The sequence below is a fragment of the Streptomyces sp. NPDC046977 genome, assembly GCF_040644455.1.
In the GTDB taxonomy this organism is placed as follows: Bacteria; Actinomycetota; Actinomycetes; order Streptomycetales; family Streptomycetaceae; genus Actinacidiphila.
Genome location: NZ_JBEYWO010000004.1, coordinates 279,993 through 337,663, shown reverse-complemented (window position 1 = coordinate 337,663; position 57,671 = coordinate 279,993). Strand labels below are relative to the sequence as shown.

Sequence of the window (57,671 nt, the reverse complement as noted above, 5' to 3'; positions counted from 1 at the left end):
CGTCCACGGACGACACCCGGTCCAGCCACAGCACGTACTGGGCCGTCTCGACCAGGACCGAGCACCCCGCCCCGAGGGCCAGGACCCTCGGCACGGACGCCAGCGCCGCGAACCGCGTCGGGGCGAAGAACCCCAGCGCCGCGAAGACCAGCAGATTCCCGGCGATTCCGAGCGGGCCCATCGTGACCAGGTCCCTCAGCGGGACCAGGCTCACCCGGCGCGGGGCGACACCGGGCCCGGCGCCCGGCATCATCGTCAGCCAGACGAGCGGCAGCGTCCCGTGGACCATGCCCACCTCGGCCAGCGACGCACGCCACGCCCACGCCCGGCCGGCGCCCGCGGCCCGCCGGACCCGCGCCAGGACCCACACCAGCAGCACGGCCGGCGGCACGGCGACCAAGGTCATCAGCACCACGCCGTTGAACGTGTCGTAGCAGCCGTGCCACCGCCCGGCCATGCACATCGGGGCGGACATCATGAGCGGCCGCCGCACGGCGAACACGGCGCCCGCGAGGGCGAGGACCGCGAGGCCGGGGAACACGATCCCGCGTGCGCGGCGGGGCGGCGCCGGCAGGGCTGCGTTGTGGTTCATGCCCCCATGGGAAACGACAGGCTGTTGCGAGGGCGTATGCGGTTTTCGATACGCCCGCGATACCCGGGGCCACCCGCGTACGGCTCCGAGCCCGATCTGGACGGAGTGGCGGTCCCGCCCGCGACCGGAGACCCCGGGGGGCTTTCCACTGCGGCGCCGTGTACTGGAAGTCTCGTGCCAGGCACATGAACTTCCGTGCCACGCTCGCCAGGATTCCGGCGAATGCACGGAGGACCGCCGCACGCATTCCCCACGTGCCGCATTCCGGTCTCCCGTTGACGGGGATCACTTTTCCGGAATACGTCACCGCCTGATCGCGCAAGGCGATCCGCTAAATCCGGTGGCAGGTTGGGCCGGGATTGCCGGCGACGTCGGGGAGGCGCCGGGTCAAAACGCTTGACGTCGTGCGGAATCGCGTGCCGTGGATGCGGTTCCGCCGGGCCGACTCCCGAGCCCGGCGCGGCACTCGCGATTCGATTCCGTCACGGCTCGAAGCATCTGCGGGCGGCGGCACCGCGTTCCCGGAGTCAACGCAGGTCACGAGCCCCAATGGCCACCAGGGCCCTGATCCACAGGGCCTGTTCACGGAATGCCGAGCCCCGCTTGGTGGATGGTGCCACTGCCCGCTTCCTCGTCTCCCGTACGGGGAATAGCTGTTGTGCCCCCGGTCGGGCGCTCCGCGATTCTCCCCGGCGCAGGAGACGGGCTCGCGTTCCGTGCGCGTGATCACCCGCAGGGAACCGTCCGGCCGATGAGGACGCGCCGCGCCGCTCACCCGCAGAACCGTCATCGACGGCATTCCGGAAAGCAAGGCCGCGCCCGTCCCGGTATTTCTCCTCCACAGCCCCGCGGACCGTCCTTTCAAGCCCCTGGCCGGACCGGAGAGGGTCCTTAAGCTCTCGAGCGCAAGATCAGCAAGGATCGGGAGGTTCTTCTTCATGTCCATACCCCGCATGTCCGCCCGCGCAGGGCGAGGGCGGGTGCGTGCTCGTGTGGCAGGGCTGGTGATGGCCGGACTCACCCTGGCCCTGCCCACCACCGCCGTCACGGCGACGGCCGCACCGTCCGCGAGCGCCGCGGCCCCGGTCGCCCCGACGGCCGCCGCGTCCGACTGGCCGTACGCGGGCGGCGACCTCGCCGACACGCACAACTCGGCGTCCGAGCGCACCATCGGCACCGGCAACGTGGCCGGCCTGAAGGCCAAGTGGACCTTCACCACGGGGGACAGCGTCTCGGCGACGCCGACCGTCGTGGGCGGCTACGTGTACGCGCCGGACTGGGCAGGCAACCTCTACAAGGTGCAGTCGACGACCGGTCAGAAGATCTGGAGCCACCGGATCAGCGACTACACCGGGATCGCGGGAGACATCTCGCGGCTCACCCCGGCGTACTGGAACGGGACGCTCGTCACGGGCTCGGGCGAGCAGCGCAGCAACAGCACCGCCGGCGCGTTCCTCTTCGGGATCGACGCCGTGAGCGGCACCGGGCTCTGGAAGACCCAGATCGACGCGGACCCCGCCGCCATCGTGACGTCGTCGCCGGTTGTCGCCGACGGTGTCGTCTATGTCGGCGTGTCGTCCAAGGCCGAGCGGTTCGCCCCGCCGTACACGTTCCGCGGCAGCGTCGTCGCCCTGGACGCCGCCACCGGCAAGAAGCTGTGGAAGACCTATGTGATCCCCGAGGGCTACACCGGCGGTGCCGTGTGGGGCAGCAACCCGGTGGTCGACGCGAAGACCGGCCTGGTGTACGTCGGAACGGGCAACAACTACACGGTGCCTCCGGGCGTCTGCACCTCCCCCGACGAGACCGACTGCGATCCCGGGGCGGCCGACAACTACCAGGACTCCATCGTCGCGTTCGACCTGCACACCGGCAAGATCGCCTGGGCCACCAAGACCCTGACCGCCGACACCTGGACCGTCGGCCAGCGCTTCGGTGACGACTTCGACTTCGGCTCCTCGCCCAACCTCTTCACCACCACGGTCAACGGCAAGGCCACCGAGCTGCTCGGCATCGGCCAGAAGAGCGGCGTGTACTGGACGCTCGACCCGGTCACGGGGAAGATCGTCTGGGCCACGGCGGTCGGTCCCGGCGGCAACCTCGGCGGTCTCCAGTGGGGTTCGGCGGTGGACGGCAAGCGCATCTACGTCGCCAACACCAACACCAACCACCTGCCCGTCACGCTGACGTCCGCGACCGGGCAGAAGTCGACCACCACGGGCGGTTTCTGGGCGGCTCTCGACCCGGCCACCGGCACCATCCTGTGGGAGACCGCGACGCCCGACGCCGCGTCCCCCATGTCCTTCGTGTCCAGCGCCAACGGCGTCGTCTACGGCGGCTCCACGAATCCGGCCGGCAACAACATGTACGCCATGGACGCCGCGACCGGCGCGATCAAGTGGGGCTTCCCCAGCGGGGGCGCGGTCCTCGGCGGCGCGTCGATCGTGGACGGCTCGGTCTACTGGGGTTCCGGCTACCACACGCAGAACATGGGCCCGTTCTTCCCGGCCAAGGGTGACAACAACAAGCTCTACGCCTTCTCCCTGCCGCAGACCCTCCCGCAGACGGTCTACGTCTCGCCGGCCGCCGTCGCCTCGGCGGCGGACACCAGTTGCAGCACTCCCGCCTTCACCTCGATCAACGCGGCCGTCAAGGCGGTGGCCGGCGGCGGCCGGGTCGTCGTGTGCAACGGCACGTTCCACGAGAACGTCGCGGTCACCAAGCCGCTGGCCCTCGAGGCCCGTTCGAACGTCACCATCGACGCGAGCAACCTGATCAACGGCATCGAGATCAGCGCGCCCGACGTCACGGTCACCGGGTTCACGGTGAAGAACGCCGTCGGCGAGGGCATCCTCGTCAACAGTGTGAAGAACACGACCATCGCGAACGTCATCGTCTCGGGCAACAACACCGGTACGGGCCCGGGCGCGATCGCCAACGCCTACACCTCGTGCGGGACACCCGCCGAGCCCGGTGACTGCGGTGGAGGCATCCACCTGCTCGGCAGCTCCAACGCCACCGTGCTGTCCAGCACCGTCAGCGGCAACGGCTCTGGGATCGTCATCAGCGACGAGACCGGTCCCGCGACGGGCAGCAGCTTCAGCGGGAACGCCGTGCACGGCAACGCCTCGGGGTCCGGCTTCACCCTGGTCTCCCGCAACGGCGCGGCGGCTCCGGGCGGCGTGCGCACCCCCGGCGCCGGTGGCGTCTTCGGCAACACGATCTCCGGCAACAACATCTACGACAACGGACTCACAGCGGGCGGAGGCGGTGTCACCCTCGCGTCGGCCGTGCCCGGCGGCGCGGTCTACGGCAACACCGTGCAGAGCAACGTCGTGACCGGCAACGGCTGGGCGGCCGTGGCCGTGCACGGCACCGCGTCCGGCGTGGACCTGGGCGGCAACGTCATCGCCAACAACCAGATCGGCACCAACAACACCGTCGGGGACACCGCCACCGGCGCCGCCGAAGCTCTGCGGACCACGGGTGTGCTGGTGAGCACCGTGGACCCGCTCTCCCTCCAGATCACCGGAAACACCATCGCCGGCAACGTCTTCGGCATCTGGACGCACGGCCCGGTCTCGGCGGGCAACGCCGCCGGCGCCAACACCTTCAGCAACGTCACGACCCCGGTGTCGGCCCACTAGGACCCACCTGCGCACAGCGCCGCCGCGTCCCGCCGAACACCGGTTCGGCGGGACGGGGCGGCCTTACGCTGCCGGCTGCCGGCCCCCGGGCCTCGATCAGCGGGCGAGCGAGCTCGGGGTCTCGCCGAACTGCCGCTTGAAGGCTCGGCTGAAGTGACTCACATCGGCGAAGTGCCATCGAGCCGCCACGGAGGAGACGGTGTACCTCCCGTCCATGGTGACGAGTTCTTCGCGGGCCCGCTCCAAACGGCGCCGCCGCGCATAGGCCATCAGGGATTCGTCGACGTCGGCAAACGCCCGGTGCAACGTGCGAACGGAGACCGACAGCGTCCTCGCTATCTCGGCGGGGGACAGCTGAGGGTCCAGGAGCCGGGCTTCCACGCAGTCACGGGCGGCGGTACGGAGCGAAGGACGGAGAGCGGAATCGGCGGAAATCCCACGCGCCATCAGTGCGCCCGCCAGCAATTGCAGCACGGACTGCTGGGCGGCCCGGACACCTGCCGGGCTCAAATCCGCCCGCGTCTCACGGATCAGATGGAGCTGCCCCAGCAACAGCCGCGCCTCGGGGGCCTTCTGCGAAATGAGCGTGAGCGACGGCAGCCGGTCGAGTCCCGTCGCGGTCAGGTGCTCGGACGGCAGCAGCAGGACCCGCGCCCGCGAACCGGGCCGGTACGCGAACTCCCGCGGGACCTGCGCGTCCCGTACACACAGCGTCCCCGGTGGGACCTGGACGGTGCGGCCCGCCTCGGTGAGGCTCAGCCCGCCGCTCCGCATGATGTGGACCACCGTGCGCCGCTCCGCGGCCCGCTTCAGGCCGACGACGCCCTCCACCGCGTCGCCGTATTGTTCGCTCACCCCGATATCCCCGATCGAGGACGATTCCAGCCAGCACCGGTAATGGCCCGTCGTGTACTGCCGGGGAACCCGCAACGAATGCACCTGCCAGGGGCGGTTGTCGTTCAGGGTCCGCCAGCGCTGTCCCAGCAACTCGTCGCGCCGCTCATGTGCCAGGGGGACCTCGATGTGCATACGAGGTGAACCGGAATGAGACGGAGGGCCGACGCACGTGATGCCTGACATATTCACATCGAAATTGTATCCGCCCGCGAGTCGACACCGCCGGCATGCACATCAGGAACTCATTCACGCCCAGGGAAGGCTGTTTTCGGTCAGTATTCCAGCGGGGCCGCCGATTGAATCCGGACGGCGCCAATGCGACACCCCGTCACGCGGGGAGGAAACCCGGCCACCAGGGCGGGACGTTGCCCGGGCACACGGGATCGGGGTAGGAGTCCGGCATGCCGAGCCATGTCACGAGGAACCAGGTGAACCCCACGGTCAGCACGAGCCCCGCGGCCAGTGCCGCCCCTTGGTGACGTCTGCCGAGGGTGCCCTGCAACATCACCCACGGAACCGCCGCGGCGACCCAGACGAGGGGGGCGAGCAGCAGCAACACCGTGCTGCCGGAGGCCGCGTTGACGCCGACGTCGCAAGCAGCCCACGCCCGCCCGATCACGGTCACGGACACCCCGGCGGAAAGCGCCCCGAAGAGGGCGCCGTACCGGATCCCCCTCGACCACGGCGCCTTCGTACGCGACGGCCCGTCCCCCATGATCGCCCCGCCTCTCCTCGTCGCCGGCACGGAGCCCAACGCCTGCGCGAGGCTACCGCGTGTGGCTGATGCGGACGACGGCAAGCGATACATCTTCCTGGACCCCGACGGTTCCGGCTCGGGCCAGGGCTGGGTGCACGTCATCGTGGCGGCGCCGACCGGCGTGGTCCACCAGAACCAGGGCGGGGGATTCGGCTGCGTGCAGTACCAGCAGGAGGGCTACCTGATCCCCCTGCTCGGGCGGGACCTGGACGACGACCTGAAGGCGATCTTCGTCGGGGAGTTGAAGGGTCAGGGTTACAGGCGGCTGGACCGGCCGCCGGACCTGCTCGCCCGGCTGAGGGCCGCGGTCGCCTTCTTCGTCCGCGGCTCCGCGAACCGCGACGACCAGTTCCCGACGCCGCTGGTGCTCGACGAGTCCCGTCTGGCCGAGGCCGACGAGGCCTGGGTCCCGGTGCTGACCCCTGACGGTCCCGGGGTTCTGGTCTGGGAGAACTCCGACCAGGAGCCGGTGCGGCCCGTATGCCCTGGTGATGCCGCGGGCGCCCGTCGCACGGCCTCGGGCGACGCGGGTCCCCCGCCCGCGCGGGGCTCTCTCTCAGGATCGCCCGGTACGGGTGTCCCGGCAAACGCGGTGGCCCACCGCAGGTGCCGGCCCGGTCCGCCTGCGGGAGTGATGCGAACCCGTGGCACGGCGCGCAGTCTGGAGGTGGGGCGCGCGGTGCGGGCGCGAGCGGCACGGCCGGCACGGCGGCGTCACGGCCGAGGGCAGGCAGGATGGGAAGAGGCCCCATGGACGAGCATCCGCTGATCGGGGACCACGGGCTGATCGGTGACCTCCAGACCGCCGCGCTGGTCTCCACCGAGGGGACGATCGACTGGTTCTGCAGCCCGCGTTTCGACTCGCCGAGCATCTTCGGAGCCCTGCTCGACAGCGAGAAGGGCGGCCACTGGACGATCACGCCCAAGGCCCCGGCGTACGCGGCGAAACAGCTCTACTACCCGGACACCTGTGTGCTGCTCACCAGGTTCATGACCGAGCAGGGCGTCGGTTCGGTCGTGGACTTCATGCCGCCCGCGTCGCCGAGCCGTCCGACGGACCGTCACCGGCTGGTCCGTATGATGCGCTGCACACGCGGCGAGATCTCCTTCGACATCGACATCGCCCCCCGGTTCGACTACGGCCGGCAACCGCACGAGGTCACCACGTCCATGGGCGGCTGGCATTTCGCCGGCCGGGACAGGGAGATGACCGTTCATGTGGTGGACGCCCCCGGCGACGAGTGCGTGGGCGACCGGAGGATCCGCGCCGGCGACGTGTGCATGACGGTGGACCTGCGCGAGGGCATGACCCGCGGCCTGGTCCTGGAGACCTTCGCCGACGGACCGCCACGCGTCGTCCCGCCCGAGGAGTGCGAGCGGCTCCTGGAGGACACCATCGCCTTCTGGCACAACTGGCTGGCGCGGTCGCGCTACACCGGACGGTGGCGGGAGATGGTCAACCGCTCCGCGCTGACGCTCAAGCTCATGACGTACGCCCCGTCCGGGGCGATGGTCGCGGCCCCGACGACGAGTCTGCCGGAGCAGGTCGGCGGCGAGCGCAACTGGGACTACCGCTATGCATGGGTCCGCGACGCCTCGCTGTCCCTCCATGCGCTGCTGGGGCTCGGATTCGCCGAGGAGGCCGTGGCGTTCACCGAATGGCTGGGCGACCGCGTCCAGGAGTTTCCCGGTCCGGGCGAGCACCCCCTGAAGGTCATGTACCGCGTCGACGGTTCCTCCGACCTCGCCGAACAGACCCTCGGGCACTGGGCGGGCCACCGGGGCTCGGCTCCGGTGCGGGTCGGCAACGGCGCCGCCGACCAGTTGCAACTCGACCTCTACGGATCGGCGCTGGAGTGCCTTCAGTTCGCCGACCAGCAGGGGCTGCCCACGACCTGCCGCATCTGGCAGGCGCTGATCGACACCGTGGACTGGGTGTGCGAGAACTGGGACCGCCGCGAGGCCGGGATCTGGGAGACCCGGGGAGGCGACAAGGAGTTCACCTACGGACGGCTCATGAGCTGGATCGCGCTGGACCGGGCCATCCGCATGGCCGCCCGCAGCGGCCGCCCGGCCGAGGTGCAGCGCTGGACGAGGGAACGCGACGCGCTCTACTGGCAGATCCAGCGGCGGGGGTGGAATCCGCGGCGCGCCGCCTTCACGCAGTACCTGGGCAGCGACGTGCTGGACTCCGCGCTCCTGCGGATGCCGGCGGTGGGGTTCATCCCCCCCGCAGGACCCCCGGTGGCTCTCGACCCTGGACGCGATCACCAAGGACCTCGTGTCCGACGGCCTGGTGTACCGGTACGACCCCTCTGCCTCCCCCGACGGCCTGCTCGGGTCCGAAGGCACCTTCTCGGCCTGCACGTTCTGGTACGTCGAGGCCCTCGCCCGCTCCGGCCGCCTGCACGAGGCCCGGCTCGTCTTCGAGAAGATGCTCACCTATGCCAACCATCTCGGCCTGTACTCGGAGGAGATCGGGCTGACCGGTGAGCAACTGGGCAACTTCCCGCAGGCGCTGACGCATCTGGCGCTCATCAGTGGCGCACTGAGCCTGGATGCCCATCTCGACGCCGCCAGGCCGGGTTTCCCTCCCACCTCGATGGTCCCGGCCCCGTTTCTCCAGACCCGGCCGATGACGCCCCCGGCCGGCGGTCCGCCCGTCTCGCCGACCACCCCCTATCCCCCGGGCCATGTCACCCGCAGGTGACGGCGGACCGGTGCCGCAGACAGGCAACGGGAGGCCAACCCCCGCACACGGGAGGAATCACCCATGAAGATCGGCATCGGACTGCCCAACCAGGTGCGCGACGTGCCGCCCGCCGTGGTGCCCGCCTGGGCCGCGCAGGCCGAGCGGGCGGGCTTCTCCTCGCTCGGATCGGTGGGCCGGCTCAGTTATCCCGGGGTGCTGGACACCGTCGCCCTGGCCGCGGCCGCGGGCGCGACCCGCACCATCGGGCTGATCAGCTCCATCATGATCGGCGCGGTCTGGCCCCCGGTCCTGCTCGCCAAGGAGGTCGCCGGCATCGACGGAGTCTCGGGTGGCCGCTTCACCCTGGGGCTCGGCCTCGGCGGCCGCACGGACGACTTCCTGAGCGAGGACGCGAACCCGCGCGGCCGGGCGGCACGCATGGAGAGCGACATCGAGGAGTACCGCAGGATCTGGCGCGGCGAGACGCCGCCGGGGGCCGCGAGCCCCCTGGTGCCCGCCGGCACGCGCGCGGACATCCCGATCCTGCTCGGCGGCCAGAACCCCAAGGCGTACCGGCGCGCCGCGCGGATCGCCGACGGCTTCATCGGGGCCTCGACGGGACCCGCGGCGGTGGCCGAGGGGTTCGAGGCGGTCCGGACGGCCTGGAGGGAGGTCGGACGCGCGGGCTCGCCCCGGCTCATGGCCCTGGCGTACTACGCCATCGGCGACCCGGACACGGGGCGCGCCAACGTGTACGCCTACTACAGCTCCGGGGGTGAGGAGATGGCATCGGCCGCAGCCGCCGGCGTCAATTGCGGGGCCGACGCGATCGGGTCGACCGTGCGGGCCTTCGCCGGCATCGGCACCGACGAGCTGCTCCTCGTCCCCACCCTCGCCGATCCGGGCGAGGTCGCGCGCCTCGCGGACGCCGTGCTGTGAGCCGGCGGTGTGCTGCGCGCCGGGGTCCGCGCCGGCGCGGACCCCGGCGGGCGGCCGTCAGCCGATCTGGTCGTTGTCCTTCTGGGTGCCCCAGCCGTGCCAGCGGTCGACCTCGATCAGCGCGGTGTACCGCACGCGGTCCCGGACCGGGTACGACTTGCCCAGGTAACGCTCCGCCAGCCGGTCGATGTCGGCGAGGTCCTTGTCCTCCCGCAGCTCCGCGACATGGCCGATGATCGTGACGTGCGTGTACCAGTCGTCCTTGTCCAGCACGGTCAGCGTGACGCGGGGATCCTGGCGGATGTGCTCGAGCCGCTTGCGGCCCTCGTCCAGGTTGATCAGGACCCGGCCGTCCTCCCACAGGTACCAGGTCGCGGTGGACACCGGCTGGCCGTCGGCCCGGAGCGTCGCGAGGACCGCGTGGTTGGGCTTGCTCAGCATGGCGATCGCGGCTTCGGGAAGCGGTGGCTTGGACACGGGGGCTCCTCTTCGGTGATGTGCCGGTCTGCCCGCCCACCGTGCCACACGCGGCCCCGCCACACCGCTCGGGAGCCGCTGTGTCGTGCCGGGGGACGCGGCCCGCGACCTGGCCGTCCTCCGGCGGTCAGCCCGCCGTCCAGCCCGCGTCGAGGCAGGCCTTGGCGAAGGCGTCGGCGCCCATCTGCCACGTCCGCGCGTCGTTCGTGGCACCCCGGACGAGTGCGCCGGCCATCTCGCGGACCGGGGCGACGGAGGACGTCTTCGCGGCCGCGCGTACCCGTGCGGCCAGCTTCGACCGGGCGTCGACGGTCCCGGTCTCCTTGTAGCCGTGCGCGAAGAGGTCGCAGGCGTGCTGCGCCGGGCCGTCCAGGCGGTGCGTCGGCTCGGCGTCGCCGTCGCCGCCGCACGACGAAACGGTCAGGACTGCGGCGGCCAGCGCGGTGGCCGCGGGGCGGGTACGCATGGGGGCATGATGACGCGCGCATCGCGCGTTCCGTCGGATGTACGGAGTCCGCGACGCGTCGGGGCACCGGACCGGGCGCCGCGCCGCCGGGGTGCCGTCGCACCGGGGCGGACATAGGGTCCGAATGTGAGTGACGGCCGGTGCGAGAGCCGCGGTGCGGCAGGACCGGACTCCGCTGCGCGGGGCCGCCGGTGCCGGCGCGCCGCGCGCGGTGCCCCGGGTACCGGAGCGCGCCCTGCCCGGGCGCCGGTGCCCCCGCTCGTCGCGGCCGGGAGCGGGTGACGCCGTGGAGGTCGTACGTGACGGCGAAGGCGCGGACGCGGTCGTACCCGCCCTCATCGAGGCCGTGCGGCAGACCCCGGTCCCGGCGCGAGTTTCACGGACCGGGGCGCGCCCCGCGCGGGCGCCGGTCGCGGCCGGGAGCGGGTGACACCGTGGAGGGCGTGCGTGGCGGCGGCCCGGACGCGGTCGTGCCCGCGCTGATCGAGGTCGTGCGGGAGACCCGGGCGTCCGTGGGGGCGGTGTACCTGCTGGAGCAGGGTGCGTGCGTGCTGGGCCTGGCGGCGCTCACCGGGCTGTCCTGGCGGATCGCCGCGCCGTGGGCGAGGGTCGCGCTGACCGACCGCGCCCCGGTGGCCGACGCCGTGCGCGAGCGGCGCGTGGTGTGGCTGGGCAGCCCGCAGGAACTGGCGCGCCACTACCCGCGGCTGGCGCTGGTGCTGCCGCACCGCTTCCTGCTCGCGGCGGCCCCCGTCACCTCGGGCGGCACCGCGTGGGGCGGGCTGGTGCTCCAGTGGCCCGGCTCCCGTCCGTCGCGGATGAGCGCGCACGAGGCCGAGGCGATCGACCGCGCCTGCCGCCGGCTGGGCGAACTGCTGCGCCAGGCCGCGGCGGACGGCCGCCCGGTGCGGGCCGGGGCGCATCCGCGGGTGCTGCCGCCGCCGCGGCCGCGGACCGTCTGGCCCGCGGAGGCGCAGGCCGCGGCGGACTTCGCGGAGCGGCTGCCCGGCGGTTGCTGCACGCTGGACATGGACGGGCGCATCGCGTTCGTCACCACCGGCGCCGCCGAACTCCTGGGCACCGGGGTCCCCGAGCTGCTGGGCGCCACCCTCTGGCAGGCGCTGCCGTGGCTGGACGGGCCGGCTGTCGAGGACCACTACCGCCGCGCGCTCGTCAGCCGCCAGCCCGTGTCGTTCACGGCGCTGCGGCCCCCGGACCGGCGGCTGGCCTTCCACCTCTACGCGGACGGCTGGGGCGTCAGCATCCGCCTCGTGCCCGCCGACGTCGCCTCCGACCCGTCGGGGGTGCTGCGGCCCGCGCCACCGGCCGAGCCCGGACGGGCCGACGGCCTCTACCCGTTGATGCACCTGGCCGCCACCCTGACCGAGGCCGTCGGGGTGCAGGACGTGGTGGAGCAGGCCGCCGACCAGTTGCTGCCCGCCCTGGGGGCGCAGGCCCTCGCGCTGATGACCGCGGAGGGGGGCCGGCTGCGGGTCATGGGCCACCGCGGCTGTCCCGCCGCTTCGGTGGACCGCATCGACGGGGTGCCGCTGACCTCGCCGACGCCCTCCGCGCAGGTCCTGGCCACCGGCGTCTCCTGCTTCTACAGCGACCGGGCGGAGCTGGAGCGGGACCATCCGCTGACGGATGTGCGGGACGGCATGAGCGCATGGGCGTTCCTGCCGCTCATCACCTCCGGCCGTCCGGTGGGGTCGCTGGTGCTCGGCTACGACCGGCCCCGCCCCTTCTCCGAGGAGGAGCGCACCCTGCTGACCTCCGTGGCCGGGCTCATCGCCCAGGCGCTGGACCGCGCCCGGCTCTACGACGCCAAGGACCGCCTCGCCCACGCGCTGCAGGCCGGGCTGCTGCCGCAGGTGCTGCCCCGTGTCGCGGGCCTCGACGTCGCGGCGCGCTATCTGCCGGCCGGTCGCGGCATGGGGATCGGCGGCGACTTCTACGACGTCATCCGCCTGGACGCGCACTGCGCGGCGGCGGCGATCGGCGACGTCCAGGGCCACAATGTGAACGCCGCCGTGCTGATGGGGCAGGTCCGCACCGCCGTCCACGCGACCGCGGGCGCGCCGCCCGGCGAGGTCCTGGCCCGCACGAACCGGGTTCTCACCGATCTGGACTCCGGCCTGTTCACCAGCTGCCTGTACGTCCACCTGGACCTGACGCGCCATCGGGCCCGGCTGGCGACGGCGGGCCATCCTCCCCCGCTGCTGCGCCACCCCTGCGGCCGGACCGAGGTGCTCGATCTGCCGCCGGGGCTGCTGCTGGGCATCGACCCCGCGGCCGACTACCCGTCCACCGAGATCGCGTTGCCGCCGGGGGCGGTGCTCGCCCTGTACACCGACGGCCTCGTGGAGTCGCCGGGGGTGGACCTCGGGGAGGCCGTCGCCGGGCTCGGGGAGCGGCTGGCGGGCGCGGGGGACGCCGCGGACGGGGGCCTGGAACTCCTCGCGGAGACGCTCGTCCGCCCGGCCGCGCGGTCCACCGCCCGCAGTGACGACATCGCCCTGCTGCTCATCCACCCGCACGGGGACGGCTGACGGCAGCGCCCGCGGTCAGCCGGCGTGCGGTCCGGCCGGGACGGTCTGCCGGCGGCGCGCGACCAGCGAGTCCAGGATCTCCCCGGCCCGTACGGCCGTGGTGGACAGGAGGGTCGAGGCGAGCCCGTGGGTGTGCTCGGTGCCGCCCTGGAGGTAGATGCCCGCGGTGACCTCGGGCGCGACCTGGACACGGTGGTCGCGGCCGACCCGGACGGCGTCGCCGTCGTCGCGCAGGCAGATCTTCGCGGACTCCCCGAGGAGGGTCGAGATGTCCTTGGAGCGGTAGCCGGTGGCGTGGACGAGGAGGTCGGCCGGCAGGGTGCTGTGCTCCCCCGTCGGCAGGAACTCCACGCTGATGTCGAGGCGTTCGTCCAGGACGTCCACCGCCCGGATGCGCGAGACGTTCAGGAAGCGGAGCCGTTCGCGGCCCTGGACCTTCTCGCGGTAGGAGGTCGCGTAGAGGGCCTCGATGAGGTCCATGTCGACCACCGAGTAGTTGGTGCTGCGGTGGTAGTCGAAGAGCGACTGCTTCACCTCGGAGGGGGCGTCGTAGTAGACGTCGACCGCCTCGGGGTCGAAGATCCGGTTGGCGAAGGGGCTGTCGTCGGCGGGCGTGTAGCCGTACTTGGCGAAGACCGCGCAGACCTCCGCGTCGGGGAAGGTGCGGTGCAGGTAGTCGACGGCCTCGGCGGCGCTCTGGCCGGCGCCCAGGACGACGGCCCGGCGCACCGGCTCGCCGCTGGCGGCGAGCTCGGCGACGCGCGGCAGCAACTGGCTGTTGTGCCAGACGCGCTCGGACAGCTCGGTGCCCGGCGGCAGGTGCGGTTCGAGGCCGACGGCCACACTGATGTTGCGCGCCCGGTGGGTGACGGTGCGGCCGGGGTTCTGGGGGTCCCGGCACACCACGTCGAGGTGGTCGATCTCGCCGCCGGCGCCCCGGACGGGTGTGATCGAGACCACCTCGGAGGAGTAGTCGACCAGGTGCGCGAGACGGGCGGCGGCCCACTCGAAGTACTCGTGGAACTCGACGCGGAGCGGGAAGAGTGTCTTCTGGTTCAGGAAGTCGACCAGCCGCCCCTTCTCCCGCAGATGGCACAGGAAGCTGAAGTCACTGGTCGGGTTCCGCATGGTGACCAGGTCCTTGAGGAAGGACACCTGCATCGTCGCGTCGTCGATGAGCATGCCGCGGTGCCATCCGAAGCGGGGCTGCCGCTCCAGGAATCGGGCCTCGATCCGCCGGGACGCCGGTTGTTGGGCGTTGTACTCCTCGATGGCTATGGCCAGAGCCAGATTTGACGGCCCGAAACCGATTCCCAGGACGTCGTGAATGATGTCCGGCTCACTGCGCGGTGCTGTCACCGTTGCATCGCCTCCCTCAGCGCGCCACATAATAGATAAGGTAAGGCTAACCTTGCAATATTGCTTCCGTCGGAGGAGAGACCATGCGGGTCGTCATGTTCGGCTATCAGACCTGGGGACACCGGACGCTGCAGGCCCTGCTGGAGTCGGACCACGAGGTCGCCCTCGTGGTGACCCACCCCAGGAGCGAGCACGCGTACGAGAAGATCTGGGACGACTCGGTGGCCGAGCTGGCCGAGAAGCACGGCGTGCCCGTGCTGCTCCGCAACCGCCCGGACGACGCGGAACTGCTGGAGGCGATCAGGGCCGCCGCACCCGACGTCATCGTCGCCAACAACTGGCGCACCTGGCTCCCGCCGGAGATCTTCGACCTCCCGCCGCACGGCACGCTCAATGTGCACGACTCGCTGCTCCCCGCCTACGCGGGCTTCTCCCCGATCATCTGGGCACTGATCAACGGCGAGGACCGCGTCGGGGTGACCGCGCACCGCATGGACGCCGAACTGGACGCCGGTGACATCCTGTTGCAGCGCTCGACGCCGGTGGGCCCGCAGGACACCGCGACCGACCTCTTCCACCGCACCGTCGACATGATCGCCCCGCTGGTGCGCGAGTCGCTGGACCTGATGGCGTCCGGCCGCGCCCGCTGGCAGCCGCAGGACCGCTCCCGCGCGAGCTTCTTCCACAAGCGGTCGGTCGAGGACAGCCGCATCGACTGGAACTGGCCCGCCGAGGACCTGGAACGCCTGGTGCGGGCCCAGTCGGACCCCTACCCGAACGCCTTCGCCTACCACCGCGGCGAGCGCATCAGGATCGTGTCCGCCGCCGTCTCCCGGGCCCGCTACGGCGGCACGCCCGGCCGGATCTTCATCCGTGAGGGCGACGGGGTCGTGGTCGTCGCCGGCGCCGACGCGCGCGGGGGGCACCGCCCGGGGCTGCTGGTCCGCACGATCCGCACGGACGACGGGACCGAGCACGCGGCGACCGACTGGTTCCGCACCATGGGCGGCTACCTGACGTCCCGTCCGTGACCACGGCTCCGGCGGCCCCGGGGCCGCACCCGGGGCTCCGCGCGCTCCGTGGGCGCACCGTCGTGGTGAAGGTCGGCGGCAACGCCATGGGGGACGACTCCCCGCTGCGCTCCGTGGCGCGGGACGTCGTCCGGATGCGGTGTGCCGGGGTGCGCGTCGTGGTGGTGCACGGCGGAGGACCGCAGATCAGCGCGCAGTTGGACTTGGCGGGCATCGAGGCGCGCTTCGTGGGTGGACTGCGGGTGACCACGCCCGAGGTCCTCGACGTCGCGCGGATGGTGCTGGCCGGCAAGGTGCAGCGCGACCTCGTCGGGCTCCTCAACGAGCACGGCCCGTACGCGGTCGGGCTCACCGGCGAGGACGCGCACACGCTGACCGCGGTCCGCCGCTACGCCGAGGTCGACGGCGAGATCGTCGGCATCGGCCTCGTCGGGGAGGTGACGGAGGTGAACACGACGGCCGTGGACGTGCTCCTGGACCACGGCCACATCCCCGTGGTCTCCTCGCTCGGCCGCGGCACGGACGGCCAGGTCTACAACGTCAACGCGGACGCGGCGGCCGGGGCACTGGCCGCCGCGCTCGGCGCGGAGTCGCTGGTCGTGCTCACGGACGTGCCGGGGCTGTACGCGGACTGGCCGCGCCGGGAACGGGTCCTGGAGCGGCTCACGGCCGCCGAGTTGGAGGCGCTGCTGCCGTCGCTGGGCGGCGGCATGGTGCCGAAGATGGAGAGCTGCCTGCGCGCGGTGCGGGCCGGTGTCCGCTCCGCGCGGGTCCTGGACGGCCGGGCACCGCACGCCCTGCTGCGCGCGCTGTCCGCGGGGCCGGGCGGCGCGGGCACGACCGTCCTGCCGGGCTAGCGGGCGCCTGCGGGACCGTCCTGCCGCAACGGGCGCACGGCGGGCGCCGTGCGTTTCGCGGCCGGGCAACCCGGCGGCGGTGCCGCGCCCCTGGCGGGTGCGGCCCCTCGTCCGTGCCGCCCGCTCCACGCGGATCTCGACAGCAGTGCACCCCACGCCCTGCCGCCCGCGCTGTCCACGGGGCCGGGCGGCGCGGGCACAACCGTCCTGCCGTGACGGGCGCACAGCGGTCGCGGTGTGTGCCGCCGCCGGGCAACCCGGCGGCGGTGCCGCGTCCATGGCGGGTGCGGCCCGCCGTCCGTGCCGCCACGCTCCGCCCGGGCGCCGGGCCGCCCGCGCTCAGCCGGACTCCGCGATCCAGTCGCCCTCGTCCCCCGGCTCGGGCAGGATGCGGCCTCCCTCCGCGGCGAACCGGGCGGGACTGTCCTTGATGATCACGAGGATGTGCGACTCCGGGACACCGGTGAGCCTGCTGCCGGCGGCCGAGATCTCCCGGGCCAGTCGTGTCTTCTCCGCGTCCGCGTGGCCCGCCCGCGTGGTCGCCTCGATCAGCAGGGGGCGCGAGGGGGCCGCGTCCGTGAAGACACTGCCCTCGGGCAGTTCGGCGAACGTCACGTGCACGAACGACGTGGGCGCGCCGGTGATCGAGGCGTGGAGGCGGGTGATCTCCGCCGCCAGAGCGGCCTTCTGCGCGGCCGGGACCGTGTTCTCCGTGGTGACCACGTGGTAGACGGGCATGGACGGCTCCGATCACGCGTGCGAGGACCCCGTACCCACACCGTAGGCCGCCGTCACGGGTGCCGCAGGTCGGCGGGGCCCGGCCCGCCGCCCGGGTCACTCGGCGGCGACGGGGACCGCTTCGTGGTGGCGGCCCATCGGGATCACCAGCGGGGTGCCGCTCACCGGGTCGGTCGTGATCCGGCAGCGCAGGTCGAAGACGTCCTCGACGGTGGCGGCGGTCACGACCTCGGCGGGCGGCCCCTCGGCCGCGATCCGGCCCGCCTTCATGGCGATGACGTGGTCGGCGTAGCGGCAGGCCTGGTTGAGGTCGTGCAGCACCATGACCACCGTGCGGCCCTCGCGGCGGTTGAGGTCGGTGATGAGGTCGAGGACGTCGATCTGGTGGGCCAGGTCGAGATAGGTGGTGGGCTCGTCCAGCAGGAGCACGGGGGTGCCCTGGGCGACCGCCATGGCGATCCAGGCGCGCTGGCGCTGGCCGCCGGACAGTTCGTCGACCGCGCGGTCCGCCAGGTCGGTCATGTCGGTGGCGGCCAGGGCCTCGTGGACGGCCAGCTCGTCCGCCTTGGACCACTGCCGCCACCAGTTCTGGTGCGGTGAACGGCCCCGGCTGACCAGGTCGAAGACGGTCAGCCCCTCGGGCGCGACCGGGGTCTGCGGCAGGATGCCGAGGCGCTGCGCCAGTTCGCGGGTGGGCAGGGAGCGCAGGGCGCGGCCGTCGAGCTCGACGGTGCCCTGGCGGGGGGCGAGCAGCCGGGCCAGGGCGCGCAGCAGGGTGGACTTGCCGCAGGCGTTGGCGCCGACGATCGCGGTGATGCGGCCGGAGGGTATGACGAGGTCGAGGTCCTCGACGACGAGCCGCTGGTCGTACGCCAGGTGCAGCCCGCGGGCCCGCAGTTCGGGCTGGGCGGCCGGGGCCGCGGACGCGGCCGCGGGGGCGGGGTCGGTGGTCGCCATGGGTTCAGCCTCCTGAGCCCGCGCGGTTGGCGCGGATGAGCAGCCAGAGCAGGACCGGCGCGCCGATGACGCCGGTGACGATCCCGACCGGGAGTTCCGTGCCGGGGATCGCTTCACGCGCGATGAGGTCGGAGCCCAGTACGACCAGGGCTCCGGTCAGTCCGGAGGCGACCAGGGGCGGCCACGCGGTGCCCGCCATCCGCTGGGCGATCTGCGGGGCGGCCAGCGCGACGAACGCGACGGGGCCGGCTGCGGCAGTGCCGAAGGCGATCAGCCCGACGCCGACGAGCAGCAGGGCGAGCCGCACCGGCTGCACGGGCGTGCCGAGTCCGGCGGCCACGTCGTCGCCGAGTTGGAGGGTGCGCATCCAGCGGGCCATGCCGAGGGCGAGCGGCACGAGGACGGCCATCGCGAGGGCGAGCAGGTCGACCTGGTCCCAGGTGCGGCCGTTGAGGTTGCCCACCAGCCAGCCGAGGGCGGCCTGGGCCTCGAACCGCTCGCCGCGGGCGACGAGGTAGTCGGTGGCGCTGGTGCAGATCCAGGAGACGCCGATGCCGACGAGGATGATGCGGTACCCGGTGGCGCCGCCCTTCCAGGCGAGCGCGTACACGACGAGTGCGGTGACCAGCGCGCCGAGCAGGCCGAGGCCCTGGGTGCCGAGCCCGCCGTCCCAGCCGAGCACGATGCCGGCCACCACGGCGGTGCCGGCCCCCTCGGTGAGGCCGATCATGTCGGGGCTGGCCAGCGGGTTGCGGGTCATCGTCTGGTAGAGCGCGCCGGAGATGCCGAAGGCGATGCCGACGAGCAGCCCGGTCAGCGCGCGCGGCAGCCGCAACTCCCGTACGACCAGGACCGTTCCGGGGTCGCCGGAGCCGGTGAGGGCCTTGACGACGTCGGTGAGCCCGATCGGGTAGTCGCCGAGGGAGACGCCCCAGCAGAAGAGCAGGAACACCGCGACGGCCAGGGCGGCGCACAGGACGACCAGCCGGGGCCGCAGCACACCGGAGACCGGCGGGGCCGTCAGGCGGTAGGGCCTGCGGCCGCGGAGGGGGGCGAGGGCGGTCATGCTCAGACCTCCGCGAGTCTGCGCCGGCGGACCAGGGCGATGAAGAACGGGCCGCCGATGAAGGCGACGAGCACCCCGGCCTGGATCTCGGTGGGCCGTGCGACGACCCGGCCGAGGATGTCGGCGGTGAGCAGCAGGCACGGTGCGAGCGCCGCCGACAGCGGCAGCAGCCACCGGTGGTCGGGGCCGATGCCCGCGTACTGGGCGAGCACCCGTGCGACGTGCGGCACCACGAGTCCGAGGAAGACGACGGGGCCGATGACGGCGACCGCGGCACCGGTCAGCAGCATGACGGCGGTGACGCCCTGGAGGCGCACCAGGCCGAGCCGGCGGCCGAGCGAGGCGGCCACGTCGTCGCCGAGGGCGAGGCTGTTGAGCGCCGGCGCGGCGGCGAGCGCGAGCACCGCCCCGATCGCGAGGAACGGGAGGATGGCGCGGACCACGGCCCCGTCCTGGTCGGCGAGGCTGCCGGCGGACCAGAAGCGGTAGCGGTCCAGGGCGTCGGGGTCGGTGAGGACGATCGCGTTGGTGAGCGAGAACAGCAGGAAGGTGACGGCCACTCCGGCCAGCGCCAGTTTCACCGGGGTCGCGCCGGAGCGTCCCGTCCTGCCGAGCAGGAAGACCAGGACGCTGGTGGCGAGGGCACCGGCGAAGGCGAACCAGATGTAGCCGTACAGCGATCCGGCCCCGAAGAGGGCGACGGCGACGACGATCCCGAAGGAGGCGCCGGCGCTGACGCCGAGGACGCCGGGGTCGGCGAGCGGGTTGCGGGTGAGGGCCTGCATGAGCGCGCCGGACAGCCCGAGCGCGGCGCCCGCGGTCAGGCCGAGGACGGTGCGCGGGACGCGGACGGTCCACACGATGTTGTCGACGAGCCGGCTCGGCGGGTGGCCGAACACCGACCGGACCACTTGGTCCGGCGGGATGTCCACGGCCCCGAGACCGATCGACAGCAGGCAGAGCCCGGTCAGTACGGCGACGAGCAGGACGACGAGCAGGGTGGGACGCAGTCCCCCGCGCGCGGTCACCGGCCAGGCTCCACAGCCACCATCCTTAGGTTAGGCAGGCCTTAACTGTACCCCTGTGAGCTGTGCGGTCCCGCCATCCCGGTGGGGCTATCAAGTTAGGTAATGCTTACCTTAATATGGCGACCGGTCACGACTCGGCCGAGTCGGTTCCGCATGTAAGGGGAGGCACGGGCACCTGTGTCGGGTATCGAAGAACTGACGGCGACGGCAAAGGAATTCTGGCGCGGACGGCTCGTTCCGCTCGCACAGGAGACCGTTCTCCCCGTCGATTTCCCGTATCCGCAGCGGCCCTGCGGCCCCGCCCTGGTCCGCTCCCGTGCGCTGCCCGGCGCCGTGCCGGGCGAGGCGGGCCGGCTCGCCGCGTTCGCCGCCCTCCTGCACCACTACGGGAGCGGCGCCGGCGACATCGTCCTCGCCCACAACGGACTGCCGCTGCGGGTCACCGTCGCCGCCGACACCGCCTTCGCCGACCTCACCGCGCACGTCGCCGACGCCGCGGCCCAGGCCCGCGCCCACCATGTGCCCGTCCGCGCGCTCGCCGGCGAGCTGGGTGCCGGGCCGACCCGCGGCGGCGGACTGCTCTGCACCACCGGTTTCGCCGCGGGCGACTGGGCCGGAGGCCCGCTCGACCTGGAACTGCGGGTCACTCCGGGCGAGGTCCACGCGGCGTACCGGCCCGACCTGTTCGAGGCCGCCACCGTCGACCGCGTGCTCGGCCACTACGCGACGCTGCTCGCGGACGCCGGCGCGCACCCGGACCGGGCCGTCGGCGAACTGCGGCTGCTGGACGAGGCGGAACGCCACCGCGTCCTCCACGCGTGGAACGACACCGACCACGAGGTGCCGCTCGCGACCTGGCCCGCGATGTTCGCCGAGCAGGTCCGCACCCGGCCCGGCGAGACCGCCCTGGTCTTCGAGGACGTCCGCCTCACCTACGCCGAACTCGACGCGCGCGCCAACCGCCTGGCCCGCGCCCTGATCGCGCGGGGCGCCGGGCCCGAGTCCGTGGTGGCGCTGGCCGTGCCGCGCTCGGCGGAGCTGATCGTCGCCGAGGTTGCGGTGCTCAAGTCGGGCGCCGCCTATCTGCCGGTCGACACCGACTACCCCGCCGACCGCGTCGCCTACATGCTGGCCGACGCCGCGCCGGTCTGCCTCGTCACCACCGCCGAGGTCGCCGCGGAACTGCCGGGCGGGGTGCCCGCGCTGGTCCTCGACGCCCCGGCCACCGTCGCCGAACTCGCCGCGCTGCCCGCCCACGGCCCCGACCTCGGCGGGCGGCTGTCCGTCGCGAACGCCGCGTACGTCATCTACACCTCCGGCTCCACGGGCCGTCCCAAGGGCGTCGTGCTCTCCCACGCGGGCGTCGCCAAACTCGTCGCCACCCAGAGCGAGCGGTTCGGCATCGGCCCGCACAGCCGGGTGCTGCAGTTCGCCTCCCCCAGCTTCGACGTCGCCTTCTGGGACCTGTGCCTGGGCCTGCTCTCCGGCGGACGGCTGGTCGTCGTGCCCTCCGAACGACGTGTCCCGGGGCCGCCGCTCGCCGAATACGCGAACGCCCACGGCATCACGTTCATGATCCTGCCGCCCGCGCTGCTCGCCGCCATGCCCGAGGACGTGCACCTGCCCGCGGAGGCGACGCTGCTCGCGGGCACCGAGCGCGTCTCCCCCGAGCTCGTCGGCCGCTACGCGCGCGGCCGCATGATGTTCAACGCCTACGGCCCGACCGAGGCGACCACCAACTCCACGCTCGGGCTGTGCGATCCCGACACCCCGGCCGGGACGATCGTGCCCATCGGCGTGCCCGACCCCGGCACCCGGGCCTACGTGCTCGACGCCCGGCTGCGGCCGGTCCCGGCGGGTGTCGCGGGAGAGCTCTACCTCGGCGGCGCCGGACTCGCCCGCGGCTACCTCGGGCGGCCCGGTCTGACGGCCGAGCGCTTCGTCGCCGACCCCTTCGGCGAACCGGGGGAACGGCTGTACCGCACCGGCGACCTCGTGCGCTGGAAGGCCGACGGACGGCTGGAGTTCCTCGGCCGCGTCGACAGCCAGGTCAAGATCCGCGGCTTCCGCATCGAGCCGGGCGAGATCGAGTCCGTGCTGCGCTCCCACCCCGCCGTCGCGCAGGCCGCCGTCGTCGTGCGCGAGGACCGGCCCGGCGACCGGCGTCTGGCCGCCTATGTCGTGCCGTCGCTGGACGGCGACGCCGAGGTCGCCGAGTGGAAGGACCTGCACGAACTGCTCTACGCCGCGGCGGGCTCCGAGGGCTTCCAGGAGAACTTCGCGGGCTGGAACAGCATGTACGACGGGCTGCCCATCCCCCTCCCGGACATGCGCGAGTGGCGGGCGGCGACCGTCGAGCGCATCGCCGCGCTCACACCGCGCCGCGTTCTGGAGATCGGCGTCGGCAGCGGCCTGCTGCTCTCCCGGCTGGCGCCGGGCTGCGAGACCTACTGGGGCACCGACGTCTCCGAGGAGGCCGTCGCCGCGCTGCGCGCGCAGATCAGCGACGTGCCCGAACTCGCCGGCCGCGTCGAGCTGTCGGCCCGCCCCGCGCACGACACCGCCGGGCTGCCCGGGGGCTTCTTCGACACCGTCGTGATCAACTCCGTCGCCCAGTACTTCCCGGGCGCGGACTACCTGGAGGACGTGCTCCGCAAGGCGGGGGCGCTGCTCGCGCCCGGCGGCACGCTCTTCGTCGGCGACGTCCGCAACCTGCGGCTGCTGCGCACCCTGCGCGCGGCCGTGGAGAGCGGCCGCGGCGCCGGCCCCGCCACCGACAAGGAGGCGCTGCGCGCGGCCGTGGACCGGTCGGTGGCGTGGGAGGGCGAACTCCTCGTCGACCCCGACTGGTTCGCGGGCCTGAGCGGCTTCACCGCCGAGGTGCGGCTCAAGCGGGGCACGCACCACAACGAGCTGACCCGCTACCGCTACGACGTCGTGCTGCGCCCGGCGGCGGACGCCCTTCGCGACACGGGTGACGAGATCGCGTGGTCCGCCCTGGGCGGCCTCGACGCGCTGGACGCGCGGCTCGCCGCACGCCCGCAGCGGCTGCGCGTGACCGCCGTGCCCAACGCCCGCCTCGCCGAGGACCTCGACGCCCTCGCCCTGCTCGACGACAGCAGCCGTCGCGGCGCCGAGGGTGTCGATCCCGAGTCGCTGCACGAACTCGCCGCGCGGCACGGCGTGTCCGCCGCCCTCACCTGGACCGGCGACGCGGACGACGGCAGCGTCGACGCCGTCTTCACGTCCGGCGACGGGTGCGCGGAGCCGCTGTACCGGCCCGGTGGCGGCCGTCCGCCCGCCAACCGCCCGGCCCCGTTCCGCGACGTCTCCGCGCTGATGCGGGCGCTGCGCGCGCACGCCGCCGAGTTCCTGCCGGAGTACATGGTCCCCGCGGCCCTCGTGCCGCTGGACCGGCTGCCGGTGACGCCCAGCGGCAAGCTGGACGGCGCTGCCCTGCCCGTCCCCGACTACGCCGCGCTCAGCTCCGGCCGCGCCCCGCGCGACGCCCGCGAGGAGCTGCTGTGCGGGCTGTACGCACGCGCCCTCGGGGTGCGCTCGGTCACCGTCGACGACGACTTCTTCGCCCTGGGCGGCGACAGCATCGTCGCCATCCAGCTGCTCGTGCTGGCCCGCGAGGCGGGCCTGCGCCTCACCCCGCGCGACGTCTTCCGGCACCGCACGGTGGCGGAGCTCGCGCCCGTCGCCCGGAACGCAGGGGAGGCCGGCGAGAACGACGCGGACAGCGCCGAGCAGGACACCCCGTTGGTGGAGCCGACCGACGCCGAACTCGCCGCCCTGCGCGGCGGCATGGCGACCGCCGTCGAAGAGGTGCTGCCGCTCGGCCCGCTCCAGGAAGGCTTCTTCTTCCACGCGCTCGTCGACGGCGCCGACCACGACGCCTACGTCGTCCAGCAGGCCGTCGAGCTGTCCGGCCCCGTCGACGGCGCCGCCCTGCGCCGCGCCATGGAACGGCTCCTGGAGCGGCACGCCCCGCTGCGCGCCTGCTTCCGCCAGCTCTCCGACGGGCGGCCGGTCCAGGTCGTCGTCCGGGACCCCGAACTGCCGTGGCGCGAGGTGGACCTGTCCGCTCAGGAGGACGGCGTCCGCCGGGGTCTCGCGGACGCCGTGGCCGCCGACGAGCGCGGCCGCCCCTTCGACCTCGCCCGCCCGCCGCTGCTGCGCTGCGCGCTGGTGCGGCTCGGGGAGGGCCGCAGCCGACTGCTGCTGACGTTCCATCACATCGTCGCGGACGGCTGGTCGCTGCCGGTGCTGCACCGCGAGCTGATGGCCCTGTACGCACCCGACCCGGAGCCGCTGCCCGAGGTCCCCGCCTACCGGAACTACCTGCGCCGCATCGCCGGCGCCGACCGGGACGCGGCCCGCGCCGCGTGGCGGTCCGCCCTGGCGGGGCTCGACGGCCCGACGCGCCTGGTGGACGTCCCCGCGGACGGCGGACCCGTGGAGCCCGCGCAGATCCGCGTGGAGCTGTCCGAGCGGGTCACGGCCCGGCTCGCCGCACGGGCCCGGGAACTCGGGGTGACCCTGGGCACGGTCGTGCAGGGCGCCTGGGGCCTGCTGCTGGGCCGGCTCACCGGGCAGCAGGACGTCGTCTTCGGCACCACCGTCTCCGGGCGCGACGTCGCCGTCGACGGCATCGCCTCCATGGTCGGCCTGTTCATCAACACCCTGCCGACCCGCCTGACCTGGGATCCGTCCACCGGCCTGGGGGCACTGCTGCGCCGTCTTCAGGACGAGCAGAGCGCCCTGCTGGACCACCAGCACCTGGGTCTCGCGGAGATCCAGCGGGCCGCGGGGCACGCGGGCGGCGGCGAACTCTTCGACACCCTCGTCGTCTTCGAGAACTACCCGGCCGGGACCGGCCTCACCGACCCCTCGGGCACGGTGCGCGTGACCGGGCACGCCTTCCACGACACCGTCCACTATCCGCTCGCGCTCGTCGTGAAGCCGGGCCGCCGGATGGACCTGCGCCTCAAGCACCACGCGCGGCGCATCGACGCGGACGCCGTCCGCGCGCTCGCCGGCCGGCTCGTCCTGCTGCTGGAAGCCGTCGCCGACGACCCCGGACGGCCCGTGGGCTCCGTCGAACTGCTCACCCCGCACGAGCGGGACGCGGCACGGCTCGACGGCGCCGCCCACGAGGTGCCCGCCACCACGCTGCCCGCCGCGATCGCGGCGCGGACCGCCCGCACCCCCGGCGCCACCGCCGTCGTGCACGGTGACACCACCTTGACGTACGCGGAACTCGACGCGCGTGCCGAGGCGCTGGCCGCACGGCTGCGCGCACGCGGCGCCGGGCCGGATCGCTTCGTCGCCGTCGCCGTGCCGCGCTCCGCGGAGCTGATGGTCGCGCTGCTCGGCGTCCTGAAGTCCGGCGCGGCCTATCTGCCCGTCGACCTGGACTACCCGGCGGAGCGCGTCGCCTACATGCTCACCGACTCCGGCGCCGCCACCGTCGTCACCACGGCGGCCGACGCCGCGCGGCTGCCCGAGGTGGCGGGCCTGACGCCGCTCCTGGTCGACGACCCCGCCGAGGACGGCCCCGCGTCTTCCGCGGGCGGGGCGGCGGCCGGGCCCGACGACCCGGCGTATCTGATCTACACCTCCGGCTCCACCGGCCGCCCCAAGGGCGTCGTGGTCGCCCACCGCGCCATCGTCAACCGCCTCGCGTGGATGCAGGGCGCGTACGCCCTGACGGCCGACGACCGCGTCCTGCAGAAGACCCCCTCCAGCTTCGACGTCAGCGTATGGGAGTTCTTCTGGCCGCTGTGCGAGGGCGCCGCCGTCGTCCTCGCCCGGCCGGACGGGCACCGCGATCCCGTGTACCTCGCCGGGCTCGTCCGCGAACAGCGGATCACCACCCTGCACTTCGTGCCCTCCATGCTGGAGGCGTTCCTCAGCACGCCGGAGGTGACCGCCGACGCCTCGTGGGCGGCGAGCCTGCGCCGCGTCCTCAGCAGCGGAGAGGCCCTGCCGGGCGCCGCCGCCGCGCGCTGGCAGGCGCTGACCGGAGTGCCGCTGCACAACCTCTACGGGCCCACCGAGGCCGCCGTGGACGTAACGCACCACCCCTTCGACGGTGCCCCGGACACCACCGTGCCCATCGGACGGCCCGTGTGGAACACGGGACTTCGCGTCCTGGACGCCGGCCTGCGCCCCGTGCCGCACGGCGTGCCCGGCGAGCTCTACCTGACCGGCGTGCAGCTCGCCCGCGGCTACCACGGGCGTGCCGCGCTCACCGCGGAGCGCTTCGTCGCCGACCCGTTCGGCGCGCCCGGCGAGCGGATGTACCGCACCGGCGACCTCGTGCGCCGCCGGCCCGGCGGAACGCTGGAGTACCTGGGCCGCACCGACCGCCAGGTCAAGCTGCGCGGCAACCGCATCGAGCCCGGCGAGACCGAGGCCGCCCTCGTACGCCTCCCGGAGGTCGCCCAGGCCGCGGTGACGGTCCGCGAGCAGCGCCTCGTCGCGTACGTCGTGCCGCCCCGGGGCACCCGCCCGGACACCACCGCCCTGCGCGCCGCCGTGGCCGAGGTGCTGCCCGCGCCGCTCGTCCCCGACTCCTTCGTCGTGCTGGACGAGCTGCCGCTGACCCCCAGCGGCAAGCTGGACCGAGCCGCGCTCCCCGCGCCGGAGGCGGAACGTGCCGCCGCACGCGCGCCGCGCACCGACCGTGAACGGACGCTGACGGAGGTCTTCGCGGCCGTCCTGGGCCTGCCCGACGCGGGCCCCGACGACGACTTCTTCCTCCTCGGCGGCGACAGCATCAGCTCCATCGGCGTGGCCAGCCGCGCCCGCGCCGCCGGCCTCGAACTGACCCCGCGCGACGTCTTCGAGCACCGCACCCCGGCCGCCCTCGCCCTGGCCGCCCGCACCGGCGCCGCGGCCGCGGGGCGCACCGGGCCCGACCGCCCGGATCTGACGCCCGAGGAGACCGGGCGCGTCCACCGCACCGCCGGCGGAGCCGTCGCCGGGATCTGGCCCCTCGCCCCGCTCCAGGAAGGCCTGTTCTTCCACTCCGCGTACGACGACAACGCCCTGGACGTCTACACCGTCCACGAGTCCTTCGACTTTGCCGAGCGCCTGGACGAGCACCGGCTGCGCGCCGCCGCCCGCACCCTGCTCGCCCGCAACCCCGGACTGCGCGCCGGGTTCACCAGCGACGGGCTGCGCCAGCCCGTGCAGTTCATCGTGGCGGCGCCCGACGTGCCGCTGGAGACGGTGGACCTGTCGGCGCTGCCCGCCGCCGAGCAGGACGCGCGGCTGAGCGCCCTGATGGACGACGAGCGCACCCGCCGCTTCGACCTGTCGGCGCCGCCCCTGTTCCGCATGCTGCTCGTGCGGCGCGGGGCGGAGCGCGGCGACCGCCTCGTCATCGGCCGCCACCTGATCCTGTGGGACGGCTGGTCCGCCTGGCTCTTCCTCGACCAGCTCTTCGCCCTGTACGCGACGGCCGGCGACGACACCGGGCTGCCGCGTCCCGGCTCCTACGGGGACTACCTGGCCTGGCTGGACACCCAGGACGACGCCGCCGCGACCGCCGCCTGGCGCACCGCGCTGGCGGGCCTGGAGGAACCGACCCTGCTCGTCCCGGCCGTGGCCGACACGGGCCTGGAGCCCGTCATTCCCCAGCAGTTGGACGCGCTGCTCCCCGCGGGGCTCGGCGACGCGCTGCGCGAGCGGGCCCGCGCCCACGGCCTGACCCTCAACACGGTGCTCAACGCGGCCTGGGGCCTCACTCTGGCCTCCGCGACCGGCCGCACCGACGTCGTCTTCGGCACCACCGTGGCCGGCCGCCCGACCGAGGTGCCGGACGTCGAGAACGTGATCGGCATGTTCCTCAACACCGTGCCCGCCCGCGTCGCCCTCGACCCGGCGGAATCCGTCGTCGACCTGCTGCGGCGCATCCAGGGCGAACGCCTGGAACTGATGCCGTACGAGTACCTGGGCCTCGGCGTGCTCCAGGCCGAGACCGGCCACCGGCGGCTGTTCGACACCCTCTTCGTGCTGCGCAACAACGACACCGAGGAGCGGCTGGAGCGGCTGCGCACCGAGCACGGCGCCACCGCCGTCGCCAACATCGACGCCACCCACTACCCGGTCAACCTGATCGTGACGCCGGGACAGCGCGTCCTCGTCACCCTCGCCCACCGCCCCGACGTCGTCCCGCACGACGCCGCCCGGGCGCTGCTGGACCGCTTCACCCTGCTGCTGGAGCGCATGGCGGAGGACCTGACCGCGCCCGTCGGCCGTCTCGACCCGCTGCTGCCCGCCGAACACGCCGCGCTGGAGCGGGAGTGGGCCGGCAGCCGGGTGCCGGAGCCCACCGAGACCGTCGCGGACCTGCTCGCCGCGCAGGCCGCCCGCACCCCGGACGCCACCGCGCTGGTCTTCGGCGACCGCACCCTCGGCTATGCCGCACTCGACGCCGCCGTGAACCGCACGGCCCGGCTGCTGCTCGCCCGGGGCGCGGGCCCCGAGAAGGTGGTGGCGCTGGGTCTGCCGCGCTCCCTGGACATGGTCGTGGCCCTGTTCGCGGTGCTGCGCACCGGCGCCGCCTACCTGCCGCTGGAGCTGGACCACCCGGCCGACCGGCTCTCCCTGATGCTGGAGGACGCCCGGCCGCTGCTGCTCCTGACGAACGCCGCCGTCTCCGCGACCCTCGACGCGGACACCCCGCGCGTGCTCCTCGACGACCCCGCCGTGGCCGCCGAACTCGCCGCCCTCTCTGACGCGCCGGTCGTCGCGGACTTCAGCCTGGAGCACCCCGCGTACGTCATCTACACCTCGGGCTCCACCGGCCGCCCCAAGGGCGTCGTCACCCCGTACCGGGGGCTGACGAACATGCAGCTCAACCACCAGAAGGAGATCTTCGCCCCGGCGGTCGCAGCGGCGGGCGGACGGCGGCTGCGCGTCGCGCACACCGTCTCCTTCGCCTTCGACATGTCGTGGGAGGAGCTGCTGTGGCTCGTCGAGGGCCACGAAGTGCACATCTGCGACGAGGAGTTGCGCCGCGACGCACACGCGCTGACCGCCTACTGCGAGCGGCACCGCATCGATGTCGTCAACGTCACCCCCACCTACGCCCGCCTGCTCATCGAGGAGGGGCTGCTGGAGGGCCACGTCCCGCCGCTCGTGCTGCTCGGCGGCGAGGCCGTCCCCGAGACGGTCTGGACGCGGCTGCGCGACACCGAGGGCACCTACGGCTACAACCTGTACGGTCCGACCGAGTACACCATCAACACCCTCGGCGGCGGCACCCACGACAGCGCCACGCCCACCGTCGGCCGCCCCATCCGCGGCACCCGCGCGCACATCCTCGACGCGTGGCTGCGGCCGGTGCCCAACGGCGTGCCCGGCGAGCTGTACATCGCGGGTGTCGGCCTGGCCCGCGGCTACCTGGACCGGCCGGGCCTGACCGCCGAGCGGTTCGTGGCCGACCCCTTCGGGGAGCCGGGCGAGCGCATGTACCGCACCGGCGACCTCGTACGCCGCGGTGCCCAGGGCAACCTGGACTTCCTCGGCCGCACCGACGACCAGGTCAAGATCCGCGGCTACCGCGTCGAGCCGGGCGAGATCGAGACCGCCCTCAGCCGGCACCCGCGCGTCTCTCAGGCCGCCGTCGTCGTCCGCGACGACCGGCTGGTCGGCTATGTCGTCCCCGCTCCCGCCGACCCGGCCGAGCGGGAGTCCGCCGAGCGCGCCCAGGTCGGCGAGTGGCAGGAGATCTACTCCGACGAGTACGAGGAGATCTCCACCGCGGTCTTCACCGAGGAGTACGCGGGCTGGGACAGCTCGTACGACGGACTGCCCATCCCCTTCGAGGACATGCACGAGTGGCGCGAGGCCACCCTCGCCCGCATCCGCGAACTGCGGCCCCGCCGCGTTCTGGAGATCGGGGTCGGCTCCGGCCTGCTGCTGTCCCGGCTGGCGCCGGACGCGGAGGCGTACTGGGCCACGGACTTCGCCGCCCCCGTCATCCGCAAGATCGGCGAGGAGCTGAAGCGGGACCCGGAGCTGGCGGCCAAGGTCGAGCTGCGCTGCCGGCCCGCCGACGACCTGGAGGGGCTGCCCTCCGGGTACTTCGACACGATCGTGATCAACTCGGTGGTGCAGTACTTCCCGAGCGTGGCCTACCTGGAGTCCGTCGTCCGCGGCGCCGTGGAACTGCTCGCCCCCGGCGGCGCGCTCTTCGTCGGAGACGTCCGCAACCTGCGGCTGGCACGCACCTTCCACGCCGAGATCCAGCGGGCCCGCGGCACGGCCGGGGCCGGGTTCGAGCGGGCCGTGGACCGCGCGCTGCGGCTGGAGAAGGAACTCCTGGTCGACCCCGACTTCTTCGCGGGCCTCGGCTACGGACTGGACCTGCGCACCAAGCGCGGCGTGCACCACAACGAGCTGTCCCGGCACCGCTACGACGCCGTCCTGTACCGGGGCGAGCCCGCGGTGCGGCTGGGCGACGAGCCCGCGACCGCGTGGTCGCCGGACCTCGCCGCGCGGCTGCGCGAGCAGCGCCCCGAGCGGCTGCGCGTCACGGCCGTCCCGGACGGGCGCATCGCACCTGACGGTGTCGATCCCGAAACGCTGCACGACCTGGGCGCCGGGCTCGGTTACCGCGTGCTCACCACCTGGGGTGCCGAAACGGGCGGCTACGAGGCCGTGTTCGTGCCCGCGGACACCACCGGCACGACCGCCGGGCTGTACCGGCCGGGCGGCGGCAGCGCCCCGTACGCCAACGATCCGGCGGCGGGCCGCGACGCGAGCGCCCTGGTGCGGGTGCTGCGCGAGGACCTGAAGCGGGAACTGCCCGAGTACATGGTCCCCGCGGCCTTCGTGACGCTCGACCGGCTGCCGATGAACGCCAACGGCAAGCTCGACGTGCGGGCGCTGCCCGACGCCGAGCCGGCCGTGGCGCTCGGCGGCGGGCGCGGTCCGCGCACCCCGCAGGAGGAGGTGCTGTGCCGGCTGTTCGCCGAGGTGCTGGGCCTGCCGGCGGTGGGCGCGGAGGACGGCTTCTTCGACCTGGGCGGGCACTCGCTGCTGGCCACCCGCCTGGTGAGCCGGGCCCGCACCGAACTCGGCGCGGAACTGGCCATCCGCGACCTGTTCGAGGCCCCGACTCCCGCGCAGCTCGCGCTGCGCGCGGACGCCGGGCGGCCGGCCCGCCCCGCGCTCACCGCGGCGGCCGGACGGCCGGAACGGGTCCCGCTGTCCGCCGCGCAGCGCCGGCTGTGGCTGGTGGAACGCCTCACCGGCGGCGCGGCGTACAACTTCCCGCTGGTCTTCCGGCTGCGCGGCGCCCTCGACCGTGAGGCGCTGCGGCACGCCCTGCACGACGTGGCGGCGCGCCACGAGGCGCTGCGCACGCTCGTCGGCGAGCACGACGGCGAGCCGTACCAGCGGATCGTGCCCGCGGACGCCGCACTGCCCGGGTTCGCCGTGACCGGCGCCGCCGAGGCCGAGCTGCCCGGGCTGATCGAGGCGGCCCAGCGCCGCCCCTTCGACCTCGCCGGACAACTGCCGCTGCGCTGCGAGGTGTTCGCGGTCGCGCCGGACGACCACGTGGTGGCCGTCGTCCTGCACCACATCACCACGGACGAGTGGTCCGACCGCCCGTTCATGGCCGATCTCACGGCCGCCTACACCGCCCGCGCGGCGGGCTCGGCTCCGTCCTGGCGGCCGCTGCCCGTGCAGTACGCGGACTACACGCTGTGGCAGGAACAGCTGCTCGGCACCGTCGGCGGTGCGCAGCTCGGTTACTGGAGCGAGCGGCTGCGCGGCCTGCCCGAGGAGCTGGCGCTGCCCTTGGACCGGCCGCGCCCGGCCGCCCCCGGCGGCGCCGGTGCGGTCGTGCGCGGCGAGGTCCCCGCGGATCTCGCGCGGGAGCTGCGGGAGCTGTCCGCCGCGACCGGGACCAGCATGTTCATGCTGTTCCAGGCGGCCACCGCCGGGCTGCTCCACCGGCTCGGCGCGGGTGAGGACATCCCGCTCGGGGCGCCCATCGCGGGACGCACCGACAGCGGCCTGGACGACCTCGTCGGCTTCTTCGTCAACACCCTGGTGCTGCGCACCGACCTGTCCGGTGCTGACCTGACGTTCCGTCAGCTGCTGGGTCGGGTGCGGGAGTCCGCGCTGGAGGCCTTCGAGCACCAGGACGTGCCCTTCGACCGGGTCGTGGAGGCGGTGAACCCGCCGCGCGCGGCGGGCCGCAACCCGCTGTTCCAGGTGATGCTCGGCTACCACCACCGCCCGGACGGCGACCCCGACGTGTTCGGCCTGCCGACCGAGTGGTTCGACATGGACACCGGCACCGCCAAGTTCGACCTCGACTTCACCTTCGTCGACCACGGCGAGGCGCACCCGCTGGCCCTGCTGCTGGAGTACGCGACCGACCTCGCCGACGAGGCGACCGCCGCACTGCTCGTCGCGCGCCTGGTGCTGCTGCTGCGGCAGGCCGCGGCCCGACCCGACCTCCCGCTGGCCGAGTTCGACCTGCTGACCGCCGCCGAGCACGAGGCCGCCGCGGGCGCCTGGAACGACACGGCGCGGCACCCTGCCGAGACCCGCGCGGTCCCCGAGATCCTCGCCGGCACCGTCCGGGCGCACCCCGGCCGCACCGCGCTGGTGACCTCCGAGGGCGCGCTGACCTTCCGTGAGCTGGGCGACCGCGTCGACGCCCTCGCCGCCCTTCTACGCCGCCACGGCGCGACGGAGGGAGCCGTGGTGGGCCTGGCCCTCCCGCGGCACGCCATGGTCCCGGCGATCCTCGGCGTGCTCGCCTCCGGCGCCGCCTACCTGCCGCTCGACCCGGCACTCCCGGCCGAGCGCCTGGCGTTCATGCTCCGCGACGCGGCACCGGTGTGCCTGCTGACCACCGCCGGCATCGCCGCACGGCTGCCCGAAGCGGAAGGCGTCGAACGGCTGCTGCTCGACAGCCCGCTGCCCGAGGGCGAGTCCGCACGCCCGGCCGGGTACGCGCCGCTCAGTGCCGCGTACACGATCTACACCTCCGGCTCCACCGGCACCCCGAAGGGCGTCGTCGGCACCCACCAGGGCCTGTCCAACCTCTTCGGCGCGCACCTGCGCGACATGATCGAGCCGGCGGTCCTGGCCACCGGCCGGGAGGTCCTGAGGGCCGCGCACACCGCCTCGTTCAGCTTCGACGCGTCCTGGGACCCGCTGCTGTGGCTGCTGGCGGGCCACGAGCTGCATGTCGTGGACGAGACGACGATGACCGACCCGGCCGCGCTCGTCGCCCGACTGGACACACAGGGCGCCGACTACGTGGACCTCACGCCGACCTACCTGGCCGAGCTGATGCACCACGGCTTCCTCGCCCCCGGCGGCCGCGCGCCCGCCGTCCTCACCGTCGGCGGCGAGGCCACCCCGCCCGCCCTCTGGCAGCGGCTGGCGGCCCTCCCCGGCACCGAGGTGCACGACCTCTACGGGCCCACCGAGTGCTCCGTCGACGCCTACGGCCGCCACAGCGGGCCCCCGGAGCGGTCCGCGCCGCTGGACAACCTGCGCGCCTACGTGCTCGACGCGCGCCTGCGCCCGGCGCCGCTCGGCGTGCCCGGCGAGCTCTACCTCGCCGGTGCGGGCCTTGCCCGCGGCTATCTCGGCCGGCCGGCCTTGACCGCCGAGCGGTTCGTCGCCGACCCGTACGGCGCGCCCGGCGAGCGCATGTACCGCACGGGAGACCTGGCACGACGCAGGTGGGGGTCCCCCCGGCCGGAGGCTGGGGGAGGCTCTGTGGAATACCTGGGCCGCAGCGACGACCAGGTCAAGATCCGCGGTTTCCGCGTGGAACCCGGCGAGATCGAGTCCGTGCTCGTCGCGGACCCGGGCGTGTCGGCGGCGGCCGTCGTCGTCCGCGAGGACGCCCCCGGCGCGCCGCGCCTCGTCGCGTACACCGTTCCCGCCCCCGGTCACGAACCCGATCCGGCCGCGCTGCGTGCCCGTGTCGCCGCCTCGCTGCCCGAGCACATGGTGCCCGCGGCGTTCGTCGGGCTCGCGGCCCTGCCGCGTACCGTCAACGGCAAGCTGGACCGGGCCGCGCTGCCCGCGCCCGACCTGTCGGCGGCCGTCGGCGGACGGCTGCCGCGCACACCGCGCGAGGAACTGCTGTGCGAGCAGTTCGCCGCCGTGCTCGGCCTGGAACGGGTGGGCATCGACGACGACTTCTTCGTCCTCGGCGGCCACTCGCTGCTCGCGATGCGCCTGATCAGCCGCATCCGTGCCGTGTTCGGCGCCGAGATGCCACTGCGCGCCGTCTTCGACGCGCCGACCGTCGCCGGGCTCGCCGCCCTGCTGGACGGCGAGAGCGCCGTGCAGGGTCCGCCGCTGGTCGCCGCCCGCGCTCTGCCCGAACGGCTGCCGCTCTCCTCGGCCCAGCACCGCCTGTGGCTGCTGCACCAGGTCGACGCCGCCGACCCCTCCTACAACCTCCCGGCCGCCTGGCGTCTGACCGGCGCCCTCGACCGCGCCGCGCTGGAGGAAGCGCTGAACGACCTCGTCGCCCGGCACGCCACCCTGCGCACGGTCTTCCCTGCCGTGGACGGCGTGCCGTACCAGCACGTCCTGGCCCCGGAGCGGGCGCGTGCGACACTCGTCGGCGCCGCCCAGGACGAGCTGCCCGGGATCGCCGCGCGACCGTTCGACCTGGAGCGTGAACTCCCGCTCCGCGCCGCCGTGTCCGCGACCGGACCGGACGAGCACGTGCTGCTGCTCGTCCTGCACCACATCGCCACCGACGAGTGGTCCGACCGGGCCCTGCTCACCGATCTCGGCGCGGCCTACGCCGCGCGCACCGCGGGCCGTGCCCCCGAGTGGGCGCCGCTGCCGGTGAGTTACGCCGACTACACGCTCTGGCAGCGGGAGCTGCTGGAACAGTCCGGCGACAGCCTGCTCGCCCACTGGACGGAGACCCTGCGCGACCTGCCCGAGGAACTGGCGCTGCCCACGGACCGGCCGCGTCCCCAGGAGTCCTCGCACGCCGGCGGCACCGTCGGCTTCACCGTCCCGCCCGAGGTGGAACGTGCCCTGCGGGCGCTGGCCCGCCGCGAGGGCGCCAGCATGTTCATGGTCTCGCAGGCCGCCGTCGCGGCGCTGCTGCACCGGCTCGGCGCGGGCGACGACATCCCGCTCGGCGCCCCCGTCTCCGGCCGCGCCGACGAGCGCCTGGAGGACCTGGTCGGCTTCTTCGTCAACTCCCTGGTGCTCCGCACCGATCTGTCGGGCGACCCGGACTTCGCGGAGCTGCTGCGCCGGGTCCGGGCGACCGACCTGGCCGCGTACGAGCACCAGGACCTGCCCTTCGAACGGCTGGTGGAGGCCCTCAACCCGGCCCGCTCCCTCGCCAGGCACCCGCTCTTCCAGGTGATGGTCGTCCACCTCGCCGAGCGCGCCGGATCGCCCGTGCTGCCCGGCCTCACGGTCCGGCCGGAGCCGGTCGCCCAGGACATCGCCAAGTTCGACCTCGGCTTCGACTTCGTCGAGCAGGGTGAGGGCAACGGCATCCAGGGCTGGATCGAGTACAGCGCCGACCTCTTCGACCGTCCGACCGCCGAACTGCTCGCCCGGCGCATGGAACGGCTGCTGGAGCAGGTCGCGGCCGATCCCGAACGGCCGGTGGGCCGCATCGACACCCTGGACGCGACGGAGCGCGTCCGGGTGCTGGAGGAGTGGAACGCCACCGCTCACCCCGTGCCCGGGATCACCCTCCCCGAGCTGTTCCGCGCCCAGGCGGCGGCCACCCCGGCCGCGACCGCCCTGCTGGCCGACGGCTCGGCGCTCACCTACGCGGAGCTGGACGCCCGTGTCGAACGCCTCGCCCACGCCCTCGTGGGCGCGGGCGTCGGTCCGGAGTCCACGGTGGCCGTGGCGCTGCCGCGCTCGGCGGCCCTCGTCGTCACCCTGCTCGCGGTGCACCGCGCGGGCGGCGCCTATCTGCCGCTCGACACCGACTACCCGGCGGAGCGGCTGGCGTTCATGCTGGCCGACGCCCGCCCGGTGTGCCTGGTGACGGCGGACGGCGTGGCCCTGCCGGACACCGGCGCGCCGCGCCTGCTGGTGGGCACCGACGGCTCGCCCGCGGCCGCCGCCGCCACGGGCCCGCTGCCCGCGGCGTACGACCCGCGCCACCCGGCGTACGTCATCTACACCTCCGGCTCGACCGGCCGCCCGAAGGGCGTCGTCGTGCCGCAGGAGGGCATCGTCAACCGCCTGCTGTGGATGCAGGACGCCTACGGCCTGACGCCGGACGACCGGGTGCTGCAGAAGACGCCGTCGAGCTTCGACGTCTCGGTCTGGGAGTTCTTCTGGCCGCTGATCACCGGCGCGACCCTCGTCGTGGCACGGCCAGAGGGCCACAAGGACCCGGCCTATCTCGCCGAGTTGATCCGGACCCGCGGCGTCACCACGGCGCACTTCGTGCCGTCGATGCTGCGGGCCTTCCTCGACGAGCCGGCCGCGGCGGGGGCCACGGGGCTGCGCCGCGTGATGTGCAGCGGCGAGGCGCTGTCCGCGTCGCTCGCCGCCCGCTTCCACGAGGTGCTGGGCGCCGCGGAGTTGCACAACCTCTACGGACCCACGGAGGCGTCGGTCGACGTCACCGCCCACGCGGTGCCCGCAGGCGCGGCCGCCGTCCCGATCGGGCGGCCGGTGTGGAACACCCGTACCTACGTGCTGGACGCCGGGCTGCGCCCGGTGCCGCCCGGCGTACCCGGCGAGCTGTACCTCGCCGGTGCCCAGCTGGCACGCGGCTACCTCGGCCGGCCCGGGCTGACCGCCGAGCGCTTCGTCGCCGACCCGTACGGCGGCCCCGGCGAACGGATGTACCGCACCGGCGACCTGGCCCGCTGGACGGGCGCCGGGGAGCTGGAGTACCTGGGCCGCGTCGACGACCAGGTCAAGCTGCGCGGCTTCCGCGTCGAACCCGGCGAGATCGAGGGCGTGCTGACCCGCGGGCCGGGCCTCGCGCGGGCGGCCGTGGTGCTGCGCGACGAGCGGCTGGTGGCGTACGTCGTACCCGCCCCGGGGCAGGACGCGGACCCGGCGGCCCTGCGGGCCCACGCGGCCGCCGCGCTGCCGGAGCACATGGTGCCCGCCGCCTTCGTCGTCCTGGACGCCCTGCCGCTCACGCCCAACGGCAAGCTCGACCGCGCGGCGCTGCCCGCGCCGGACTTCGCCGCCGAGGTCACCGCGACGGAGCCGCGCACGCCGCGCGAGGCCCGGATGTGCGAGCTCGTCGCCGATGTCCTCGGCCTCGAACGCGTGGGCGCGGACGACGACTTCTTCCGGCTGGGCGGGGACAGCATCGTCGCGATGCAGCTCGTCGTCCGGGCCCGTGCCGCGGGCCTGACGATCACCCCCCGCGACGTCTTCCGGCACAAGACGGCGGCCGGCCTGGCCGCCGCCGCTGTGGACACCGTCCGGCAGGACACCGCGGACACGACCGCGCTGCTGCCGGACCTCACCGACGCCGAGCGCGCCGAACTCGCGGGCACCGGAGGGGCGGAGGCGCTGCCGCTGTCCCCGCTCCAGGCCGGTCTGCTCTTCCACGCCTCCTTCGACTCCGGCGACCGGGGCCCCGACGTCTACACCGTCCAGGTGTCGTACGACATCGAGGGCCCGGTCGACGCCGAACGGCTGCGCGCCGCCGGGCAGGCGCTGCTCGACCGGCACGAGTCCCTGCGCGCGGGCTTCCGCTACCTCGCCTCGGGCCGCCCGGTGGCCGTCGTGCCGCGCTCGGTGCCACTGCCGTGGCGCCAGGTGAACACCGCCGCCGACGGTGCGGAGTGGGAGCGCCTGCTGCTCCAGGAACGGCGCCGCTTCGACCCGGCCGAACCGCCGCTGCTGCGGCTGCTGCTGGCCAGGACGGACAACGGCGGCCACCGCCTGGTGCTGTCGCACCAGCACCTGCTGCTGGACGGCTGGTCCGTGCCCCGCCTGATGGCGGAGCTGACCGCCCTCTACGACGGGAGCGCCCCGCCCGCCACCGCCCCCTACCGCGACTACCTGCGCTGGCTGGGCCGACAGGACACGGCGGCCTCCACCGCCGCCTGGGCCACCGTCCTGGACGGGCTGGAGGAGCCCACGCACCTGGTGCCCGCCGACCCCAACCGGGCCCCGGTCGTACCCCGTACGCACACCGTCGAGGCCGGCGAGGAGCTGACGCAGGCGCTCGGCGCGCTCGCCCGCCGCCGCGGTCTGACCGTCAACACTCTGGTGCAGGCCGCCTGGGCGATCGTGCTGTCCCGGCTCACCGGACGCGACGACGTCGTGTTCGGAGCGACGGTGGCCGGCCGGCCGCCGGAGCTGGACGGCGTCGAGTCGATGATCGGCCTGTTCATCAACACCGTGCCCGTCCGTGTCCGGCTGCGCCCGCAGGAACCGGTCGGCGCCCTCCTCGACCGCCTCCAGGACGAGCAGGCGCGGCTCCTCCCCCACCAGTACCTGGGCCTGGCCGACATCCAGCGCGGCGCCGGTCTCGGGGACCTCTTCGACACACTGATGGTCTTCGAGTCCTACCCGGTCGCGGACGACGGCGAGGAGACGGGCCTGCGCCTGTCGGTGCGCGAGCACGAGGACTCCACGCACTACCCGTTCGCCTGGGCCGTCGAGCCCGGCGAACGCCTGCGGCTGACGGCCGAGTTCCGGCCCGACCTGTTCACCCCGGCCGCGGCCGGGCGGACGGCTTCGGCCGTGCTCGCCGTCCTGGAGGCGATGGCGGCCGACCCCGGCACCGCCGTCGGACGCCTGGACATCCTCGGCGACGCCGACCGGCGCACGCTGCTGGAGACCTGGAACGACACGGCCCTGCTCGCGGGGACGGCGGACGCCACCGTCCCCGCCCTGTTCGCCGCACAGGCCGCGGCGTCCCCGGACGCGGTCGCCGTCACCGACAGGTCCGTGACGTGGACCTTCGCCGAACTCGCCGTCCGCACCGGCCGGCTGGCGCGTGTGCTGGCGGGCGCGGGCGCCGGTCCCGAGGGCATCGTGGCACTGGCGCTGCCGCGCACCGCCGACCACATCACGGCGATCCTGGCCGTGATGACGGCGGGCGCCGCCTATCTGCCGCTCGACGCCGACCTGCCCGCCGACCGTGTGCGCGACATGCTGGCCGACGCCCGGCCGCGGCTGATCCTCACCACGGACGCCCTGGCCGGCTCCCTGCCGGACACGGGCGTCCCGGTGCTGAGCCTGGACGCCCTCGACGGGCTGCCCGAGGCGGCGCCGCAGGCCCCCGCCCCGGACCACCCCGCGTACGTCATCCACACCTCGGGCTCGACGGGCCGCCCCAAGGGCGTTGTCGTCACCCAGCGCGCCCTGGCCAACCTGTTCCACAGCCACCGCCACGACCTGCACGACCGCGCCAAGGAGCTGACCGGCCGCCGCCACCTGCGGGTGGGCCACGCCTGGTCGTTCTCCTTCGACGCCTCCTGGCAGCCGCAGTTGTGGCTGCTGGACGGGCACGCGCTGCACATCGTGGACGACGAGACGCGCCGCGACGCCGAGCTCCTCGCCGCCCTGATCCGGGACGAGGCGCTGGACTTCATCGAGGTGACCCCCTCCCTGCTGGCGCAGATGGCGGACGCGGGCCTGATCCAGGGCGGCCACTGCCCGCTGGCGGTGGTCGGTGTCGGCGGCGAGGCCGTGCCGGACGCCCTCTGGTCACGGCTGGCCGCGCTGGGGTCGACCGAGGCGTTCAACCTGTACGGTCCCACCGAGGCCACCGTCGACGCCCTCGTCGGCCGCGTCGCCGACAGCGGCCGCCCGGTCGTCGGCCGCGCGGTGCACAACGCGCGGGCGTACGTCCTGGACGGCTCGCTGCGCCTGGTGCCGCCCGGCGTCACCGGCGAGCTGTACCTGTCCGGCGCCGGACTCGCCCGCGGCTACCTCGGCCGCCCCGACCTGACGGCCGAGCGCTTCGTCGCCGACCCGTACGGCCCGCCGGGCGCCCGGATGTACCGCACCGGCGACCTCGCGCGGTGGACCGAGGAGGGGCAGCTGGAGTACACCGGCCGTTCCGACGACCAGGTCAAGATCCGCGGCTACCGGATCGAACTCGCCGAGGTCGAGCGGGCCCTGGCCGGACACGACGCGGTCGGCCAGGTCGTCGTCACCGCCCGCGAGGACCGCCCGCGGGTCCGGCAGCTGGTCGGCTACGTCGTCCCCGCCGAGGGCCGCGACGCCGATCCCGCCGCCCTGCGGGCCCATGTGGCGGCGACGCTGCCCGAGTACATGGTCCCGGCGGCCGTGGTCGTCCTGGACGCCCTGCCGCTGCTGTCCAACGGCAAACTGGACCGCAAGGCGCTGCCCGCCCCGGACTTCACCACCGGCACGGGCGGCCGCAAGCCGCAGACCGGCACCGAACGCACCCTGTGCGGGATCGTCGCCCAGGTGCTGGGCCTGCCGGCCGAGGCCGTCGGCACCGACGACGACTTCTTCGCCCTGGGCGGCGACAGCATCGTCGCCATGCAGTTCGTCAGCCGGGCCCGCGCGGCCGGGCTGCGGATCACCCCGCGCCAGGTGTTCCAGCTCCGCGACGCCGCCTCGCTGGCGCAGGCCGCGATCCCGCTCGCCGGGGACGAGTCGGCCCGCACCCACGACGACGGCACCGGCCTCGTCCCGCTCACCCCGATCATGCACGCCCTGCGCGAGCGCGGCGGCCCGATCTGGGGCTACCACCAGGCCGCCCTGCTGCGGACCCCGGCGGACCTGGACGAGAAGGGACTGCTGGCCGTGCTGCGGGCCGTCGCCGACCGGCACGACATGCTGCGCGCCCGGCTGGAGCGCACCCGCACCGAGCCGTGCTCCACGGGCGGGGCCGATGAGCGGTGGGCGTTGCGGGTGCCCGCGCCGGGCACCGTGGACGTGGCGTCCTGGCTCGCCCGCGCCGACGTCGCCGGCGCGGACGACGCGGGGCTGCGCGAGGCGATCGCCGCCCGCGCGGTCACCGCCCGGGCCGGACTCGACCCGGACACCGGCGACATGGTGCGCGCGGTGTGGTTCGACGCCGGGCCGGGACAGCCGGGCCGCTTGCTGCTGCTCCTCCACCACCTCGTGGTCGACGGCGTGACCTGGCGCATCCTGCTCCCCGACCTCGCGGCCGCCTGGGAGGCCGTGGCCGCGGGCCGCACCCCCGACCTGCCGCCGGTGGACATCTCCTTCCGCCGCTGGTCGGAACTGCTGGCCGCCCGCGCCCAGGACCCGTCCCGCGAGGACGAACTGCCCTGGTGGACCTCGGTCCTCGCGGACGGCGCGGGACTGCCGCTGGCCCGCCCGCTCGACACGGCACGGGACACCGTCGAAAGCACCCGCTATCTGTCCCTGACCCTGCCCGCCGAGATCACCGAACCGCTGCTCGGCCGGGTGCCCGCCGCGTACGGCGCGAGCGTCAACGACGTCCTGCTGACCGCGTTCGCGCAGGCCGTGGCGGACTGGCGGACCCGCGTGCTGGGCGCGGAGCCCGGCAGCGCGGTCCTGGTCGACCTCGAAGGGCACGGCCGCGAGGAGGAACTGGCCGGCAACGCGGATCTGTCCCGCACCGTCGGCTGGTTCACCAGCGTCGTCCCGGTCCGCCTCGACCCGGGCGCCGGGGAACCCGGCCCCGACGCGGCCGTCGCCCGGGTCCGCGAGCACCTGACCGCCCTCCCGGCGGCGGGCGTCGGGCACGGCCTGCTGCGGCACCTCAACCCGGTCACGGGTCCCGAGCTGGCGCGTCTGGCCGAACCGCAGATCGAGTTCAACTACATGGGCCGATTCGACGTCCCCGAGGCGGCCGACTGGTCTTACGCCCCCGAGGGCGACGCCGCCGACCTCGACGCCGACCCCGGGATGCCCATGTCCCACGCCCTCACCCTCAACGCCCTGACCGAGGACCGCCCCGGCGGTCCCGAACTCGGCGCCCACTGGGCCTACGCCGGCGAACTCCTCACGGAGGAGGCCGTTTTGGATCTGGCACACACCTGGTTCCGGGCCCTCCGGGCCCTGGTCACACGGAAGGAATCCACCCGATGAGCAGCAACCCCTTCGAGAACCCCGACGGCGTTTACTCCGTCCTGGTCAACGCCGAGGGCCAGCACAGCCTGTGGCCCGACTTCGTCGACGTCCCCGCGGGCTGGACGGTCGCCCACGGCCCGGCCGCCCGGCAGGAGTGCCTGGAGTACGTCGAGACCCACTGGACGGACCTGCGCCCGAAGAGCCTCGTCGAGGGAGCCTGACCGGAGACGCCCGAACGCGAGGGGCCGGCCCGCACTGCGCGGGCCGGCCCCTCGCGTTCCCAGCACCCCTATGCTGGACGGGTGTTCAATCGACTCGACCTCGACGTGCTGCCGCCGGGCCCCCGATGGCCCGCCCGGCTGCGGCTCCGGGTCGACGGTGAGGACGTCGTGGCGGAGGCGGTCGGTGAGGGAGGCCGCGGTCCGCTCGCGGACGAGGCCCTGCCCGCCGACGGGCGCAGTCCGCTCCGGGCCGCCGCCGAGGGGCGACGGGTCGTCCTCGGGGAACCCGCCTGCACAGGCGGATGCTGCGGCCGGCTGTCGGTGCTCGTGCGGCGGCACGACGGCCTCGTCGAGTGGTCGGACTGGCAGGTGCCCGCCGGTCAGGTGCGCCCTCCGGCGTTCCACTTCGACGCCGAGGAGTACGACGCCGAAGTCACCCGGGCCCTGGCCGCCCGCCGCTGACGTCCCGTCAAGCACCCTGGCCCTCCCGGTCGGACGGCCGGTGGCGGGGCACGGAAAAACCAGTGGAGCGGCGCCACCTTGCGCCACTACCGTGCTGCCGACCCCGTCGCCGAGGCAAGGACGTCCCGTTGTACACCGTGTGAGACCTCCCCTGCGCTGATCTGTCGCGCGTCGCGCATGCCGTGCGCCGCGCTGCTTCCTGCTGCGGTCTTCTCACTGAAACCGGTGTACTTCTGTGCTCCAGAACTGGGTGGTCATGCCCACCTGCCTGCCGACCGTCCTCCGCCGTTGCCACACCTGCGCGTCCGGACGCTTCCGGGCGAACGGCAAGTTCCGTGTCAACGCCAACCACAAACTCATCGACGCCTGGCTGCTCGTGCTCTGCACCACGTGCGGGGACACCGTGAAGCTCACGGTCCTGGAGCGGGTGAACGTACGCTCCGTACGGCCCGCGCTGCTGGACCGGATGCACGACAACGACCCCGCCCTGGCGGCCGAACTGCTCCAGGACCCGGTCCTGCTGCGCCGCAACCGCGTCGCACTCGACTGGGACAGCGCCTGGCGCCTCGACACGAGCGGACCGGATCATCCGGACCCCGAGGTGATCGACGTCTCGGTCCGCTTCGCGGCACGGATCCCCGTCCGGCCGGTGCGGCTGATCGCCGAGGGCTGCGGTCTGCCGCGGGCCGAGGTCGAACGACTGATCGCGGACGGAAGTCTCGTGTCGGCGGTCCGGCTGACCGGCAAGCTCTCCGGCGACTTCACCTTCATGCTCAAGCGCCCCGGCGACCGCACTCCGGATCTCGTTCCCGGGGAGGACTGCTGATGCGCGGCGTGACGTGTTCGACGGGCGTCCGGCTCGGCGGCTGCATGGTCGGGCCGGACGTCACCGCCGGGATCCGCGGGGCCGGCTTCCATCTGCTGCGACGTCGGCTGTACGTCACGACGCTGTACGGGGGGACCGCCGGCCGGCATCCCTGGCCCGAGCAGGCCGCGGTCCCGAACCCGGTGGTCTCCGCCCGCCGGAGCCGGTGCGGGGCCGTGGCCGCATGGCCTCCGGCGCTCCGGCGGAGGAGACCGAGCGGTTCCGTGCCGAGCCGGGGGACGGCGACATGGCGATCTTCGGCGCGACGCCCGCTGCCGAGGCGGTGGCGCCGGGTCTGACGGGCGGGCACCGGGCCGGGCTCCGCCCGGTACCGGTCAGCCGTGATGGCCCGTCCTCCCCCCGGCAGCAATGCCGGGGGGAGGACGGCGAGAGTCGCACCTTCGCCTCGGGGAGGGCTGCGCCACCACGTCGTGTGTCGGGCCCCGTTCCGCGAGCCGGGAGGGAGCCGTTCACCGTAGGGTGAGAGGCGCCCGAAGGAGCAACCGGCCAGGGAGCGGCGGATGACGCGGTATCTGATCTCGTTCGACGACGGCACGATGGTCATCCCCGAGGAGGAGTTGCCCGAGGTGGCCGAGGCCTCGCACGCGGTCGTGCGGGAGGCGCGGGAAGCGGGGGTGTGGGTCTTCGGCGGCGGGCTGCGGACGCAGCGGGCGTCCGTCGTGGCCACCGACGGGACCGTCACCGACGGCCCGTACCCGGAGACCAAGGCCGTGCTCGGCGGGTTCTCGGTCGTCGACGTGCCCTCGCGCGAGGACGCCCTGAAGTGGGCTGCCAGGATCGCCGCCGCGTGCCGCTGCACGCAGGAGGTCCGGGAGATCATGGCCGACCCGGAGGCCTGATCGACGGATCGGGGTCAGGCGGTGTGCGCCGAGGCGCACACCGCCTGACGGCCACTCAGGAGGCGGGCTGCTCCACCTTGGTGGCCGGGTCCCCGTCCACCGCCGCCGCGAGCTGCGGCACGAGGCGGTCGAGCACGTAGGGGATGCTGAGCACGGTCGAGAGGGACACGGCGTTGCCGTAGTCGCCGGACTCCTTGACGAAGACCTCGCGGCCCTCCTTCACGACCTTCAGGTCGGCGTACAGCTTGTCCTGGTGCAGCTTGGTGACGGCCGCGGTGGTGTCGGGCACGATCCACACGGCGACGCCCTGGTCGAGGAGGTCGGTGCGCTCCTTGCTGATGTTGGCGCCGAACTGGTCGCCGATCACCTTGTCCAGGTCGGCGGGGAGCTTCAGACCGAGGTCGGCCAGCAAGCGGGAGCGGGCGTCCTGGCTGCCGTAGACGAAGGTGCCCTCGTACGGGGTGGCCATGACCGCGGTGGCCTTGGTGAAGGCGGGGTTGGCCGTCTTGGCGGCGGCGAACTTCGCCTCGACGCCGTCCACGAGCTTCTTGGCCTCGTCGGCCTTGCCGAGCGCCTTGCCGACGGTCTCGGTCTGCTGCTGCCACGGAATGCCGTAGTCGTTGTACTCCTTGGGCTGGGCCACGACCGGAGCGAACTTCGACAGCGTGTCGTACTGGGCCTTGGTCAGCCCGGAGTACAGCGCGAGGATGAGGTCGGGCCTCAGCGCGGCGATCTTCTCGACCTGCGGCCCGGTGCCGGTGTCCTTCAGGACCGTGGGCGCGGCGGCGGAGCCGAGCTTGTCCTGGGCCCAGGGGCCGATGGCGCCCTTGTAGCCGCCGATCCACTCGGTGGTGCCGACGGGCACGGTGCCGAGCGCGAGGACGGCGTCCTGGTCGGTGAGGCCCACGGTGACCACGCGCTTGGGCTCGGCCTTGATCGTGGTGCTGCCGTACTTGTGGGTGAGGGTGACGGGGAAGGCAGTGCTCGCCGGCGCCTTGGCGGAGCCGGAGGAGTCAGGGGCCGGGGAGCCGGAGGCCGAGTCGGTGGAGCCGCAGGCGGCGACCGCGCCGATGAGCATCATGACGGAGGCGAGCAGTCCGGCGAACCGGGTGGCTCTGGTGGCGCGGGGCATCGCGTGATCCTTCTGTTCGTGTCGATTCTGGACGTATCGGTCGGAAGGGGGTCGGACAGGGGTCTGGCAAGGGTCGAGCAAGGGCCGATGGAGGGCTACGGCCGGGCACCGCTGCGGTGTTCCGCCCAGGCCCGCCACAGGGCGGCGTACGGCCCTCCGGCGGACAGCAGTTCGTCGTGGGTGCCGCTCTCGGCGACACGCCCCTCCTCCATCACCACGACCCGGTCGGCGGAGGCGGCCTGGCTGAGCCGGTGCGCGACGACGAGGGCGGTACGGCCCTCCAGGGCGCGTTCGGCGGCCTCTTCGAGGCGCCCGGCACCGGCGCTGCCGGCCTCCGCGGTGGCCTCGTCGAGGACGGCGACCGGGGGATCGGCCAGCACCAGGCGGGCGAGGGCGAGTTGCTGCGAGCGGTCCGCGGTCAGCCGGTGGCCGCCCTCGCCGACGACGGTGCCGAGGCCCTCGGGCAGCGCCTCGGCCCAGCCGAGCGCACCGACCCGCCGCAGGGCTTCGCGCAGTTCTTCGTCGGTGGCGTCCGGCCTCGCCAGGCGCAGGTCCTCGGCGAGCGGGCCGGAGAAGACGTGCACCTCCTGGGTGACCAGGCCCACCGTGGCCGCGCTCTCGGTGGGTTCGGTGCCGCCGATGTCGACCCGGCCGGACGACGGCCGGTGGATGCCGACGACGATCTTGGCAAGGGTGGTCTTGCCCGCGCCGCTGGCACCGACGAGGGCGACCTTCTCCTTGGGCCGCAGCACGAGGTCCACGTCGCTCAGCACCGGCCGGCCCGGGACGTAGGCGTGCCCGACGCCCTCCACCGTGACGGTGGGGGGCACGCCCGCGGTGGCGGTCGGCAGTTCAGGGCCGGCGTCCGCGGGCGGCACGGGCTCGTCGACGACGCCGACCAGCCGGGCGAGGCCCGCGGTGGCCGACTGGGCGTCGTCGAGCAGCACCAGCGCGGTGTTCACCGGGCCGAAGAGGCTGTGGAAGTACAGGGCCGCCGCCGTCGCCGTGCCGATGGACACGGAGCCGCCGCGCACCAGCAGGAACCCGGTGACCAGCACGGCGGCCAGTCCCGTGTACTCGGCTCCGTGCAGCCGGCTGTAGAAGCGCAGCACGAGCTGCACTCCGCGCAGCGTCAGGTCGACGGCCGCGCGGGAGCTCTCCGTGACGCGCGCGGTGTGGGCGGCCTCGGCCCGGTAGGCGCGGACCGTGGCGGCGCCGCCGATCGTGTCGAGCAACTGCTGTTGCTGGGCGCCGGTGGCGATGCGCTCCTTGGCGTACAGCGGGCCGGCGTTGCGGACGTACCAGCGCGCGGTGTACGCCTGCACGGGCACCGCCAGCAGCGCCGCCAGCAGGAACCGCCAGTCCAGCACCGCGAGCGCGGCCAGCGTCAGCACGATCGCCAGGCCCGAGCGGACGAGTTCGGGCAGCGCCGTGCGGATCGCGTCGGCCACCCGCGAGACATCGCGTGTGACACGGGCGTTGAGGTCGCCGGAGCCGGCCCGCTCCAGCCGGTCCAGCGGGAGCGACAGCGCCCGTTCGACGAAGCGTTCGCGCAGCTCGGCCAGGGCGGTCTCGCCGAGCCGCGACACCAGCGACATGCCGAGTGCGGTGGTCGTTCCCTGCGCGAGCGCGACCAGGACCAGCAGGACCACGGGCAGCGTCAGTGCGCCCGCGGGGCTCCGCTCGGTGACCAGGTCGACAACGCGGCCCAGCAGGGGCTGGGTCAGCAGCCCCACCGCCGTGGCCGCCACCATCACCGCGGCCCCGCCGGCCGCCAGCGCCCGGTGCGGGCGCAGCAGTTCGCGCACGGCGGCCCGGGTCCTGGCGGGCGTCGCCGTGGGGAGGAGTTCGCGTTCCGGGGACGCCGAGCGCGCCGACGCCGTCGTCATGCCAGTACCGCCGTCCGGTAGGTCGCGTCGCCGTGCACGAGGTCGCCGTGCGGGCCGTCGGCGGTCACCTGACCGCCGTCGAGGAGCACGACGCGGTCGGTGACGGACAACAGCGCGGGGCTGTTGGTGACCACGAGGGTCGTCCGGCCGCGGCGGTGCTCGCGCAGCCCGGCGGCGATGCGGGCCTCGGTGACGGCGTCGACGGCCGTAGTGGGGTCGTGGACGACGAGCACCGGCCGCTCGGCGGCGAGGGCGCGGGCGAGCACGACGCGTTGGCGCTGGCCGCCGGAGAGCGAACGGCCGCCCTCGGTGATCCCGGTGGCGGTGCCCTCGGGGAGGGCCCTGGCGACCTCGTCGGCGCAGGCGGCAGCGAGCGCGCGGTCGGTGTCCCCGGTGCCGCCCAGGTTGTCGGCGAGGGTGCCCTCGAAGAGGTCGGCGTCGTGCGCGGCGACGAGGACCGCGGTGCGCAGGAGGGCCGGGTCGAGGTCCGTCAGGGGTGTGCCGTCCAGTTCGACGACACCGGTCTCGGGGTCCGCGGTGCGGCCGAGGCAGTCGAGCAGCGCCTGGGCGGCGGCGGGGTCGGTGCTGGCGACGCCGAGCAGCTCGCCGGGGCGGACGTCGAGGTCCGCCCCGCGGAGCGCGCCGAGGCCGACGCCGCGCAACCGCAGCGCGCCGCGCACGGGGTCGGGCAGTTCGGCCGGGCCGGACGGCACTGCGGGTTCCGCGGCGAGCACGGCGGCGACGCGGGCGGCGGAGGCCCGGCCCTGGGCGAACTCGGCGTTGACCCAGGCGAACACCTCCAGCGGCCCGAGCAGGAAGAGCGCGAGACCGACGGCGGAGACGAACTGGCCCAGCGTGATGTCGCCGGCCAGGGCGAGCCGTCCGCCGATCAGCGCGACGACGGCGATGAAGACACCGGTGAGGGTGAGCACCACGCCGCTCTGCCACGCCTCGGCGCGTGCCGCCCGCACCGTGGCGCCCAGCGAGGCGCGGCTGGTGCGCCGGTAGCGTTCGACGGCGGCGGCCTGGGCGCCGATGCCCTTGAGCACCCGCAGTCCCGTCACCAGGTCGGCGGCGACGCCCGAGGCGTGCGCGGCCTGTTCCTGCTCGGCCTCGCTGCGCCGCTCCAGGGGCTTGCTGAGCAGGTGCCCGAGCCACAGCAGCACCGGTGTGCCGAGGAGTACGACCAGGCCGAGCGGGACGGAGATCCGCAGCAGGGCCACGGCGCTCACCAGGAGTCCGGTGAGCGCCGAAATACCGGTCATCACGGCCATGTTGACGGCTCCGACGCGCTTGGCGTCCTCCGTCGCGATGTTCGCGAGCTCGCCGGGCAGCCGGCCCTGCTCCGCGCCGCCCGCCGGGTCCAGGACGCGCCGGACGAGGGCGGTCCTGAGCTCGTGCGCGGCCTGTTCCGCGGCTCGTTCCCCGGCGCGGGCGCCGAATCGGAAACTGAAGGAGAGCCCGACGTAGACCACGGCGAGCACGGCGAGCCAGCCCAGCAGCGCGCCGCCGTCCCCGCCGGCCACGGCCCGGTCGACGACAACGCCGATCAGGACGGGGACCAGTGCCTCCCCGAACTGGTGCCCGGCCCCGAGCACGGCACCGGTCGCGACGTCCCGCCCTCGGCTCCTGACGGTCCGCAGCAGGACGTCACGCCCCGGTGACACCTTCGTTCGCACTCCGCGCACCCCTCCGGAAGCCCGGCCGGTCGCCGACCGGCCCCACCCAGCAATTTAGGTAAGGCTAGTCTAACTAGGAGGGCCGAGGTCAAGCGCGGACGGAGTCCCCCGCGCGGAGCCCGGACGGGTGCGGGGGGGATTACGGCACGCGCGCGGTCCACTCCGCCGTGCCGAACTTCGTCGCGGCGAGCTCCTCGGCGCGGGCGAGTTCCTGCGCGGTGACCTGACCGGTGCTGAGCCCGTAGCGGGTGCGGAAGGACTCGACCATGCGGTCGATGACCGTCTCGCGGGGCAGGCCGGTCTGCCGCCGCAGCGGGTCGACGCGCTTCTTCGCGCTGGCGATGCCCTTGCCGGAGAGCTTCTCACGGCCGATGCGCAGGACTTCGAGCATCTTGTCGGCGTCGATGTCGTAGGCCATCGTCACGTGGTGCAGCACCGCGCCGGCGCCGCCCTCGGGTCCCACCATGCGCTTCTGCGCGGCACCGGCGATCTTGCCGGCCTCCGTGGCGATGTCGTTGAGCGGCTGGTACCACGCCTTGATACCCATGTCGCCGAGCGCCTCCAGCACCCAGTCGTCCAGGTAGGCGTAGGAGTCGGCGAACGACAGCCCCGACACCAGTGACACGGGCACCGACAGGGAGTACGTGATGGTGTTGCCCGGCTCCACGAACATCGCGCCGCCGCCCGAGATGCGCCGCACCACGGTGATGCCGTGCCGCTCCGCGCCCTCGGGGTCGACCTCGTTGCGCAGCGACTGGAAGCTGCCGATGATGACGGCCGGGGCGCCCCACTCCCACACGCGCAGGGTCGGCGGGCGCCGGCCGGCGGCGACCTCGGCGGTGATGACCTCGTCCAGCGCCATGTGGAGTTCGGGCGACTGCGGGGCCTCCCGGATCAGCTGCCAGTCGTAGTCGGTCCAGTCCGTCGCCTGCGCGACCGCCCGGCGCACCGCGACAGCGATGCCCTCGGCCGTGAGCCCGTACATCACGGTGCCCTCGGGGAGCGCGGCCTCCACGCGCGCCGCGATCCCGGCGGCGTCGGTGGTCACCGGCGTCCCCTCCAGGGCCCGGTCGATCGCGAGGATCGCCTCGTCGGGCTCCAGGAAGAAGTCGCCCGCGACCCGGACGTCCCTCAGGACTCCGTCCCGCTCCTCGAGGTCGACCAGCACCAGCTTGCCACCGGGGACTTTGTACTCGCCGTGCATGACGTTCCGCCTTGATCGTCCGTAGTCCGCTGTCACGGTACCGCCCAGGCGGACCGCCCCCCTGCTGACCCGCAACGCTTCCGGCACCGGACCGATTCCGGACCCCGCCGGTGGCGCCGGGGCCTCAGAGCCAGCCGCGCTCCGCGGCCAGCAGGGCTATCTGGAAGCGGGTCCGGGCGCCCAGCGCCGTACCGGCCTCGCTGACGTGCTTCTGGACGGTGCGGCGGCTGACGCCGAGCACCCGGGCGATGGCGTCGTCCTTCATCCCGGTGGCCATGAGGTGCAGGATCTCGCGGGTGCGCTCGTCGATGTCCGCCTCACGCGCCTGGCGCGCGACCGGCCAGTCCTGGCGGCTCTCCAGCGACATGGGCACGGCCCGCTCCCACAGCCGCTCGAACAGCGCGACGAGCACGGCGACCATGGCCGGGGCGTGGATCACCAGTGACCCGGCCGCGGGGTGGTCGCTGTCGACCGGCAGCAGGGCGGTCGTGCCGTCGAAGACCACGAGCTTGACGGGGAGGCCCGAGCTGAGCCGCAGTTCGCCGCCGCCCGCCGTGCCGCGCAGCGCCGTTTCGAGCGACATCTCGTCGGTGAAGCCCTCGGTGTCGTAGACGGAGCGCAGCCGCACCCCGTCCTGCACGGCGGCCTCCCCCGCGGCCCGTTCCCGCCCTTCGCCGTAGGCGGTCTCCGTACCGGTCACATAAGGCGGCTTCGCCAGGTGCAGCACCTCGCGGCGGCTGGCCCTGAGGAGGTGGGCATAGCGTGCGGCGACCTCCTCGGCGCGCTCCAGGACCTCCACGAGGTGCGGGGCGTGCGAGCCGGAGACGGCACGGTAGACCTCGTGGAGCTGCTCCATGTACAGCTCCGCCTGAGCGAGTTCACCGCGCCTGCGGGCGAGAAGCGACCCGAGGGACGAACGCGGCGGGCCGGCCCGCCAGCGGGTCGGGCGGCCGGCGACGCGGAGGACGAGCAGTTCGTCCTCCAGTGTCCGCAACGCGCGTTCGGCGTCCTCGACGGGTACGCCGGCGGCCTCCGCCACCGCTTCGGCGCCGGCCGCGGGGTGGCCGACCAGGAACTCCAGGACGCGGCCGCTGAGCGGGTCCAGGCCGGTGCCGGCCCACGGGCCGCCGGAGGTCGCATCCATCTGGCCTGCCCATCTGTCGATCGGGGAACGCCCGTTGATCGTACGCCCCGCATGTTTCCGCGCGTCGTCCGCCGGTCGCCCGCCGTTCGGTACGGCGCGCATCTGTGCAACTGCGCGAACCCGCGTCCGCGGACGCTTGTCCGTGCTGACGGACCACCGACAAGGTGATCTCCGCCCCGCCAGTCCCGACGACGCAGCTGGCCCTGCACACACCCAGAAGGGCGTTGCATGTCCTCACGCCTCAGACGCACCCGGTTGACGACCCTCGCCGCTCTGCTCCTCACCCTCACCGCGACCCCGCTCGCTCACGCCGCCCCCGACGGCCCTGCCCCGCAGCGGGGTTCGGCACCGGCCGCGCACTCCCTCACCCTCGCCGACGGCTCGGTGGTGCACTGGTCCGAGGACGGAACGGGAACCCTGACCCGCAAGGACGGCACCACCCGGGCCTTCCCCGTTCCGCAGCCGCAGGGCCGCACCGCGCTCGGCGAGCCCCTCGCCCCGTCCGCCGCGATCCTCCAGCGCCGTGCCGACGCCGCCGCGCTGACGCCCTACACGCTGGGGGCCGCCGCCGGCGGAGCCCGTTCCGCGGTCCGGCCGCAGACCATGAACTCCGGTCCTGTGGCGCTGTCCGACACCGTCCGCGCGTCGATCGACCGACTCGGCTCCCGCCACGGCGCCCGCGCCGCCGCACCCGCACCCGCGGCCGCCGGGGCCGTGCCGGCCAACGAGGGACTGACGACGTCCTTCCAGTCCTACCTCAACTCCGGTGGCGTGAACGTCGTCGGGGCGTTCCAGGACTCCGCGGACCTCCTGCACGCGCTGCCCGGCGCGGGCCAGATCGTCACCAACGTCTCGCTGGGCGACCTGACCGACCAGTCGATGGCGGACGCGGGCGACGAGTACGTGCGCGGCTACGGACCCACGACCGTGGTCAAGGACGGCCAGCGCTACCTGGACTACCCGTCCCTGCCGCTGATCCCGACGTACACCAGCGACAACGCGGGCCGTCTCGACCCGACCGGGTCCATCGAGGGCCAGGACCCCAACCTCGGTGAAGTGCTCCTCGACTTCTCGATGATGTCGCCCCTGCCCCACGACCGGCAGCGCCCGGAGGCCACCGGAAGCGGCGCCACCGACCTGCTGGGCATCGCCCCCGGGGCGCAGTACCGCCTCGTTGTGCCCGAGGAGCCCTCGGCCGAGGGCATCGCGACGGCGCTGCGCGCCGCCGCCGAGCAGAAGCCGCGCCCGACCGTGATCACCGCCAGCCTCGGCTTCGGCACCGACGGGTCGATCGGCTTCCCGTCCCGGTGGCTGGAGGACGACCCGGCGGTCCGGGACACCCTGCAGTCCATCGTGGACTCGGGCATCGTGGTGGTCGTCTCCTCCAACGACGGCACGCGGCTCGGGCTGCCGGTCTCGGTCGGCCCGGACGGCGGCAGCACGCCGACCGACCTGACGTCGAGCACGCACGCGCAGACGAGCATCGACGACGTCGCCCCGACCACGACCCCGACGCTGGTCCGCGACACCGGGGTGATCGCCGCGGGCGGCACCACCGTGGACGACACCCTCAGCTCGGACGACGTCCGTACCGCCGTCTACCCGACGACGCGTTACAACGGCTCGGCCGGCTACTCCTCGGGCTTCGGCACCCGCATCGACCTGGCCGCGCCCGGCGACAACCTGCCCTCGCTGTTCCACACCTCGGAAGGCCCGCAGGTGGTGCTCAACGGCGGCACCTCCGCCTCGGCACCGATGATCGCCGCCGCGGCGGCCGACGTGCTGGCGGCGGCGAAGGCCACCGGGCAGACGTTGACGCCGCGCAAGGTGCGCGACCTGCTGGTCGCCACCGGGCGCCCGATCGCCCAGCCGCCGCAGGCGGACCGGGAACTGCACATGGGCACGCAGCTGGACGTGACCGCGGCCGTGGAGAAGGTGCTCGCCAAGCGCCACGACCTCGCCCCGTCGGCGGTGCGGCTGTCCGTCGCGCAGCGCCAGGTCATGTCGGTCACGCCCAGCACCTCGTTCGTCGAGGCCACCGACCCGTCCGCCATCGACCTGGCCGGGCCGTACGGCAGCTGGGACGGCGCGCCGACCGGGGAGAACGCGTTCGCCCCGCTCACCTTCGGGCTCGACCTCACCGGCGCGCACAAGGATCTGACGTACCGTCTGCGCGTCGGCGAGCACGGCGTGATCCCCTCCGCAGGTCCGAGCCTGCGGGTCCTGCCGGGTGAGCTGCTGGGCGCCGCGGGTCTGCCGCTCGTCTCGTCGGAGGCCCGCAGCCTCCAGGTGACGTTCGAGGCGCTCGACGGCGGAAAGGTCGTCGCCTCGGCCGGCCGCAGGCTCACCCTGAGCGCGACCGACGGCACGCACCTGCAGCCGCCGGCGCCCACCGCACCGGGCGCGAGCCCGCTGGGGAAGCCGGTCACCGTGCAGTACGACCTCACCGGGCTGCGCGACACCACCGCCCCGGAGCTGGTGCTGTCCTCGGTCGGCCACTGGACGCCCTTCACCACCATGGACAAGTGGCGGGCCCAGTGGCGTACCCCGCTCACCGGCACGAAGGGCTCGGTGACCATCCCGGCCTCCGCCTTCGCGGCCGGCGGCGCCGGTCTCTACGGCGTCGGGATCACTCTCTACGACGGCCAGGTCTTCGGTGACTTCCGGGCGCTGCGCGTCGGTCCCGGCGCCGATGAGCGGCCGGAGGCACCCCTGCTGAGCCACGGGGCGACGCAGAAGGCGCACTCGGTCGAACTGACCCGCTCCGACGCCGCTCTCACGGTGAACTGGGACGCCTCGGCGGCCGACGGCGCCGACGGCGCCGCGATCGAGTTCCTGACCCCGGCGCCGACCCTGTACGGCGCCCTCAACACCGCCACGAACCAGAACGGCAGCGGCCGGGACGACAACGGCGTCGACCACGCGTCCACCCTGTTCCGCCCCCTGCCGTCGGTGAAGGGCAAGACGGTGCTGGACCTGAAGGCGCTCGGTCTGCCGACCGGTCTCCAGTACCCGGTCCGTGTCATCGCCACCCACGGCGGCAAGCCCGTCGGCCAGGCCTCGCCCACCTCGTTCGTGCAGTACCTCGACGGCGAGACGGTGTCGGGCACCCTGGAGAACATCGAGGTCAGCGGGGGCACCGCGCTGCTGGCGACCGACGACTTCGCCGAGGGCGACGACGGCTGGATCCATGTGAGCGGCTCGGCGACGACCGCGTACGACCTGGCCGACGGCACCCTCGGGACCGTGGTGTCCCGCGACACCGACGGGATGATGTCCGAGGTCCTCGGGGCCGACCGCGGCACGGGCCGCACCCTGATCGCCCACCAGCCCTTCGAGGGCGGCACGTTCCCCGAGGTGGCCCTGCGCGACACCGCCACGGGCGCCGAGGTGCGGACGACCGCGCTGCGCGCGGAGGGCGGCTCCACGTCGGTCTCCTTCATGGGCGGGGCCGTCGACACGGCCCGGCACCGGGCGGCCGTGGTGACCTACGACGGGGTGTCCGGGGTCGACAGCCTCTGGACGGTCGACATGGCCACCGGCGCCGTCTCCGACCCGCTGCCGCTCAACGCCGCCCAGCCGGGGCGCGCGATGGGCAACGTCTCGGTGGACTCCTCGACGGGCACCTTCTTCGTGGCGACCTCCGGCACGATGGGGCCCTGCCTGTCCGGGCGCGTCCCGTACTTCGCGGTCTCGGTCGACCTCGGCGCGCGCACGGTGTCGCCGCCGGCCGCCATGCCCGCCTGCGTCGCCGGTCTGCTGCCGGACGGCAAGGGGGACAAGGTGTACGTCGCCGCCGGGCCCGTCACGCCCAACTACAACAGCGGCGAGTTCCCGACGAGCACCTGGCGCTCCGCTTCGCAGTCCACCCTGGCCGCCTCGGCGCCCGCGGACCTCGGGACGAGGGGCGTCATGTGGCCGGCTCTCGACGCCGACCACGGGGTCGCCCTGGTCGCGCACCTCTACGAGGAGGCCACCACGGGTGACAACAACGCCCTGAGCGAGATCACCGTGCTCGACCCGGACACCGGGAAGGTCCTCGCCCGGCATCCGGTCGCCAATCTCGTCAGCTCCACGCTCTCCACGTCCAACTTCGACTTCACCGGCCGCCGGGGCCTGTTCCTCGACCCCACCCACCGCACCGCGTACGTCGTGAATCCGTGGGCGAACGGCCTGGAGCGCTTCACCTACTAGACCAGGACCGAAGGATCCCTTCGAGGGGCGGGCCCGGCGGCCTCACCGCCTCCGGGCCCGCCCTTCGGCGTTCCCGGCCCGCCGACTGCCCGCGCCCTCGGCATCGTTCACATGGTTGACGTGGTCCCGTCATCCTGTCATGGTCTAGACCTGACGAGGCGTTGTACCCGGACCCCGACCCGGGCGCGGCGCCCTCCCCCCGCAGCTCCCTCCCCCACCGTCACGGCCGCGCGCCGTGTAAGGAGCGATGCCCCGATGGCCCTGATGTCCTGGTCCGCCAGACCTGCCCGACGCTTCTCCTTCCGGCGCGCAGCCGTAGGACGTTCCCTGATCACGGCGGTTCTCACCGCGATCCTCTCGGCACTGTTCGTGGCCGCGCCCCCCGCCCACGCGGCCGACGGCCAGATCTCCGGACTGGCCGGCAAGTGCGTGGACGTGGCCGGCGCGAACAGCGCCAACGGCACCGCGGTACAGCTCTACGACTGCAACGGGACCAACGCGCAGCGCTGGTCGAACTCCGGCGACGGCACCCTGCGGGCACTCGGGAAGTGCCTGGACGTCGTGGACCGCAGCACCGCCGACGGCGCGGCGGTCCAGTTGTGGGACTGCGCCGGCAGCGCCAACCAGCAGTGGGTGGTCACCGCGGCCCACGACATCGTCAACCCCGCGGCCAACAAGTGCCTGGACGTCCGCGAGAACAGCTCCGCCAACGGCACCCGGCTGCAGATCTGGACCTGCACCGGCGCGGCCAACCAGAAGTGGAACGCCCCCGCGGGCGGCGGCGGCAACCCCGGCAACCCGTCCGGATTCGTCGTCAGCGAGGCCCAGTTCAACCAGATGTTCCCGGGCCGGAACGGCTTCTACACCTACAGCGGCCTGGTCGCGGCCCTGTCCGCGTACCCCGGTTTCGCCAACAGCGGCAGCGACACCGTGAAGAAGCAGGAGGCCGCGGCCTTCCTCGCCAATGTCAACCACGAGACCGGCGGCCTGGTCTACGTGGTGGAGCAGAACACCGCCAACTACCCGCACTACTGCGACTGGGGCCAGCCCTACGGCTGCCCGGCCGGGCAGTCCGCGTACTACGGCCGCGGCCCGATCCAGCTCAGCTGGAACTTCAACTACAAGGCCGCCGGTGACGCGCTCGGCATCGACCTGCTGGGCAACCCCTGGCGCGTCGAGCAGGACTCGGCCGTGGCCTGGAAGACCGGCCTGTGGTACTGGAACACCCAGAGCGGCCCCGGCACCATGACGCCCCACAACGCGATGGTGAACCAGGCCGGCTTCGGCCAGACGATCCGCTCCATCAACGGCTCCCTGGAGTGCGACGGACGCAACCCGGCGCAGGTCCAGAGCCGCGTGAGCGCCTACCAGCGGTTCACGGGGATCCTCGGGGTCAGCCCGGGCAACAACCTCTACTGCTGACCCGTACGGCGAACTCCCGCCCGTGGGCGGCCCGGAGCCACCGGGCCGCCCACGGGCGCCGTCATACGGCGGCGGGGCGGCCCAGCGCCGGGGCGAGGCGGGTGGCGATGTCGGTGAGGATCTGGACGTAGTCCTCGTGCTCGAAGCTGAACGGCAGCGCGAACGCCACCTCGTCGACCTCCCGGAAGGCCGCGTGGGCCGTCAGCTGCTCGGCGATCTCGTCGGAACGGCCCACCAGGTCCGGCGCGAACATCAGGCGCGCCGGCCCCTGCGGCGCGGCCGTGCGCGGCAACCGCGCCGCGGCGTAGGCCGCGTACTTGGCCCGCTGCTCCGGCGTGGCGCTGTCGGTGGGGATGACGACGAGTCCCTGCGAGACGCGGGCGCCCTCGCCGTCGGGGTGGTGGTCCCGGTAGGCGCGGATCTGCGCGAGCTGGATCCCGGCGAAGTCGGCGGCTTGCTCGCTCCCCTCGGCCTTCACGACGCTGCTGGTCAGGAAGTTCATACCGTGCTCACCGGCC

The 57,671-nt window shown here is 73.9% G+C and carries 29 protein-coding genes and 1 pseudogene (2 of these 30 cut by a window edge); 14 read left to right on the top strand and 16 right to left on the bottom strand.

The window, feature by feature from the left end; all coding sequences use genetic code 11:
• A protein-coding gene (locus tag ABZ883_RS08810; RefSeq protein WP_360903784.1) for a VanZ family protein crosses the window boundary here: on the bottom strand, window positions 1–592 show its 5' portion. It extends 119 nt beyond the left edge of the window; only the first 592 of its 711 coding nucleotides appear in the window; it begins with the start codon at window positions 590–592; the stop codon falls past the left edge of the window.
• A gap of 992 nt (window positions 593–1,584) precedes the next feature.
• On the opposite strand from ABZ883_RS08810, the gene ABZ883_RS08805 reads away from it, so the two are divergent.
• On the top strand, window positions 1,585–4,239 hold the full coding sequence (locus ABZ883_RS08805) for a PQQ-binding-like beta-propeller repeat protein (RefSeq protein WP_360903781.1): 2,655 nt from the start codon (window positions 1,585–1,587) through the stop codon (window positions 4,237–4,239).
• Window positions 4,240–4,335: 96 nt separating this feature from the next.
• On the opposite strand, the gene ABZ883_RS08800 is transcribed toward ABZ883_RS08805, so the two are convergent.
• Together ABZ883_RS08800 and ABZ883_RS08795 are read right to left on the bottom strand one after the other, a co-directional pair.
• Window positions 4,336–5,268, bottom strand: a complete 933-nt coding sequence (locus tag ABZ883_RS08800) for a helix-turn-helix domain-containing protein (protein ID WP_360903778.1) — start codon at window positions 5,266–5,268, stop codon at window positions 4,336–4,338.
• Window positions 5,269–5,464: 196 nt separating this feature from the next.
• On the bottom strand, window positions 5,465–5,851 hold the full coding sequence (locus tag ABZ883_RS08795; RefSeq protein WP_360903775.1) for a hypothetical protein: 387 nt from the start codon (window positions 5,849–5,851) through the stop codon (window positions 5,465–5,467).
• Between the two features lie 61 nt (window positions 5,852–5,912).
• On the opposite strand from ABZ883_RS08795, the gene ABZ883_RS08790 reads away from it, so the two are divergent.
• The 3 genes and pseudogenes from ABZ883_RS08790 (at window position 5,913) to ABZ883_RS08780 (ending at window position 9,524) form a co-directional block, all read left to right on the top strand.
• Window positions 5,913–6,662, top strand: coding sequence for a DUF6210 family protein (locus ABZ883_RS08790; RefSeq protein WP_360903772.1), 750 nt, complete (start codon window positions 5,913–5,915; stop codon window positions 6,660–6,662).
• Window positions 6,644–8,465: pseudogene (locus tag ABZ883_RS08785) on the top strand (glycoside hydrolase family 15 protein); the annotation flags it as partial. The gene ABZ883_RS08790 and the pseudogene ABZ883_RS08785, both read left to right, overlap by 19 nt.
• A 201-nt stretch (window positions 8,466–8,666) precedes the next feature.
• Window positions 8,667–9,524, top strand: a complete 858-nt coding sequence (locus ABZ883_RS08780; protein WP_360903769.1) for an LLM class flavin-dependent oxidoreductase — start codon at window positions 8,667–8,669, stop codon at window positions 9,522–9,524.
• A 57-nt stretch (window positions 9,525–9,581) separates the two neighbouring features.
• On the opposite strand, the gene ABZ883_RS08775 is transcribed toward ABZ883_RS08780, so the two are convergent.
• A complete protein-coding gene (locus ABZ883_RS08775) occupies window positions 9,582–10,001 on the bottom strand; it encodes a PPOX class F420-dependent oxidoreductase (RefSeq protein ID WP_360903766.1) in 420 nt (139 codons plus the stop codon).
• Between the two features lie 127 nt (window positions 10,002–10,128).
• Window positions 10,129–10,467, bottom strand: coding sequence for a hypothetical protein (locus ABZ883_RS08770; RefSeq protein ID WP_360903763.1), 339 nt, complete (start codon window positions 10,465–10,467; stop codon window positions 10,129–10,131).
• A gap of 434 nt (window positions 10,468–10,901) precedes the next feature.
• On the opposite strand from ABZ883_RS08770, the gene ABZ883_RS08765 reads away from it, so the two are divergent.
• Window positions 10,902–13,019 carry a SpoIIE family protein phosphatase gene (locus ABZ883_RS08765; RefSeq protein WP_360903760.1) on the top strand — a complete coding sequence of 706 codons (2,118 nt, stop codon included), beginning with the start codon at window positions 10,902–10,904 and terminating at the stop codon, window positions 13,017–13,019.
• Window positions 13,020–13,034: 15 nt separating this feature from the next.
• Here ABZ883_RS08765 and ABZ883_RS08760 read toward each other — a convergent pair whose 3' ends face one another.
• Window positions 13,035–14,378 carry a SidA/IucD/PvdA family monooxygenase gene (locus ABZ883_RS08760; RefSeq protein WP_360903757.1) on the bottom strand — a complete coding sequence of 448 codons (1,344 nt, stop codon included), beginning with the start codon at window positions 14,376–14,378 and terminating at the stop codon, window positions 13,035–13,037.
• 83 nt (window positions 14,379–14,461) lie between these two features.
• On the opposite strand from ABZ883_RS08760, the gene ABZ883_RS08755 reads away from it, so the two are divergent.
• Both ABZ883_RS08755 and argB read left to right on the top strand, forming a co-directional pair.
• A complete protein-coding gene (locus ABZ883_RS08755) occupies window positions 14,462–15,409 on the top strand; it encodes a methionyl-tRNA formyltransferase (RefSeq protein WP_360903754.1) in 948 nt (315 codons plus the stop codon).
• Window positions 15,406–16,266 carry an acetylglutamate kinase gene (gene argB, locus ABZ883_RS08750; protein WP_360903751.1) on the top strand — a complete coding sequence of 287 codons (861 nt, stop codon included), beginning with the start codon at window positions 15,406–15,408 and terminating at the stop codon, window positions 16,264–16,266. Before ABZ883_RS08755 ends, argB begins: the two co-directional genes overlap by 4 nt.
• 339 nt (window positions 16,267–16,605) lie before the next feature.
• Here the strand turns inward: argB and ABZ883_RS08745 are convergent, their stop codons facing one another.
• The 4 genes from ABZ883_RS08745 to ABZ883_RS08730 form a co-directional block, all read right to left on the bottom strand.
• Window positions 16,606–17,004 (bottom strand): tautomerase family protein, encoded by a 399-nt coding sequence (locus tag ABZ883_RS08745; RefSeq protein WP_360903748.1) that lies wholly within the window; start codon window positions 17,002–17,004, stop codon window positions 16,606–16,608.
• Window positions 17,005–17,100: 96 nt separating this feature from the next.
• Window positions 17,101–17,961 carry an ABC transporter ATP-binding protein gene (locus ABZ883_RS08740; protein WP_360903745.1) on the bottom strand — a complete coding sequence of 287 codons (861 nt, stop codon included), beginning with the start codon at window positions 17,959–17,961 and terminating at the stop codon, window positions 17,101–17,103.
• A gap of 4 nt (window positions 17,962–17,965) precedes the next feature.
• Window positions 17,966–19,027: an iron chelate uptake ABC transporter family permease subunit gene (locus ABZ883_RS08735; RefSeq protein ID WP_360903742.1), complete on the bottom strand. Its 1,062-nt coding sequence runs from the start codon at window positions 19,025–19,027 to the stop codon at window positions 17,966–17,968.
• Window positions 19,028–19,029: 2 nt separating this feature from the next.
• Entirely contained in the window at window positions 19,030–20,055 is a 1,026-nt protein-coding gene (locus ABZ883_RS08730) for an iron ABC transporter permease (RefSeq protein WP_360903739.1), read from the bottom strand.
• A gap of 303 nt (window positions 20,056–20,358) precedes the next feature.
• On the opposite strand from ABZ883_RS08730, the gene ABZ883_RS08725 reads away from it, so the two are divergent.
• The 5 genes from ABZ883_RS08725 to ABZ883_RS08705 all read left to right on the top strand — a co-directional run bounded on the left by ABZ883_RS08725 (window position 20,359) and on the right by ABZ883_RS08705 (window position 44,489).
• Window positions 20,359–42,099 carry a non-ribosomal peptide synthase/polyketide synthase gene (locus ABZ883_RS08725; RefSeq protein ID WP_360904066.1) on the top strand — a complete coding sequence of 7,247 codons (21,741 nt, stop codon included), beginning with the start codon at window positions 20,359–20,361 and terminating at the stop codon, window positions 42,097–42,099.
• Complete coding sequence (locus ABZ883_RS08720) at window positions 42,096–42,302, top strand: MbtH family protein (RefSeq protein WP_360903736.1); 207 nt, start codon at window positions 42,096–42,098, stop codon at window positions 42,300–42,302. Before ABZ883_RS08725 ends, ABZ883_RS08720 begins: the two co-directional genes overlap by 4 nt.
• Window positions 42,303–42,383: 81 nt before the next feature.
• The gene (locus ABZ883_RS08715; RefSeq protein ID WP_360903733.1) at window positions 42,384–42,764 is read left to right on the top strand and encodes a hypothetical protein; all 381 of its coding nucleotides are present in this window, start codon (window positions 42,384–42,386) and stop codon (window positions 42,762–42,764) included.
• Window positions 42,765–42,999: 235 nt separating this feature from the next.
• A complete protein-coding gene (locus tag ABZ883_RS08710) occupies window positions 43,000–43,590 on the top strand; it encodes a DUF1062 domain-containing protein (protein ID WP_360903730.1) in 591 nt (196 codons plus the stop codon).
• A 560-nt stretch (window positions 43,591–44,150) separates the two neighbouring features.
• Window positions 44,151–44,489: a YciI family protein gene (locus ABZ883_RS08705; protein ID WP_360903727.1), complete on the top strand. Its 339-nt coding sequence runs from the start codon at window positions 44,151–44,153 to the stop codon at window positions 44,487–44,489.
• A gap of 55 nt (window positions 44,490–44,544) precedes the next feature.
• Here ABZ883_RS08705 and ABZ883_RS08700 read toward each other — a convergent pair whose 3' ends face one another.
• From ABZ883_RS08700 to ABZ883_RS08680, 5 genes are all read right to left on the bottom strand, one after another.
• Window positions 44,545–45,621 (bottom strand): iron-siderophore ABC transporter substrate-binding protein, encoded by a 1,077-nt coding sequence (locus ABZ883_RS08700; protein ID WP_360903724.1) that lies wholly within the window; start codon window positions 45,619–45,621, stop codon window positions 44,545–44,547.
• 95 nt (window positions 45,622–45,716) lie between these two features.
• The gene (locus ABZ883_RS08695) at window positions 45,717–47,510 is read right to left on the bottom strand and encodes an ABC transporter ATP-binding protein (RefSeq protein WP_360903721.1); all 1,794 of its coding nucleotides are present in this window, start codon (window positions 47,508–47,510) and stop codon (window positions 45,717–45,719) included.
• Window positions 47,507–49,189, bottom strand: a complete 1,683-nt coding sequence (locus ABZ883_RS08690) for an ABC transporter ATP-binding protein (protein WP_360903718.1) — start codon at window positions 49,187–49,189, stop codon at window positions 47,507–47,509. The genes ABZ883_RS08695 and ABZ883_RS08690 overlap by 4 nt, the downstream gene beginning before the upstream one ends.
• A 139-nt stretch (window positions 49,190–49,328) precedes the next feature.
• A complete protein-coding gene (locus tag ABZ883_RS08685) occupies window positions 49,329–50,393 on the bottom strand; it encodes a biotin/lipoate A/B protein ligase family protein (protein ID WP_360903716.1) in 1,065 nt (354 codons plus the stop codon).
• Between the two features lie 124 nt (window positions 50,394–50,517).
• Window positions 50,518–51,537 (bottom strand): helix-turn-helix transcriptional regulator, encoded by a 1,020-nt coding sequence (locus ABZ883_RS08680; protein ID WP_360903713.1) that lies wholly within the window; start codon window positions 51,535–51,537, stop codon window positions 50,518–50,520.
• A 228-nt stretch (window positions 51,538–51,765) separates the two neighbouring features.
• On the opposite strand from ABZ883_RS08680, the gene ABZ883_RS08675 reads away from it, so the two are divergent.
• Complete coding sequence (locus ABZ883_RS08675; RefSeq protein ID WP_360903710.1) at window positions 51,766–55,731, top strand: S8 family serine peptidase; 3,966 nt, start codon at window positions 51,766–51,768, stop codon at window positions 55,729–55,731.
• Window positions 55,732–55,995: 264 nt separating this feature from the next.
• Window positions 55,996–57,153, top strand: coding sequence for a lectin (locus ABZ883_RS08670; protein ID WP_360904063.1), 1,158 nt, complete (start codon window positions 55,996–55,998; stop codon window positions 57,151–57,153).
• A gap of 61 nt (window positions 57,154–57,214) precedes the next feature.
• On the opposite strand, the gene ABZ883_RS08665 is transcribed toward ABZ883_RS08670, so the two are convergent.
• Window positions 57,215–57,671, bottom strand: partial view of an LLM class flavin-dependent oxidoreductase gene (locus ABZ883_RS08665; RefSeq protein ID WP_360903707.1) — the final stretch only. 572 nt of this gene lie beyond the right edge of the window; only the last 457 of its 1,029 coding nucleotides appear in the window; its start codon lies beyond the right edge, outside the window — the gene reads right to left on this strand; the stop codon is at window positions 57,215–57,217.

Bases quoted from the DNA above. Each gene is read 5' to 3' on its own strand.
- ABZ883_RS08705 (WP_360903727.1), top strand. From the start codon at position 44,151: ATGACGCGGTATCTGATCTCGTTCGACGACGGCACGATGGTCATCCCC.
- ABZ883_RS08795 (WP_360903775.1), bottom strand. From the start codon at position 5,851: ATGGGGGACGGGCCGTCGCGTACGAAGGCGCCGTGGTCGAGGGGGATC.
- ABZ883_RS08745 (WP_360903748.1), bottom strand. From the start codon at position 17,004: ATGCCCGTCTACCACGTGGTCACCACGGAGAACACGGTCCCGGCCGCG.
- ABZ883_RS08680 (WP_360903713.1), bottom strand. From the start codon at position 51,537: ATGGATGCGACCTCCGGCGGCCCGTGGGCCGGCACCGGCCTGGACCCG.
- ABZ883_RS08720 (WP_360903736.1), top strand. From the start codon at position 42,096: ATGAGCAGCAACCCCTTCGAGAACCCCGACGGCGTTTACTCCGTCCTG.
- ABZ883_RS08675 (WP_360903710.1), top strand. From the start codon at position 51,766: ATGTCCTCACGCCTCAGACGCACCCGGTTGACGACCCTCGCCGCTCTG.
- ABZ883_RS08755 (WP_360903754.1), top strand. From the start codon at position 14,462: ATGCGGGTCGTCATGTTCGGCTATCAGACCTGGGGACACCGGACGCTG.
- ABZ883_RS08695 (WP_360903721.1), bottom strand. From the start codon at position 47,510: ATGACGACGGCGTCGGCGCGCTCGGCGTCCCCGGAACGCGAACTCCTC.
- ABZ883_RS08735 (WP_360903742.1), bottom strand. From the start codon at position 19,027: ATGACCGCCCTCGCCCCCCTCCGCGGCCGCAGGCCCTACCGCCTGACG.
- ABZ883_RS08780 (WP_360903769.1), top strand. From the start codon at position 8,667: ATGAAGATCGGCATCGGACTGCCCAACCAGGTGCGCGACGTGCCGCCC.
- ABZ883_RS08770 (WP_360903763.1), bottom strand. From the start codon at position 10,467: ATGCGTACCCGCCCCGCGGCCACCGCGCTGGCCGCCGCAGTCCTGACC.
- ABZ883_RS08700 (WP_360903724.1), bottom strand. From the start codon at position 45,621: ATGCCCCGCGCCACCAGAGCCACCCGGTTCGCCGGACTGCTCGCCTCC.
- ABZ883_RS08800 (WP_360903778.1), bottom strand. From the start codon at position 5,268: ATGCACATCGAGGTCCCCCTGGCACATGAGCGGCGCGACGAGTTGCTG.
- ABZ883_RS08740 (WP_360903745.1), bottom strand. From the start codon at position 17,961: ATGGCGACCACCGACCCCGCCCCCGCGGCCGCGTCCGCGGCCCCGGCC.
- ABZ883_RS08670 (WP_360904063.1), top strand. From the start codon at position 55,996: ATGTCCTGGTCCGCCAGACCTGCCCGACGCTTCTCCTTCCGGCGCGCA.
- ABZ883_RS08685 (WP_360903716.1), bottom strand. From the start codon at position 50,393: ATGCACGGCGAGTACAAAGTCCCCGGTGGCAAGCTGGTGCTGGTCGAC.